The organism is Pseudomonas sp. W17 (assembly GCF_040268305.1).
GTDB lineage: Bacteria > Pseudomonadota > Gammaproteobacteria > Pseudomonadales > Pseudomonadaceae > Aquipseudomonas > Aquipseudomonas protegens.
On the sequence record NZ_CP158490.1, the window covers coordinates 2,546,554 to 2,602,099 of the forward strand.

A 55,546-nucleotide genomic window follows, 5' to 3' on the forward strand; every position below is an offset into this window, starting at 1 on the left:
GGATGGCCGAGCGCGGGGTGTCGCTGATCGCCGTGCTCGGTGGCGACGGCACCCACAAGGCGGTGGCCGCCGAGGTCGGCGACATTCCGCTGCTGACCCTGTCCACCGGCACCAACAACGCCTTTCCGGAGCTGCGCGAAGCCACCAGCGCGGGGCTGGCCGGTGGGCTCTACGCCAGCGGCCGGGTGCCCGCCGAGATCGCCCTGAGGCGCAACAAGCGCCTGCTGGTGCGCGAACCGACCCGAGGCCTGCGGGAGGTGGCCCTGGTGGATGTGGCGGTGTCGCCCCTGGCCTTTGTCGGCGCCCGGGCCATCAGCCGCGCCAGCGATCTGGCCGAGGTCTTCGTGACTTTCGCCGAACCGCAGTCCATCGGCATTTCCGCGCTCTGCGGGCTGTGGCTGCCGGTGACTCGCCAGGACCTCCACGGCGCCTGGATGCGCCTGGGCCCGCAATCCCCCGAGGCGCTGCTGGTGCCCCTGGCTCCCGGCCTGCTGCAGGGCTGCGGGGTGCTGGAGGCCGGCTACCTGCAACCCGATGTGCCCCAGCCCCTGTGCCTGAACGCCGGCACCCTGGCCCTGGATGGCGAGCGCGAGATCGAATTCAACCCCCACGACCGGCCCACGGTCACCCTGGATGCCGGCGGCCCGCTGAGCATCGACGTCAACGCGGTCCTGGCCCACGCGGCGCGCCAGCGCCTGCTGGCCATCGACCGCCATCACCGGCAACACCCCGTGAACCTTCAGTCCGAAGACACCCTGGAGAATAAAAATGTCGACACCCCTGACCACTGACCAGTTGCTCCACGCTTACCGGGTGATGCGCACCATCCGCGCATTCGAAGAACGCCTGCACGTGGAATTCGCCACCGGCGAGATCCCCGGTTTCGTCCACCTCTACGCGGGGGAAGAAGCCTCGGCCGCCGGGGTCATGGCCCACCTGCGCGACGATGACTGCATCGCCTCCAACCACCGTGGCCACGGCCATTGCATCGCCAAGGGCGTGGACGTCTACGGGATGATGGCGGAGATCTACGGCAAGAAGACCGGGGTCTGCCAGGGCAAGGGCGGCTCCATGCACATCGCCGATTTCGAGAAGGGCATGCTCGGCGCCAACGGCATCGTCGGTGCCGGTGCGCCGCTGGTGGTGGGCGCGGCCCTGGCCGCGCGGCTGCAAGGCACCGACGGTGTGTCGGTGGTGTTCTTCGGCGACGGCGGCTCCAACGAAGGCGCGGTGTTCGAGGCCATGAACATGGCCTCGGTGTGGAACCTGCCGTGCCTGTTCATCGCCGAGAACAACGGCTACGCCGAGGCCACGGCCTCCAACTGGTCGGTGGCCTGCGACCACATCGCCGACCGCGCCGCCGGCTTCGGCATGCCCGGGGTGACGGTGGACGGCTTTGATTTCTTCGCCGTGCACGAAGCTGCCGGCGCCGCCGTGGAGCGGGCCCGGGCCGGGGAGGGGCCGTCGCTGATCGAGGTCAAGCTGACCCGCTACTACGGCCACTTCGAGGGCGACGCCCAGACCTACCGCGCGCCGGATGAGGTCAAGCATTACCGCGAGCACAACGACTGCCTGATGCAGTTCCGCGAGCGCACCACCCGTTCGGGCCTGGTGCAGGCCAGCCAGCTGGACCAGATCGATGCCGACGTGGAAGCGCTGATCGAAGACGCGGTGCGCAAGGCCAAGTCCGACCCCAAACCGAGCCCCGCCGACCTGCTCAGCGACGTCTACGTCGCTTATCCATAACGCCCCACAGAACAACAAGAGACCACCATCATGGCGAGAAAAATCAGTTACCAGCAGGCCATCAACGAAGCCCTGGCCCAGGAAATGCGGCGCGACCCCAGCGTGTTCATCATGGGTGAAGACGTGGCGGGCGGCGCCGGCGCCCCCGGCGACAACGACGCCTGGGGCGGCGTGCTCGGGGTGACCAAGGGCCTCTACCATCAATTCCCCGGGCGGGTGCTGGACACACCGCTGTCGGAGATCGGCTACGTCGGCGCTGCGGTCGGCGCCGCCACCCGTGGCGTGCGCCCGGTGTGCGAGCTGATGTTCGTCGACTTCGCCGGCTGCTGCCTGGACCAGATCCTCAATCAGGCGGCGAAGTTTCGCTACATGTTCGGCGGCAAGGCCCAGACCCCGCTGGTGATCCGCACCATGGTCGGCGCCGGCCTGCGCGCCGCGGCCCAGCACTCGCAAATGCTCACCTCGCTGTGGACCCACATCCCCGGGCTGAAAGTGGTCTGCCCCTCGTCGCCCTACGACGCCAAGGGCCTGCTGATCCAGGCCATCCGCGACAACGACCCGGTGATCTTCTGCGAGCACAAGCTGCTCTACAGCCTGCAGGGCGAAGTGCCGGAGGAGTCCTACGCGATTCCCTTCGGCGAGGCCAACTTCCTGCGCGACGGCAAGGACGTGACCCTGGTGTCCTACGGGCGCACGGTGAATACCGCCCTGGACGCGGCCCGCAGCTTGGCCGGGCGCGGCATCGACTGCGAGGTGATCGACCTGCGCACCACCAGCCCGCTGGATGAAGACAGCATCCTCGAAAGCGTGGAGAAGACCGGGCGCCTGGTGGTGATCGACGAAGCCAACCCACGCTGCTCCATGGCCACCGACATCTCGGCCCTGGTGGCGCAGAAAGCCTTCGCCTCCCTCAAGGCGCCGATCGAAATGGTCACCGCGCCCCACACCCCAGTGCCGTTCTCCGACGCCCTGGAAGACCTGTACATCCCCGACGCGGCGAAGATCGAAAAAGCCGTGCTCACCGTGATCGAGTGGAGCCGCTGATGAGCCAGATCCATACCCTGACCATGCCCAAGTGGGGCCTGTCGATGACCGAGGGCCGGGTCGATGCCTGGCTCAAGGAAGAAGGCCAGAGCATCAGCAAGGGCGATGAAGTGCTGGACGTGGAGACCGACAAGATCTCCAGCAGCGTCGAGGCGCCGTTCTCCGGCATCCTGCGTCGGCAGATCGCCCGCCAGGACGAGACCCTGGCGGTGGGCGCGCTGCTGGGCATCGTGGTCGATGGCGAAGCCAGTGACGCCGAGATCGACGCGGTGATCGAGCAGTTCCAGGCCAGCTTCGTGCCCGGCGACAGCGCCGATGAAGACAGCGGCCCGGCGCCGCAGAAGGTCGAACTGGGCGACCGCCTGATCCGCTATTTCGAGCGCGGTGAAGGTGGCACGCCGCTGCTGCTGGTGCACGGCTTTGGCGGCGACCTCAACAACTGGCTGTTCAACCACGAAGCCCTGGCCGCCGGGCGCCGGGTGATCGCCCTCGACCTGCCGGGCCACGGCGAATCGACCAAGGCCCTGCAACGGGGCGACCTGGATGAATTGAGCGAAGTGCTGCTGGCGCTGCTGGATCACCTGGAGATTCCCGTGGCCCATCTGGTGGGCCACTCCATGGGCGGCGCGGTGTCCCTCAACACCGCGCGGCTGGCGCCGGACCGCGTGCGTTCCCTGACCCTGATCGGCAGCGCCGGGCTGGGCCGCGAGATCAACGGCGACTACCTGCAAGGTTTTGTCGAGGCCAGCAACCGCAATGCGCTCAAGCCGCAGCTGGTGCAGTTGTTCTCCAACGCCGAGCTGGTGAACCGGCAGATGCTCGACGACATGCTCAAGTACAAGCGCCTGGAAGGGGTGCAAGCGGCCCTCGGGCAGTTGGCCGGCAAGCTGTTTGCCGACGGCCGCCAGCAGGCCGACCTGCGCCCGGTGGTGCAGGACGGCCCGAAGCCGGTGCTGGTGATCTGGGGCAGCGACGACCGGATCATTCCGGTGAGCCACAGCGCCGATCTCAAGGCGCAGATCGAGGTGCTGCCGGGGCAGGGGCACATGCTGCAGATGGAAGCGGCGGAGCAGGTCAACCGCCTGATCCTCGACTTTATCCAGCAGCACTGAGGTGTTCTGCGGCGGCCAGGGGGCCGTCGCAGCTCTACAAGAATAAGGAGAAGCCAAGATGAGTGTTTCCCTCAAGCCTGTTCCCAGCATGCGTGCCGCGGTCTGGCACGGCCGCCACGATATCCGCGTCGAAGACGTACCGCTGCCCGACGCGCCGCCTGCCGGCTGGGTGCAGATCCGTGTCGACTGGTGCGGGATCTGCGGCTCCGACCTGCACGAATACGTGGCCGGGCCGGTGTTCATTCCGGTGGACGCACCGCACCCGCTGACCGGAATCAAGGGCCAGTGCATCCTCGGCCACGAGTTCTGCGGCGAAATCGTCGCCCTGGGCGAAGGGGTCCAGGGTTTCAGCGTTGGCCAGCCGGTGGCCGCCGACGCCTGCCAGCACTGCGGCACCTGCTACTACTGCACCCACGGGCTGTACAACATCTGCGAAAACCTGGCCTTTACCGGGCTGATGAACAACGGCGCCTTCGCCGAATTGGTCAACGTGCCGGCCAACCTGCTGTACGCCTTGCCGGCCAACTTTCCCGCCGAGGCCGGAGCACTGATCGAGCCGCTGGCGGTGGGCATGCACGCGGTGAAAAAGGCCGGCAGTTTGTTGGGGCAGAACGTGGTGGTGGTCGGCGCCGGCACCATCGGCCTGTGCACCATCATGTGCGCCAAGGCCGCCGGCGCGGCCCAGGTGATCGCCCTGGAAATGTCCGGCGCGCGCAAGGCCAAGGCCCTGGAAGTGGGCGCGACCCACGTGCTCGACCCCAAGGAGTGCGACGCCCTGGCCGAGGTCAAGCGCCTGACCGGCGGGCTGGGGGCTGATGTCAGCTTTGAATGCATCGGCAACAAGCACACCGCCAAGCTGGCCATCGACCTGATCCGCAAGGCCGGCAAGTGCGTGATGGTGGGGATATTCGAAGAGCCCAGCGAGTTCAACTTCTTCGAGCTGGTGGCCACCGAGAAAACGGTGCTGGGGGCCCTGGCCTACAACGGTGAGTTCGCCGATGTGATCGCCTTCATCGCCGATGGCCGGCTGGATATTTCGCCCCTGGTGACCGGGCGCATCCAGCTGGAAGAGATTGTCGGCCAGGGCTTCGAGGAACTGGTCAACAACAAGGAACACAACGTCAAGATCATCGTGTCCCCCGGTCAGTTGCGACGCTCGTAAACGAGCGATTTGGCGATGGCCGGCCGCGGCCATCGCACTTTTTTACAGTTTTGCGTTCTATCACCAGGCCTGGCCGCGCCGATCCCCGCCGCAGCCCGTGAATTCCGACCCGGTGCCGATGGCCTACGCTCCCTCTTCTTGCATGATGCAAACCCGCTTTCAGCGCCTGTTCCTGGTGGCGCTGCTGATGCTTGGCGCCACGGCCTGTACCCAACAGCAAGGGCGCGATTTTGCCAAACAGTTTCGTGAAGGCAAGCCTGACGAATTCTTCCAGACCAGCGTCGATCGCATGGCCACCATCGGCATGCGCGACAACCTGCAGAGCCTGTACCTGCTGATGGGCAAGCTCTACCTGCGCAACCCCAGCCAGTGGCGCAAGTCGGGTTTCCCCGATGGCACCACGGCCCAGCGCGAGATCCGCAATGCCATCGAAAAGCGCCAGCCGCTGCCGGCCCTGGGGGATCGTCGTGACCTGGCGGCCCTGAGCTATTCCCTGAGCCCGGAGTTCCAGGGCGATCGGGTGGGGGCGTTCATCTATGCCATTGGCAGCATGCTGGTGACCGCCCATGGCGGGCGCACCGAGTTCTACATGACCGATACCATCGACCCGCAGTTCATCAGCAACGCCGCGCGCAATATCGAGAAGGCCACCTGGCTGCTGAGCCAGCGCCAGGATGCCAATGGGGTGCTGTTGCTGTTCTCCAACGAGATTTCCGAGGAGGGCAGCAACCTGAGTTTTGCCGTGGAGTTCGGCAAGATCGTCGCGCGCCTGGATTTGCTCACGCAGATTCTCGATGAGCGCTACCGGCGGGTGGGGTTCAATTACGCGCAGAGCCTGCTGCTGATGAATTTCTTGCCGGTCCAGTAGGAGCTGGCTTGCCAGCGAAGGCGCCCACCCAGACGCTGCAAGACCCAAGGGCCTCTTCGCCGGCAAGCCGGCTCCTACAAGGATCTGCACGGACCATCTGCCTGCTGTAGGAGCTGGCTTGCCAGCGAAGGCGCCCGCCCAGACGCTGCAAGACTCAAGGACCTCTTCGCCGGCAAGCCGGCTCCTACAAGGATCTGCACGGACCATCTGCCTGCTGTAGGAGCTGGCTTGCCAGCGAAGGCGCCCGCCCAGACGCTGCAAGGCCCAAGGGCCTGTTCGCCGGCAAGCCGGCTCCTACAGGGAACTGCACGGACCATCTGCCTGCTGTAGGAGCTGGCTTGCCAGCGAAGGCGCCCGCCCAGACGCTGCAAGACTCAAGGGCCTGTTCGCCGGCAAGCCGGCTCCTACAGGGAACTGCACGGACCATCTGCCTGCTGTAGGAGCTGGCTTGCCAGCGAAGGCGCCCTTCCAGACGCTGCAAGGCCCAAGGGCCTCTTCGCCGGCAAGCCGGCTCCTACGGCGAACTGCACGGTCTATCTGCCTGCTGTAGGAGCTGGCTTGCCAGCGAAGGCGCCCGTCCAGACGCTGCAAGGCCCAAGGGCCTGTTCGCCGGCAGCCGGCTCCTACACGACGTTTGGCTTGGCCCTCTCTCAGGTCATTCCGAGTTTTTTGCGCGCCATCAGCAGGGCTATGACGCTCAACGCTGCCGCCAGCATCAGGTAGAAACTCGGTGCCAGCTGTGAGCCGGTCAGGGCAATCAATCCGGTAGCGATCACTGGGGCAAAACCGCCGAAGATCGTGACCCCCAGGTTGTAGCTCAGGGACATGCCGGTGACCCGGGTGCGCACGGGGAAGATGTCCGCCATCAGCGACGGCAGCGGGGCGAAGTACACCGCCTTGATCAGGGCCATCAGCGCCACCACTAGCAGCAGCGAGCTGGCACTGGGGCGGCTGTTGAGCCAGAAGAACGCCGGCAGGATCGCCACGGCATAGACCACCGCCGCTGCCAGCATGATTTTCAGGCGACCGATATGGCCGGACAGGTAGCCGACGATGGGCGTGATGATGGTCAGGATCAGGCCGCCGGTAAGGGTCGCCAAAAAGCCCGAGGACTGGGCGATGTTCAGGCTGGTGGCGGCGTAGGACGGCATGTACTGGATCATGTAGTTCGAGGCGGTCGACACCACCAGGGTGCCCATGGCGATCAGCAGCAGGGTCTTCTGGGTCACCAGCACTTCGCGCAAAGGGCGTTCCCCCGGTTCGCTGGCCTTGAAGTCCGGCGACTCGTCCACCGTACGGCGGATGTACAGGCCCACCGGGCCCAGCAACAGGCCGAAGAAGAACGGCACGCGCCAGCCCCAGTCGAGCATTTGCTGGGCATCAAGGTGCTTGGTCAGGAAGTAGCCGAAGGTCGAGGCGATGACCACGCCAAAGCCCTGGCTGGCGAATTGCAGGCTGGCGACAAAGTGCCGGGTGCGCGGCGGCGCGTGTTCCAGCATGAAGGCGGTGGAGGTGCCGAACTCGCCACCGGCAGAGAAGCCTTGCAGCAGCCGGGCCAGGAGGATGCCGATCGGCGCGGCGAGGCCCAGGGTGGCGTAGCTGGGCATGATGGCGATCAGCAGGGTGCCCGTCAGCATGATCAGGATCGACAGGGTCAGGGCTTTCTTGCGGCCCCGGCGGTCGGCGTAGGAGCCCAGTGCCGCCGCGCCCAGGGGGCGGATCAGGAACGAGATGCCGAAGGTGGCGAAGGCCAGCAGCAGGGAGAAGGTCGGGTCCGCGGTGGGAAAGAACACCTGGCTGATGGTCAGGGCGAAGTAGGCGTAGATCGACAGGTCGAACCACTCCAGGGTGTTGCCGATCAGGGCGGCGCCTATGGGTTTCCACAGGGCCTTGGGTTCGACCCGGGTCGCGGTCGAGGTGGTGGCTAACGCTGTCATACAGGACGCTCCTGCTTATTGTTGGATTTTGAGCGACAGGTGCCCGACCAGGGCCGGGCGGGGTAAGCGATGGCCTCAGGTCCGGGGCAGGTCCCCCAGGTCCCAGAACAGGGCCGTCATGATCTCCAGGCCTTCACGAATCACCGGTAGCAGCAGGTGTTCGTCCGGGGCGTGCTGTGAGCAGCCGGGGTAGGAGTGGGGAATCCACAGGGTCGGCAGCCCCAGCACTTCGGCGAAGATGTCGTTGGGCAGGGTGCCCGCCAGGTTCGGCAACAGCGCCAGGCGGGGCGCACTGCTACCTGCAATCGAGGTCTTTGCGAACCTGACCCAGGGGTTGTCCGGGTCCAGGCGGGTGGCCGGGGAGCAGCGCTCCATGACGATCTCCACCTGGCTGAAACCTTCGCGGTCCAGGTGCGCCCGCAGCAGGCTTTCCAGCTGCTGCCAGGGCGTGCCGAGGACAAAGCGCAATTGGCAGAAGGCCACGGCCCGGGGCGGAATCGCGTTCACCGGCTTTTGCGGGTTGCCGGTGCTGAAGGCGAGGATTTCCAGGGTGTTCCAGGCGAACAGGCGCTCGCCCAGGGTCAGCCCCGGTTCGCCCCAGTGTTCGTCCAGAGGGCGGCCCAGGGACTCGCGTTGGATCTCCAGGTCGGCGATGGCGGCGCGCACGTTGTCGGGAATGTTCGCCGGCAGCAGTTCGCGGCAGCGGATGCGGCCGTTCTGGTCCACCAGGCTGGCCAGGGCGTTGGCCAGTACTACGCCGGGGTTGCTCATCACCCCGCCCCAGTTGCCCGAGTGCAGGCCCTTGTCCCGGGTGTTGACCTCCAGGCGGAACCGCGCCGAGCCGCGGGAGCCGAGGAACAGCGTCGGCCGGGCCTGATTCAGCCGTGGGCCGTCGGAGGCGATGAACACATCGGCCCGCAACAGTTCGCGCTGCTCCTGGCACAGCTGGCGCAGCCCCGGGGAACCGGCTTCCTCACCCATCTCGAACAGCAGCTTGAGGTTGAAGCCCAGGCGCCCGTCGCGGGCCTTTAGCACTTGCTCCAGGGCGGTCAGGTTGATGCTGTGCTGGCCCTTGTTGTCGGCGGTGCCACGGCCGTACCAGCGTTCTCCCTCCAGGGTCAGCTGCCAGGGATTCAGGCCCGCGCGCCACTGCTCGGCGTAACCCGGCACCACATCGCCGTGGCCGTAGCTGAGCACTGTGTGCAGGGCTGGGTCTTCCAGGCGCGTGGCAATCAGGAACGGCCCACCGACCTCTGGGTTGGCCAGCATGTGGCAGTCGAAACCCAGGCGCTGCAGCAGCGGCTGGATTTCCTCCAGCAGGTAGCGCGGCAGTTCATCGGCATGGGCCGGGTCCTGGCTGTCACTGCGAAACGCCACCCGGCGTCGCAGGTCCTGTTCAAAGTGGCCATCGTCCAGATACTGGCGAACGCCGGCGAGGGCGGCTTGCTTGGTCATTGCAACTCCGGTCGGGCAAGGGGAACGGGCCCATGGTGGAGTCGGGCAAGGCATCTGTATATTGCTGTTTTTTGAAGGCATGATTCTAAAAATTGGATGCCTAGCAAGGGGATGCAGATGGACTATCGGTATTTTCTGGCGGTGATCGATGCGGGCTCCCTGGCCGCGGCGGGGGAGCGTTTGCACATCGCCCCCAGCGCAGTGAGCCGGCAGATCGCCCTACTGGAAGAGAGCGTTGGCGTGGCGCTGTTCGAGCGGCGCCCGCGGGGCATGCAACTCACCGCCGCTGGCGAAGCCCTGGCCGAACACGCCCGGCGCACCTGGCTGGAACAGGAGAACATCCTCGCCGAACTGCGGGGCGAGGGTTACCCGGGGGCCAAGGTGATCCGCCTGGTATCCACCGAGGGCCTGTCGCGGTATTTCCTGCCCCGGGTGCTGCTGGAGCATTACCGCCTGCGGCCCGGAGCCGAGTACCGCCTGGACGTGATCTCGCCCCACGAGTGCGTGCAGCGCATTCGCCGGGGTGAGGCGGACGTGGGGCTGACCTTCAGCACCGAGCCGGTGGAGGGGGTCAACGTGTGCTACTCGATCCGCTCGCCGATTCGCGCCCTGATGCGCGCCGGGCATCCGCTGGCCAGCGCCGGGGTGCTGTCGTTGGAACAGGTGCAGGCGTTTCCCGTGGCCTTGACCCCCAAGGGCACGACTCAGCGGCAACTGCTGGACCTGGTGTGCCAGATGGACGGCCTGAGCTTTGAGCAGGTGATGACCTGCAACTTCTCCGGGGCCCTGCATGAGTTTGTGCGTCAGTCCGATACGGTGGCCTTTGCCAGCGCCATCAGCGGCGAAGGGCAGGGGATGGATGGGCTGGTGTCGGTGCCGCTGTCCAACCCGCGCTTGGGCGATCGGGACATTCAGGTGCTGACCATGCCCAAGCGGGTGTTGCCGGAAAGCCTGGCGTTCTTTATCGACACCTTGATTGCGCGGTTGCAGAAAGAGGGATGAGGGATGCGGCTGACGGTGGAGCAGGCTGTTTGCGCCGCTCGTGGTTAACGGCGGCTGCCGATCAACCTCTTCTACACGACTATCGGCCAAGCCTTGCCTGTGGCTTGGATGCAAAAAACTACCTGTGAATGGAGGCATTCAATCGTTGAAAACGCTGAAAAAATTTACCCTGCATGGCACCGCTGTGGGCAGCGACAGGAGCATTCAACTGGACGAGATTTCGATTCTCGCCGAGCCGGACACACTCAGGGCGCTGGGTGAGTTCCTGATCAAGGCTTCAGCCGACATGGTGGCCAATGGCCTGGAGCATGTGCACCTGCAAGACGTGATCGAGCACTTCTCACACGAGGAGCATGTGGATGTGATTGTCCTCAACCGGGCTGTGATCAAGCCTGTCTGAGGCAGCGCCGTGCCTGGCCCGGCTACATGTTGCGAATCCTCTCGTCGGCCCGCAGTTCGAACTCAAAGCCAATGCCCACGTCATTCAGGGTTTCGGTCACGCGGGCCATGAAGTACTCGGCCTGCGCGGGCAATTCATACAAGCCAATGACCCGGATGATCGGGTACTTGCCATAGGCGCCGGGGATCTCGGTGTAGATCTCGCCACTTTCGATGAAGGCGATGTAGCTGTTGATTTTCTCTTGCAGCACGAGCAAGTGCTCGCCTTGTTCCGCCTTGTCGCCCCATTCGAGGTGGTCGGTCATCACCAGTAGCAGGTCGTTGGGAGCCTCCTTGGAGATCCCCCAGAAATCGATGACTTTGGGATTGGTGACGGACATGGCTGATCCTTCAGGCGGCGGGGGTGGGGATTGTATTACGTGCCCCGGGGTTAGTGGCGGTGCTGTAGCGCGTGCGGCATGGGTGGACATGCAGCACACGATGCAGGAATTGTTCTAGTGGCCGGGCCGGGCCCTGATGGCGAGAACCGCCCCGGCGATTTTCCAACAACCGTTGCGTAATGGATAGTTGGCCATAGGATGTGCGCGTTCCCGCTGATGATCAGGGCCCATCGTCGTGATCCTTTACTCAGTTTCAAGGTTGATGCATGAATCCGGATGACTTCAAGAAATTCAATATCGGCTCCATTGTTCGGGCCACTCAAAGCTCTGCTGCGCTCAAACACCAGCTCGGATTCCTGATCAAGGTTCTGGAGGAACTGGATATCCAGTTCTGCGACTGCGAGCAGGATCCTCTGCGCCTGGCGAAAGTCTATGTTGCCGGGGAAATTCCTGCTGAGCGCTGCAAGGCGCAGGCTGCACTCTGGTGGGCAAAAATCGATGAGCAAGGGGCAATACGAGGGTTCAAGGATCGGGAGGTATTGAAGGCACGACTGGCCATTTGTCTGCTGGCGAATGATGAGGACGATATTTGTGTGTTGGGAGATAACCTCTCGTGGTTTCTTGAGGTGTTGGGTTTCTTGAATGTGGAACCGATGAAGCCCATTGCAATGATGAGAGAGTATTTCGAGTTCAAATAGAAGTTCATTGGCGCCGGCTCGCTCTCGGTGCCCGGGCCGGGAGCCTCTTCGGTCACTTTCAGCTCGAAATCGAAGCCGATGCCGCGCTCGTTGAGGAGCTCGCCAATACGTTTGAAAAACCAATCGACCTGCTCGGGCAGTTCGTGCAAACCCAGTACCCGGATCATCAGGTGCTTGCCGCAGGCATCGGGAATTTCGCTGTAGATCTCTTCACTTTCGATAAAGGTAATGTAGGTGTTGATCTTCTCCTGCAGCAGGAGCAGGTGTTCGCTGTGTGCCGCTTCGTCACCCCATTCGAGAGGGTCGACCATGATCAACAGCAGGCTGTCGGGCGCGGATTTGGGGATGGCCCAGATATCGATGACTGTTGGGGCGGCATTGTATGCCGTAGCGGCTGGATTCTTCAGTGGGCAGTCGGTTTTTGCCCCGTTCAGGCGCAACTTGGCCGAGCGGCTTTCAAGAGCGGTCGGATCGATGGCAGTGACAAAACGCCATCATCTGCTATGGCTTGTTAGGCCCCCCCGTGGATAGATGCCGAGCTCCAGGTGCCATTGCCCAGAGAAATCGAGACGGCGCGGGCCGCGTTATTCGACTTAACTGATGCTCACCCGCCAAGGTGGACATGGGCGCAGGGGGACGGAGTGGGGCCTGCGATCCCGACAGGCCTGGATTGACCCGAGTGAGTATCGACGTTGCCGTGCCGGGTGGGTCGCTAACCCAGTCGTTGGCTTGTTTGCAGCTCTCTGACACTCAGTCGATAGCGTGGAATGACAGCAGGGAAGTACCGACCATTCTATTAGAGAGATAAAAAATGAACGTCAGGACAATGAATCTTGCTCCAAGGTCTGCCGCCTTTTTCTCGCTCATTGTCCTGGTGGTGTTCGCCCTGGGCATTGTCGCCGTGCTGCAAATGGGCAAGCTGCGAGACGCGGAGCAGGATGTCGAGACCAACTGGATGACCAGCATCCGCGAGATCGGCAAGATGAAAACCAGCGTCTTGCGCCTGCGTCTGGAAAGCATCCGCATCACCGTGACCACCGACGAACAGCAGCGACAGACCCGTATCGCCTCGTTGAGCGGTTATCGATCCACCCTGCAGAACACCATCAGCCAGTACGAACCCCTGATCACCGGGCCGGCGGAGCGTGAGCTGTACCAGGCTGTAGCGACCGATGTGCAGGCCTACTTCAAGCTGGTGGACGAGCTGGAGCCGCTGTTGCGCAGTGGCGACAACGCCGCGGCCATCACCCTGATCAACACCCGCATCAGCCCCATGACCAACGCCATGCAGGAGAAGATGGACAAACTCTCGGACTTCAACGACGAGGGCGCCAGGCAGGCGGGGATCACTGCTGCCTCCGTCTACAGCGGCGGCCTGACGCTGGTGCTGGTGTTGATGGGGGTGACGGTGGTGCTCACCGTGGTGTTGGCGGCGGTGCTGACCCGCAGCATCACCGCGCCCATCAGTGACGCCCTGGCCGTGGCCGAACGCATTGCCGGCAGCGACCTGTCCCGGGAGATCGGTGTCAGTGGCCGCGATGAAGCCGGCCGCCTGCTGGCCGCCCTGGCGCAGATGCAGACCAACCTGCGGGAAACCATCGCTCACATCGCCGACTCCTCCACCCAACTGGCTTCGGCCTCGGAAGAAATGACCGCGGTGACCGAAGACGCCAGCCGCGGGCTGGTGCGCCAGAACGACGAAGTCAGCCAGGCGGCCACCGCGGTGACCGAAATGAGCGCCGCGGTGGACGAGGTGGCCCGCAACGCCGAAGCCGCCGCCCAGTCGTCCCGCGAGTCCATGGAGTTCACCCGCTCCGGCATCGAGAACGTGGCCCAGACCCTCAAGGCCATCGAAGGCCTGGCCGGCAACGTGACCAGCACCGGCGAACAGGTCAAGGCCCTGTCCAGCCGCGCCCAGGACATCAGCAAAGTGGTGGAAGTGATTCGCGCGATTGCCGAGCAGACCAACCTGCTGGCGCTCAACGCCGCCATCGAAGCCGCCCGCGCCGGCGAGCAGGGCCGCGGCTTTGCGGTGGTGGCCGATGAAGTGCGGGCCCTGGCCCACCGCACCCAGCAGTCGACCCAGGAAATCGAACAGATGATCAGCGCGATCCAGGCCGACTCGACCCACGCGGTGAGCGCCATGAACGTCAGCGCCGAGATGGCCAGCAGCTCGATCTCCGTGGCGCAGAACGCCGACCTGTCCCTCAAGCAGATCGCCCAGGCGATTACCCAGATCAACGAACGCAACCTGCTGATCGCCACCGCCTCGGAAGAGCAGGCCCAGGTGGCGCGCGAGGCGGACCAGAACCTGACCAGCATTCGCGAGCTATCGATCCAGAGTTCGGCGGGGGCCAGCCAGACGGCCAGCGCCTGCGGGGAGATGGCCAACCTGGCGATCGAGTTGAACCGGCTGGTGGCACGGTTCAAGGTTTGAGCGCGGTTTTTTGCCCTACGGTGGTCTGGTTCCTCCGTAGGAGCTGGCTTGCCAGCGAAGCCCGCCAACGATGATGCGCACTCAGCGAATCAATGCGGCGTCGGCGAGTGTTTTGCAAGCCAGCGTGCTCCTGCCCAAACCCATTCTTGAAATCCGGGTTCACAGGTTTTTGTCGGCGCAGGCGCTGGCTGCAAATAGGCTGTTGCGTCCCTCAGATTGAACGCTGGTTGACCCGGGCCATCAATTGCTCGGCGCTTTCCTTGCGCTCGGAATAACGGTCCACCAGAAACGCCTGCCGGTCGCGCAGCAGCACGGTGAACTTCACCAGCTCTTCCATCACATCCACCACCCGGTCGTAGAACGGCGAAGGCTTCATCCGCCCGGCGTCGTCGAACTCCATGTAGGCCTTGGGCACCGAGGATTGGTTGGGGATGGTGAACATGCGCATCCAGCGCCCGAGCACCCGCAGTTGATTGACCACGTTGAACGACTGGGAGCCGCCGCAGACCTGCATCACTGCCAGGGTTTTGCCCTGGGTCGGACGCACCGCGCCAAGCTCCAGCGGAACCCAGTCGATCTGCGCCTTGAACACCGCCGACATCGCCCCGTGGCGTTCTGGCGAACACCAGACCTGGCCTTCCGACCACAGCACCAGCTCCCGCAGTTCCTGGACCTTGGGATGGTCCGCCGGGGCATCGTCGGGCAAGGGCAAGCCGGAGGGGTTGAAGATTCGCGTCTGGGCACCGAAATGCTCCAGCAGGCGCGCGGCTTCTTCGACCAGCAGCCGGCTGAAGGAGCGTTCGCGGGTGGAACCGTAGAGCAACAGGATGCGCGGCTTGTGCTCGTCTGGCGTCGAAGTGGGCGCGCCATCGAACAGGCGCAAATCCAGGTTTGGCAGGTGCTCGGACATGGGGCCTCCTTAAAGCGTGCCGATGCGATCAAGCTCGGTCTTGAGCTGATCGCGGCTGAGGTGGTCGAAGGGCAGTGCGAAGAAGGCTGCGCAGCGCTGTTCGATCTGCGCCAGGGTGGCGCGGAACGCGGCGTCGATCGCTGCCTCTTCACCGCGCACATCGGACGGGTCCGCCAGCCCCCAATGGGCCTTCAGCGCCGGGCCGAAATACACCGGGCAGCTTTCACCGGCCGCCTTGTCGCAGACGGTGATGACAATATCCGGCGGGTTGTCGGCGAAGGCGTCATTGCCCTTGCTGTACAGGCCGTCGGTGGCGATGCCGGCCTGCTGCAAGGTCGACAGGCTGCGGGGCAGCACCTGGCCCTTGGGGAAGCTGCCGGCGCTGAGCGCCGCGAACCCCTTGGGCGCCAGATGGTTGAACAGGGCTTCGCAAAGAATGCTGCGGCAACTGTTGGCCGTGCACATGAACAGGACTCGCATGGGGGGCTCCTGCCGCTTTGGGCGGCTGTCAGAGGCTCAGGCGCAGGGCCAGGGCCGAAAGGGTGACCAGCAGAACCGGGAGGGTCAGCAGCACGCCGACCTTGAAGTAATACCCCCAGGTGATGCGCAGGCCCTTGCGCTCCAGCACGTGCAGCCAGAGCAGCGTGGCGAGGCTGCCGATGGGGGTGATTTTCGGGCCCAGGTCGCAGCCGATGACGTTGGCGTAGATCATCGCCTCGCGCACCAGCCCCTGCGCCTCGCTGGCCTGTATCGACAGCGCGCCGATCAGCACGCTGGGCATGTTGTTCATCACCGAGGACAGCAGCGCCGACAGCAGGCCGGTGCCCAGGGTGGCGCTCCACAGTCCCTGTTCGGCCAGGCGGTTCAGCACCTGGGCCAGCAGGTCTGTCAGGCCGGCATTCTTCAGGCCGTACACCACCAGGTACATGCCCAGCGAGAACACCACGATCTGCCACGGCGCCTCGCGCAGCACCCGGCGCGTGGAGATCCGGTGGCCCTTGGCGGCGACGGCAAACAGCAGCGCGGCACAGGTCGCCGCCACCGCACTGATGGGAATACCCAGGGGCTCCAGGGCGAATAGCCCGACCAGCAGCATCAGCAGGGTCCAGCCCCCGACCCTGAAGGTGGCCCGGTCACGGATCGCCGTGCAAGGTTGCGGCAGCGCATCCAGGGCGTAGCGTGGCGGCAGGTCCTTGCGGAAATAGAGGAACAGCACCAGCAAGGTCATGGCGACACTGGCCAGGCTCACCGGCAGCATCACCGCCGCGTACTCGGCGAACCCCAGCCGGAAGTAGTCGGCGGACACGATATTCACCAGGTTGGACACCACCAGCGGCAGGCTCGCGGTGTCGGCAATGAAGCCCGCGGCCATGACGAAGGCCAGGGTCGCCCCGGGGCTGAAACGCAGCGCCAGCAGCATCGACATGACGATGGGCGTGAGGATCAGCGCTGCGCCGTCATTGGCGAACAGCGCCGACACCGCCGCCCCCAGCAGCACGCAGAAGGCGAACAGCCGATGGCCGCTGCCCCTGGCCCAGCGCGCCACATGCAGGGCGGCCCATTCGAAGAACCCGGCCTCGTCCAGCAGCAGGCTGATGATGATCACCGCGATGAAAGTCGCGGTGGCGTTCCAGACAATGGCCCACACCGTGGGAATGTCCTGCAGCGATACCGCGCCCAGCGCCAGCGCGATCATTGCGCCGAACGTGGCGCTCCAACCGACGCCGAGGCCCTTGGGCTGCCAGATGACGAGAATCAGGGTGAAGAGAAAAACAGTCACAGCGACAAACATGCAGGTTCACTCGATAGGGGTCAGCAGCAGGCGGCTTCGCGAACCGGGCGGCCATCCATGTTCTGCAGGCGCGCGGCATTGTCCTTGAGCCAAGCGGCGTTGGCCTTGGCCGTCACCTGCAGAATCTCCTGGACCCAGCCCGGCAACTCGGGGTTGAGGCGGTAATACACCCATTGGCCCTGACGGCGATCGAGCAGCAAGCCACTGCTGCGCAGTTGCGCCAGGTGGCGGCTGATTTTTGGCTGGCTGTCGTCGAGTGCACACATCAGCTCGCAGACACACAGCTCACCCTGATCGGCGATCAGCAGGGTGGCGCGCACACGGGTTTCGTCGGCCAGGCTTTTGAAGACTTCGGGAGGCGTGATCATGCTCGCTCCTTATATGTGGAAAATCGAATATACGGATATCCATATGTATAGAGCAAGCCAAAAATTGTCGAGCCGCGGCTCTGGCTCGGCAGGAGGGGCTTTTCATGGACGTGCACTGCCGGCCAATGCACTATTGCGACGGATTTTTCAGCCAGCCATTATCCGCTCGTCGAAGACAGCGCCCTCGACGAGCCCCATGCCAAGGAAGTCATCAGATCCATGACCGTCAGCGAACTGCTTGCCGCCATTCGTAAACCCTATGTCGAGACCCTGGCGCGTATCGCCGCAGAGGGGGCCGCGCATGTTGAGCCGGCCTACCGGAACAGCGACGGCTCGCTGGCGGTTGAAGGAGCCATGGCCACACCTTGCCGGGTGGACGTGATTGCAGCCGAGAGTGGGGAACCGGTGCAGGTCGACTCCGAAGCCGAGCTGGGCTTTGAGCCAGTGCGTTTTGCGATTGAGCAGATGGCAGTGGGGATCTCGCCCTTTGGCTGGGACTGGTTGCCCCTGGAAGTGCAAGGCTTGAGCCTTGAGCAGGCCTCTGAAGTGATTCGCACGTGGTTCTTTGCGTGGTTCGATGGCGAAGATGAAAACCCGCCGACCGAAGAAGGTCTGCAAGGGGTAGTGCACTTTGTGTCGGAGCCGGAGGCTACGGAGGAGGGGTACCGGTTCAAGATTGACTTGGGATCGGTTCCAGCAGAAGCGCTGGAAGAACTGCTGTTTGCATTGGCCGATGCCGGCGCCACCGGAGCTTTTCTCGCATAGAGCAGGAGAGGCCCCGAGCCGACCTGATATCGCTTCCCCTGTAGGAGCTGGCTTGCCAGCGAAGCTCGCCAACGATGACGCGCAGGCACCTTCTTACCGCGTGCACCTGGGGGCGGGTGGCGGCCAACCCGGCATCCTGCCGGGTTGGCCACGGCTCAATGCCTGCCTTCGACCCTCCTGTGCGCAGGGGCAGGAAGATCAACAGCCAACCCCGCCAACGTTAGCCTCGCTCTCAGAGCTTCATGCCCACCGCCAGCCGGTTGAAGGCATTCATCAAGGACACGGCCAAGGTCAGGTCGGAAATTTCGACCTCGCTAAAGTGCGCTTTCAGTGGTTCGTAGAGCTCGTCCGGCGCGCCCTTGTCGTGGACGTAGGTGAGGGTTTCGGTCCAGGCCAGGGCTGCACGCTCGCGTTCGCTGAACAGTTCGCTGACGCGCCAGCCGGCCAGGCAATCCAGCTTGTCTTGCGCCACTCCACACTCGCGCAGGGTCTGTGAGTGCTTGCCCAGGCAGAACGAGCAACCGTTGATCTGCGACACGCGCAAAAACACCAGTTCCACGAGAGGCAAGCCCAGGGGGCTTGCGACCAGGGCGGTGTTGGTGGCGAGCAGGCCTTGATAGGCGGCCGGCGACAAAGTGGCAAAGGGCAGTCTGAGTTGGCTCATGGTGAAACTCCGATAGGGAAAAAGTAATCAGGCACAAACGAGAGGGTTGAACAGGGGCTGCAAGGACAGTGCGCTGCGGGCCTCGTCGAGGGTTGCACGCACCGCCTCGTCACCGAACACCAACCCTTGCAGATAAGTGAACTGCAGGTCGAACAGGCCAAGGGTGTTCAGCACCTGGCGCAGGTAAGGCGTGAGAAAGTCCGGTTGGCGTGCCCGTTCGCCCTGGTGAAAGCCGCCGGAACTGACCAGGACATGCACCGGGCGGTCCTTGAGCAGGCCGACCTTGCCCTCCGGGCCGGAACTGAAGGTGCGGTGAATGCGCAGCACGTAGTCGATCCACAGCTTGAGCGCGGCCGGCAGGGTGAAGTTGTGCATGGGCGTGGCAATGAGCAGGGCATCGCTGCGCTCCAACTCGCCAATCAGCCCTTCGGACACCTCGAACAGTGGCGCATCGAAGGGTGTGGCGGTGGTCAGGGCGTGGGCGTAGTCCATGCCCAGGGGCGGCAACGGATTGGCCCCCAGATCGCGCTCGACCAGTTCCAGGTGCGGATAGCGTTGGCGCAGGGAGCTCACCAGCTCCAGTGCCAGCCGGTGCCCCTGGGAAACCTGGCCACGGGGGCTGGCGTTGATCAACAGAACAGTGTTCATACCGGCTCCCCACCCTGAAGTCGCTCGGTGAAGTGCATGCCGCGGGCCAGCAACCCCTGGCGGAAATAGAAGCGCTGGGCCAGGGGCATATGCAGGCCGGTATCCAGCACCAGGTGAGCGCATTGACGCTGCACGGCCTCATCCCGCACGGCGCTCAGCAGCCGCGCACCCAAGCCGCTGCGCTGCAGCTCCGGGCTCACCACCAAGTCATCGACGTAGATGAAGCGCCCGTAGAGCAGGTTTTCCAGCTCGCGGTAGCCTGCCAGGCCGACGATGCGCTCGGCGTCCCACGCGGCGAGCAAGCGATAGCCCTGCTCGGTTTGCCGGGCTACTTGGGTGACATAGGCCGCCGGGCTGGTGAGGTGGGGGCGCAAGACACGCATCAAGTCGAAACTGGCCACCAGGGCCGCTTCGCTTTCGAGGTGTTGAAGGGTGTAGGGCATGTCCGTCATCCGCTGAAAAGAGATGACCCACTGTAGAAGGCAGATGGCTTAAGCTACAGGGCCAAAAAATGCATAAATGACTAGGCCATGATCCTTCCTTTCGAATTGGACCGCAGCCAGACGGCGCCGATCTATCGCCAGCTTTATCAGCGGTTTCGCGAGTCCATCGCCGATGGTCGTCTGCGTCCGGGGGACCGAGTGCCGGCGGTACGCGCCTTGGCGGCGGAGCTCAACCTGGCGCGAGGCACCGTGGAAGCGGCTTACCAGCTGCTGATAGGCGAGGGCTACCTGATTGCTCGCGGGGCCGCCGGGACCATTGTCACCCCGCAACTGGCACCGATTTGCGCGCCCGCGCAGCGTGCCCCAGTGGCTGCAACGACCCACCAAGCTACCCATGCCGGCACCTCGCCCTTGGCACTGCAAATGGGCCTGCCAGCGCTGGATGCCTTTCCGCGCAAACTCTGGACTCGCCTGGCGGGCCGGCAACTGCGCCAGGCGGGTGTCGAAGGCCTGGTCTACCCGGACGCGCGCGGCTACGCCCCGTTGCGGGCGGCCATTGCCTCCTACCTGGGGATTTCCCGGGGCATCTCCTGCCATCCAGAGCAGATCTTCGTCTGCGCCGGCTACCGCGCCTGCCTCGACCTGATCAGCCACACGCTGATGCGCCCAGGCGCTACCTGCTGGCTGGAGGAGCCCGGCTACTTCATGGCCAGGAACGCACTGCTGGAAGCCGGCGCGCAGCTGGTGCCGGTGCCCGTGGACGATCAAGGCCTGGACGTCGCACAAGGTATCGCTCGCGCGCCAGAGGCCGGCTTTGCCGTGGTCACCCCGACCCACCAGAGCCCGCTGGGGGTGTCGTTGTCCCTGCCGCGGCGCCTGGCCCTGCTGGACTGGGCCAACCGTCAAGGCAGTTGGATCATCGAGGACGATTACGACAGCGAATACCGCTACCAGGGCAAGCCCTTGCCGGCCCTCAAGAGCCTCGACCAGCAGGGCCGAGTGCTCTACACCGGCACCTTCAGCAAAGTCCTATTTCCGGGGCTGCGCCTGGCCTACCTGGTGGTGCCCGCCGAACAGACCCCAGCGTTCGCCCGCCAGGCCGATCGTTTGCACAACCACTGCCCGCACCTGCTGCAAGCGACCGTCGCGACCTTTCTCAACGAGGGGCACTTTGCCCGGCACCTGAACAAAATGCGTGGCCTGTATGCGCGTCGGCGGCAATGGCTGGTGGAGGCGTTGCACCAGCAGGTGGGTGGCCGCTTGCAGATAGACCCGCAGGCCGGTGGCATGCATGTGGTGGCTGGGCTGGGGGAGGGGGACGATGTGCAGATTGCCCGGCGGGCTCGGGCGGTGGGGATTGCGGTGGAGCCGTTGTCGCAGTGGTATCTGGGGGGCGGGGAGAGGCAGGGATTGGTGATGGGGTTTACCAATGTGGTCAGTGCGGAGCAGGCGGTGAGCGTGGCGGTGCGGTTGGGGCGGGTGATTGGGTGAGGTGGGGGTTGTGGCCGCTGAGGCTGGAGTCTCTCCTATGGCAGCGCTCACCATTTGGCAGGCCACACCCCTGTGGCAAGGGAGCTTGCTCCCGCTGGGTTGCGCAGCAACCACAACCGGCCTCACACCGCTCGGCCTGCTCTCTGCAGCCGCTTTCAGCGTCCGAGCTTTTCCAGCGCGGCATCGGCCAGGAAGGACGAACGGCTCTTGATGTTGTGCTCGCGGACAAAGCGGTCGATTTGCTGGATGACATAACCCGGCAGGGTCACGTTGACCTTTTCGGTCTTGCCCAGGTAAGGCGTGATGTCGATCTCCAGCATGCCCCAGCCCATGCCCGCTCTCCGAGCATGACGTGGGCAATCTCGATGGCCGCGCTGTAGGCGGTTTCGAAGGTGTCGCCGGCGGTGACTGCGCCGGGAATATCAGGAATCTGGATGCCGGTGGCGGTGTGTTCGTCGCCCCATTCGATGCAGATGGGATATTGCACGGGGATCTCCTCAATAGGTGCGAAGGTGGCGGGAGCTAGATCAGTTCAGCCAGTTTTCTGATGGCCCTGACCGTACCCCGTGGCAGATCCTTCTTCGGGTGAGGCGCCGGAACGGTGTTGGGCCTGTAAGGATGCTTGAACAGATGATGGCTTTCGGTGACTCGCTCCAGCACCCATCCTGTGGCTTCAAGCTCCTTGATCAACTGTCTGCTTTGCACCTCCATCTCCTTATCGGGGCGAGAGGTGCTTTATAACTCCAGGCGCATAATGGCGCAGGTTGAATTGTCTGTCTGGAGTTATGTGTCGGGACATGTCGTTCCGGGTGGTTTTTGGCCTTGGACGGTTGGGCTGGCCGTTCAGGGAGGCTTGGGTGTCGAGGTAGAAAATGGCGCCGTCATAGCAACGTTGCCAGCAGGCCGTGAAACGCTTGCACACCTCAAAGCGCTGATCCAGATCGGCCATGCGTGCCTGATGTGTGCTCAGCGTTTCCTTCAGCAGTGCTTGCTGGGCTCGGTAGCAGCAAGTCCCTTATCAACCTACGCATCGCTGGTCAGGTGCGACGCGTAATTGGCAGCCCATCGGCGCCGTCACACTCAATCCAGAACGAAAGTAACAGGCCCTGAAAACAGTGACAGAACAATACGACTGACGTAATAACGAATTTGCAAAGCGCTGGTGGCGAGTGTAGAAGGTGGAAAAATTTCAGAAAGTTCTGAAGTATATTTAAAAAATAAATAGTAGATGGAGATGATGATGGCTGAAGGGAATCAGGCTATTGGGGAAGTGTGGGCGTTAGTTGTTGGTGGTAGTGGCAGGCGCGGAACTAATGACTGTTTTTTTTGCCCCCGTTTACTTGCCGATCAGCACGGCATGAGTGCTCTCTGTTACGCCCGTGTGTACAGGGTGGCGTATGCGTGAGTTCATGACATTCGATGCGGCGGAACCTGCTTTAGTTGCCCGTAGGCGCATCGCCCGTGCTTTGTGTTCCTCCATCAGCAATAACCCTGATGGTCGGGAGCCGCTTTATAAACTCCTGTTCGGGTCAGTGGGTGAGGGGTTTGAACAGTGGGGCAATTTCTTTTGTGAGTTTGGTTCGAACATAAACATTGGTGACGGTGTTTTTATTAACGCCAATGGGGTGTTCCTCGATGCGTTTGAAATAAACATCGGGAACCGTGTGTTTATCGGGCCTCATGTCGGTATTTATACCTCTAACCATGCCAAGGATCTTGAGCAGCGGCGTCGTTATATAGAATCGGGTGCACCTGTAGTCATTGAAGATGATGTATGGATTGGCGGCGGCGCAACAATCTTGCCGGGCGTCACAGTGGGTAAGGGGTCAATTATCGGTGCAGGTGCTGTCGTGGCAAAGTCGGTTCCGCCACACAGCAAAGTGCTGGGCGCTGGTTCTCAGGTTTATCCGATCTAATCAATAAAGGGCATAAAGGGATGTTTGTCTATCAGTCACGCGTGAAAGACCAAATTGTTGGCTCTGTTAAAGATGTCAGTGTTCATGCAGAGGGTGGCATCTACACGGATGCGATTTCGGGCATGTTTAACGTACCGTTCGGGTATTCGTGCGACCCCATCAAGCAGCATATTTCCAAAACGTTGACGGATCTGCCTTTCCACCCCAAGGATCATTTCTATTCGTCCGAGCTGTTTGAAACTTCAGAGCTGCTGCTCAAACGCGCCAAGATGGAAGATGGCGGCTTGCTGTATGTCAACAGCGGCTCGGAAGCCATTGAGTCGTCGATTGCCATGGCCTTGGAATATCACCAGCGCAAAGGCAATACGTTCAAGAAGAAAGTGATCTGCCGCAAGCACTCCTATCACGGCGCCACCTTGGGGGCCCACAGTATTACCGGCAGGAACGATTTCAAGGACCTGCGTTGCAGCGGTTACGACACGATTCGGATCAACCCGCCATTCCCTGTCGTTCACGAAGGTCAGGCGTTGGAAATGCACAGCGTGGCGGATGTGGAGAATATTATTCTTCATTATGGTGCGGAGCAGATCGCTTGCATTATTTTCGAGCCGGTCAACCATTTGAAAGGGATGCGGCAAACTCCCCGCGAGTACTTGGTCGGTATTCGTGAACTGTGTGACCGTTACGATATTGTGATGATTACCGATGAAATCGTGACCGGCGCCTCTCGAACCGGAGAGTTCTTGAATACCCATCAGTTTGGGGTTTCTGCCGATATCGTCGCGCTCGGGAAAGGCATCAGCGGTGGTTATTACCCGGCATCCGCTATGGCGACATCCCATAAAATCGCCTCGGTGTTTGACAAGCCAGAACCGTGGATCCCGTTTTCCTATTCGCATACCTATGCAAGCAACCCGGTTTCGATTGCGGCCATCAATGCGTCGATGCGCGTGCTGGAACAGATAGAGGCCGCAGGGCAGCTACAAAAACTCATTACAAAGACTCAGGCGCTGTGTCAGGAAATCGCCGGGAATGAGCGGATCGCCCGAATTGAATCCCACGGCTTGCTGATCGGCATAACCCTGGACTCAAGCCTTGGGGAGCAGGCAGGCAAGAAATTGGGTGGGCTGTGCTTTGAAAGGAAGTTGATTATCCGAGGTGAGGAAGATTGGGCTTGCCTGGCGCCCGCCTACATCATGTCAGAAGAAACGCTAAGTGACGTGTTCGAGGTGTTGAATGAATCAATTAGTCAGTTATGACCTCGAGCCAGTTGCCAGCCTGTTGACGCCGTTATATGGCATTCGTCAAAGCCTGCATAAACGGAAGGCGTACCTGACGGCCGATGAGTATGTGCGTGCCAATGAGGAAATTGAAGTCGGTATTGCCGAGTCGTCGAAGTGCCAGACGATCAACGAACTGTCGGTAGCCATCGCCAGACAATTTACGCCGTTCTATTCAGACGTAAGGGTCTGCCTGGAGCGGATTCATGAAATTGCCGGTTACGGAACCCTGGCATCTTGCCTGTCGTCACTGAACATTGCCGAAGCACTGTTTGCATTGGAACTCTGCAATGCGGCAGGGGTGGCCAATCAGGATCTGGTGATTGGCAGGGGGCATATTGCGCCATTGTTTTATGCTTATCGTCATGTGCTCAACGGTATGCCTTTGGCTTTTTTGGCTGCGGTTCACGACAAGATTCCAGCTGTTGTCAATAAACACTACGGTTTTGCCTACAGCATGCGGCATAGCCTGGGCGAGGGCGTGGGCATTGCGTTGGGGCGGGCGAATACCAATCGTGATGCACGTGTTATCTGTGTGGCGGGTGACGGTGAGTTGAACGAAGGGGTGTCTTTCGAGGCGATTCGCCTGATTGGCGAACTTGAGGTCAAGAACCTGACGTTGATAGTGGACAACAATGGCAGAGGGATTGACCCACTTCCCGGGAAGTTGAGGCCGGAGTATTTGGCCGCCTACTTCTCTGATGTTTATGAAGTGGATGGACACGACACCCAGGCGATCAGTGAACACATTCGCCAGGCAGAGAAGGACCATCGCTCGGCCGCGATCATCTGTCATACCGAAAAAGGCGTTCACTCCTTCAAACGTGCCAGCCATCAGAGTTTGATGACGTCAACGGACGATCAGCAGAAGAATGATCTGAGGAAAGCTTCCAGTTGCAGTCGAACGGCCGACATTATCGAAGAAGTTCGCTCAGGGGCACCTGTCCATGTATTCACTGCGGATCTGGCCGCTCGGTTTGGCCTTAAGTCATTGTCCGGTTATTGCAACACCGGCCTGGCCGAGTCAGCGTTGCTGACTTGCGCGATGGGGTGCCCGGATGATGAACTGAAGTTTGTCCTGACCGATGACAAATATTACCTCAATGCGATAGATGTACTGCACTCTGCTTTGATTGCCTGTCGTAATTTGCATGTCATTGGCGCTCGGAAGAACGGTGTGTGGGGCGGCGCTACGTACGCCTCAACCGTATTCAGCTTGCTGACGGAAGAAACCGTATACGAACTGACAGACCCTCTCGATCTGTTGGCCTGTATTCATCGGCAGAAAGCACAGGGTGGAAACGGCCTGTACTTAATGTACGACCAGCCCATGGAAAGAGTGTGTGCCCTGAGAGAGAGGTACCGGAAGCTGTCTGAAGATATCTATATTTTTCAGCCCGAGTTTGCCGCCGGTTCATTGATAGTGTCATCGGAGTCGATGGCGTACGAAGCCTTTCAGGTCGCCACGACAAAAAGATGCACGCATATCCGGTTCCTGTCCGTTCGGCCGGATCTTGAGCTGGTTAAAGAGATGCTGAGCCAATGTGCCGAAATTATTGTCGTAGAACATAACAGTGGTCGCTTCAACCTGGCTGAATACATTGAGTCCAGGTTGCTGGTTCGAGTTCGCAAGGTTTCCGGTGATGCCTATGAGTGGCCAACAACCGAGACTTTCCAGGCAAATGTTGCACCTCGAGCACTGGGTGCATTGTTGGCTGATCCGCCGTACGCATTAGTTAATTAGACTTCACACGTTTAAATGCAGTTTCAACTACTTATTGGTTTTCTGAGCCCTGTATAGGGTTCGGCGGGCTTTCTATGGATTGAGGAGCAGTGGTTTATGACGCAGGGAAATAAAGCGCAAGGCAAGTTGTCCGGTAAAACCATGATCGTCGTGGGCGGTGCCAGAGGCATCGGCTCCGCGATTGTTGAAGTACTGGCCAAAGAAGGTGTTCATGTCTACATCTTTGATACCGACCGGACACCCAATGCAATCAACCACTATCAAACTCAGGATGTCAGTGGTTATCAGGCGGCTCGCACGCTGGCGGCGGATCTTGCGGAGCAAGGGCTTTCGGTAAAGGCCATTGCGGTCGACGCAACGTCTGAAGCCCAGGTCATAGAAGCCGTAGCGGGCGTTGTCCATGAGTCAGAGCACTTTTACGGCCTGGTCAACGCCATTGGCAGCAGCCACCTGATCAACACGGTTGAATCATCGCTGAGCGAGTTTGACGCGATCGTGCAAACCAACCTTACAGCACCTTACTTGACGTCGCGTGAAGCTGCCCGCGCACTGATCCAGAGAGGCAAGGGCGGCGCGATCCTGAACATCAGCTCCATTGCCGCAAAAGTCGCCTTTCCTGGAATATCTTCCTACTGCGCCGCGAAAGCCGGGTTGCAGGGCTTCTCTGGCGCCTTGGCGCTGGAGTTGGCCACTCACAATATCCGGGTCAACTGCGTTTGCCCCGGCATCGTCAAAACCAATATGTGGAAGTACCTGGAGAACCGCCTCATCGAGCCCAACGAGTCTCTGGATGACTTGTGGGCTCGCATGGAGGGCCTGATCCCGTTGGGTCGTACACAGATCCCGGAAAACATTGCCCGGTTCTGTCTGGCGGTGCTGGAGAACGAAGACATCACGGCTCAATCCCTGTCGGTCGATGGCGGAATGAACCTGTATGGATGACACCGTTGGCACTACGCCTCTTTTGCGCGAAGACCCGAACACCGTACTGAGGATCAGTGATCGTGTGTTCGCTGCCGAGCATTGCGCACAGGTGCGTTATGTAGCGCCGGTTCTGAAAATGCGAAGCGAACCCGGTAGCGATTCGTTCAATATTCCAGGGCTTCATACGGTGGACAGCTTGGGCACTTTGCTCACGTCGGTGACGGGAGAGTTTGCCCTTGGCGCTGACATCAAGTTATTCAGCCTGGCCAAGTTTGATGCTGCAGGGCTCTTTCTTGAAGTCGGGCTGCACAAGCTGAAGTTCGGTATTGAAGAGTACGGCAGCAACAAGAAGATCGTATCGGTGCATTCATCGCCCTACAGCGATGAAGTCAATGGCATCGAGGTAAACGATGAGCCGGTGCGGCTGTTCATTTCGCGAAGTGGGGATGTGTTCTCGTGTTATCTGAGTGGCTCTGAGGGTGCCGTGGTGTTTCATCGGGCGTTCTATGTGAGCAACTGCCCGGATGAAGTGCGCGTCGGGTTTAGTGTGCAGTCGCCCTTTTCCGAGGGAGCGGTCGGGGAGTTTTCCCGGATTGAAATATCCTCACAGTCCATGGGACTCATCAGAGAGTGAGCAGGTATGACGAGCAAAGACACCTGGTTGATAGTTTCTGATTTTGACGAGACGTTCATGCCGGTCTTGTCGTCTCGAGAGGCGGATGCCGGGATAGACAAACTGGAAAGCTGTTTGAATCAACTGAAACGCAAGCACCACCTGTTATTTGGCTGGGCCACGGGAAACAGTCAAGCGGTGGTCCTGGACAAGATGAAGAGATACCCCGAGTTTCCCTGGGACTTTGCACTGACCAGTCTGGGAACCGAGTTGTACTGGAATCACCCGGACCGTGTTCTGGAGGATGAGGGTTGGCCGTTACAAGGCGCAGGCACCTTTGCAGAGCGGGTCATAAGGCTGAGCACCCTGTTCGAGCAAGAGGGTATTGAGTTGACGTTGCAGTCGGAGGCTTTCCAGCAAAAACGCATTCGGGGTTATTACTTGAATGCCGATGGCAATGAAGCGATCGCCATCGAGCAGATCCATAGACTCTGTTTGCAGGTTGGTCTTGAGGCCTCGATTACCTACGCCAGTGCCGCCGCCGGCGACCCTGAGAATGTCTACGATGTAGCCATCATGCACCCGGGGTGCGGAAAGAAGCAGGGGGTCGATTTCATCGTCAAGAAACATGAGATTTCCCCCGCCAGGGTCATCTCGTTCGGGGACAGTTGTAATGATATCGAGATGTTGAAGGCCTGTTCACATGGTTACCTGGTGGGCAACGCTTCGCATGAGGCCAGGCTGGCGTTTGATCGTGTTGTTGAGGGTTTTTATTGTCATGGCATCGTTGATGGTCTTCAACGGCATTTTTGAAATGGGATATGCATCTACATGGACAGTACAGGGCACACGGAGCATCACAGTGATAAACAGATATTTGATATCTACTTCGGGTTTATCAATACCTACACCTTGTTTTTTGCGGATGAAGTAAAACTGTTTGATCTGCTTGAAGGCAAAGCGCTGAGGCTGGGTGAAATCGGCTCGGCATTGGAACTGGCACCTCGGGCCGCACAGGCGCTTGTGGCTATGTGCACCAGTCAGGGGCTGCTTGAGAAGAGTGGGGAGTGCTATGGCCTGACGTCTTTGGCGCAAGCGTTTCTGACTCGAAAGTCGGAGACCTCGTTCAGTGGGGTTCTGCAATCCGCACGCCACAAAGAAGATGCGTTCTCTTATGCATTCTTCAAAGAGTCGATGCTCAGTGGAGAGTCCGGGTTGTTCGGTGAGACGGATCTGTTTGAGAACAATGCGCAGGACCAGTTACACAGCGAAATTTTCACCAAGGCGATGCACAGTAAAAGCAAAGGACCGGCTCGGGCCTGGTCGGGTCGGATTGATCTGTCCGGGTATAGCTGTCTTCTGGATGTGGGCGGTGGTTCGGGTGTTCACTCTATTTGTGTGCTGGAGAAATGGCCTGAACTGAATGCCGTGATCTTTGATCTTCCCTATGTCTGCGATATTGCCGATACCTACGTCGAGCAGTACCGGATGGCGGGGCGCATCACAACCCATAAAGGAGACATCTGGGCGTCTGAGTATCCAGCCGCCGATGTGCATCTTTACAGTGATATCTTTCATGATTGGCCGCTGGACAAGTGTCTGTTTCTGGCCAAAAAGAGTTTTGATGCACTGCCCAGCGGCGGCCGTATCATTCTTCATGAGATGTTTTTTAATAAAGACAAGACCGGCCCACATAATGTCGCGGCTTATAACGCGAACATGTTGCTATGGACCCAGGGTCAGCAATTGTCAGAGACCGAGATAAGGGAGCTGCTGACGATCGCCGGTTTTCGCGATATTACAGTTTCCCGCACGCAATACGGTGACTGGAGCCTGGCAACCGGAATCAAGCATTAAGGTTGCTGACAACCAATGCCCTATGAGGGCGTTTTGATTGCACAGTGTGAACTCAAGGTCCGGCGCATTCGCCCCGGACTTCACTTGTGTCTTCTTGCGGGAGATTAAAGTGATCCCAGTACGTTACCGTATTCTTTGTATTTACTCCGGCATGCTGGCGTTGACCCAGTATGAATGGATGCGCTTTGCGCCTATCACGGATCAGGTGTCCACCCAGTACGGTATTACTTATGGGGAAGTCGGTTCACTGTCTTTGGCGGTGACGGCACTTGCATTACCGCTGGCACTTCCCAGCGGTGGCCTGATTGACCGGATATCGGTGCAAACAGCCTTGCGTATCACCGCCATTGCCATGTTGTTGGCGGCATTGATCCGGGTGTTACAACCCCATTATGAATACCTGCTTGCCGGCCAACTGTTATTCGGGTTTGTTCAACCCTTGACCATGTCGCTGCTCGTCAAGTTGATGATCACCTGGTTTTCTGAAGACGAACATGTGCGGGTCACGACGCTGTTCAGTATGGTGATTTTCCTGGGTATAGGCTCCGCGTTCATGATTGTCCCGTTGACGGAGGAGGGGAACGTCAGCAGTTCGTTGTTGATTGACGTCGCGATCCTGGGGCTGATTGCGCTCTTGACCTTCATTTATGTCCCGCGAGATGGCCCTCTTGTGCAAACAACGTCCGCCCCGACCAAGTCCGGCGGCCGTTTACTGGCGGAGGGTATCGATTTATTGCGCACGGCTCCGTTCACGGCTGTTTTGCTGATGATTTTTTTAACCAACGGCTATTTCTCCGCCATTACGACATGGCTGGAGCCGATCCTGTTGCGTCAGGGGATCGATGCCCAGGTTTCAGGATTTATCGTTGTTCTGATGTTGGCCGGTGGTATCGCGGGTATGACGTTCATGCCTTTACTGGTGCGCAGCGGTGCAAGCGTGGGGGGCATTCTGTCCGGGGTTTCATTGTTGGCAGGGGGCGGCACGGTACTGCTTTTTACCTCGGGTTCCCCTTGGATATTGAGCCTGGCAGGGATCGTGATCGGTGCCGCGCTGTTATCTCCGCTGCCTCTTCTGCTGCAACTGATAGCCGACACTGCCGGACTCTCCAGGTCTGGGACGGCGACCTCAATTTTCTGGTTAGTCGGCAATATTGGCGCCACGATAATGATCGCGACGTTGGGGGTTATTGCCGACCACGGTGACTGGGGAATGGCAGCGGTATTGCTGTGTCTGGTTCTGGTCGTCCAGATAACGATTTCTCTCATGGGCTTTCGAATGGTCGGCGCTCGCACCACCTGACTTCATACGGTTCTGTGTAGATATCCGTTGCTGCGGTCATGGCCGCTTAGGGTTTTTCGCTCTTACAGCGACTTACTTTGGAAAAGCCGGAATGCTGGCCCAGCCCAAAGTAAGCAAAGGGCTCCTGCCCCCGCATCCGGCGCCTCGCCTAGGCTCGGCGTTCCCTCACTTCGGCCTTCTGGAGAGGGCAGGAAGATCAAGATCAAAAGCCAAAGCAAAACCGAGCGCGTTTTACGCGCTTTCGTAGGAGCCGGCTTGCCGGCGAATTGGCCCGTAAGCCATACCTCAGCCCTTGCTGACGCCTGCGCTCGGCTTCCTGAATAGCCAGGAAAATCAAAAGCCAAAGCAAAGCCATGCGCGTTTTACGCGCTTGCTGAGTTCAATGGCGTGCAGGCCTCTTGCTCTGTTCGCCACTGAATCACCTCCAGCACCGCGCAACCCTCCCGGGTGAGCAGATGCACCCCTCGGGTGACCCGCGTCAGATCGCAGTCGGCAATGTCTTTCAGGTTAAGCGTGGACAGCGTGTCCATCAGATCCCGCACCACGGTGAAACGATGGGCCGCACTGCTGGCCAGATCGCTCAGGGAGGCTTGGGTGTCGAGGTAGAAAACGGCTTGGTTGGCGTCGTGGGTGTCGACGGGGGAGAAGCGGGAAATCGATTGATCGTCCATGGTCGTTACTCGTTGTAGAGCTTCCACCGTTTGCGGCCAAGCAAATTGAGGGTGGCAGCTGTGCGAGGGTTGGCCGACCGGTTACAACGACACCGGCACACCCGAAGGTGTCCCGCACACAGCCGCCATAACACAGAATCGCAGGCACAAAAAAAGCGTCTGCAATGGTGTTTTGGACGCTGATGCGTCGTTGTAATTCGACCGGCCAAGGTCGTTCGCGGATTTTGCCGCGAGGGGCGAACTATAGGGGCCACGCTTGAACGGTGCAACTGTGTATTGGAGGCGATGTTTGAGTGGTTGTGTCATGGCGATTATCAATCGTCCCGCATCTAATTGTCCGCTTTGGGTTGAAAACTCAAAGCGGCCAATTATAAGCGGAAATTTTAGATGAGGCTAAATTTTGGTGTTTTCAAAAAAGTCTTAATTTTGTTTGGGGGCGAAAGTTACTCACTCAATGCGCTCACAGTGGTTTAGATGGTCTTGGATAATATTTATTGCTGGCCAAGAATATCATTTATCTCTTTAAGGCAAACTTTAGGCATCTTTAGGTTGGAGATATTTACTTTTGAAAGTATAAGGAGGTAGTCTTCAATTTCTTCGGTTTCGCCCCAGTTGACAGAGTTTTTCAAACGCAATGCTGTGAACCTTGAAAAGCCTAGCGACATAAGGCTTAGTTCGATAGGGGAACATGAGCCAAATTCGAGAAATGTATGGTATGGAGCTTGTTTTGCATCGTTTTCATTAAAGCCTTTCTCAATCAGGCAGTATTTTATTATGTCTTCAAAGGCGCTAAAATATTTTACAAGTTTAAATCTTACTTCTGTTTCAATTAGCTTTAGTAGTCCTCTTATTATTGCTGATGTGTTTGCTGACTCATCATCTTTTTTTACGTAGTTGACGCGCTCCCTTATGAGGGTGGATATGGCTGTTCCTGTTGCCCATTGGTGAGATATATAAACTATGGAGTTTCTAAACTTCTGGTTCTCAGCCCATCCGAAGATTTCGGATATAATAGTTATGGCGTTGCTCATTCTTTCATATCCTCCTTTTAGAAAGGGGTTTATTAAAGAAAATTCGTCCGTGTAAACTGCGCTGAAAAGTTTATCATATAGACTTTGTAGATGGTCAGGTCTTAAGCTGCTATGTGAGTCTAGTATTTCTTGGGGCAGAGTTATAGATACATTGCGTACGTGTTCTAGATTTTTTGCTAGGGTTTCAGTGTTGTCTTTTGTTTCGTATTTTGAAACTACTTCTTCCTCTCCGAGCATCTTGAACTCTTGGTAAAGTCGACTAAAACCGGCTTCGGCGAGGTTTTTATATTCTTCTGCGATATTTCCTGAAATTAGCTCTTCAATAATCGTTCCGCCATCATCCATTAACTTGGACATTGAAGATTTAATTTCCTGTAGTTTTTCACCAGTGTAAGATTCTTCGGTCCATTCACTCGGTCGTATACACCAAATATTTCCATGGAATTCTTGTAGGAGCCTACCTGCCCTGCCAGATAAATTGAGAAAGTCTGATCTTGACATTGGGTTATTTCCACTGTGTGGATTCTCAATTACTATGTGTTTTGCTGGTAGGTTGACTCCTTGAAGCAGTGTGCTAGTGCAGCATAGGAAACGTATTTCCATAGATTTAAATAGTTCTTCGACACCTGATCTAACAATTGAAGGCATATCGCCATAGTGTACGGCAACGCCATGCTCTAAAGTTTTTGCCAAAGGGTATTCTTCATGTACCTCGGTGCGTATGAAGTTAATAAAATCCTTTACTTCATCCGAAGCAATATAGTCTCTATTTATTTCGAGCAGCTCTTTCGCAACGGTCTCGGCATCGCCGGGACCATTAGCAAAGATAATAGTGGATTCGGTGTTTGAGGTTATTTCATTTGCTAATCTTGCTCTTTGCTCGGATTTGGAACCTCTAAATCTGAAGCTTATAGGTGTTATCCCTAAATCAATGGTTCTATTTGCAGCCAGTAATGATGTGCTGATTTTGCTTGGCTGGTTTTTTACTTCGGATATTAATAGTAGGTTTTGAGATACGGGGGATATGGTTTCTGTAAAGAAAAATCCTTCGTCTTGCCTTCCGAATAAGCTCAAGAAGTAGCCGGGATTACTTACAAGAGGGCTCGCAAATAGAACTGATGCGCTAGGGTGTAGACTTAATGCAAGGTCGACGGCGCTCTGCAGTACTATTCCTCTATTGCCTTTTTGGATTTCGTGGGCTTCGTCAATGAATATTGAAGTTATTTTTTTTGTATTATTTTCAGGCTTAAGAAGACTAAGTAGCCGCTCAGGGGTTAGAACATAAATAATATTTTTTATTTGAGCGTTGTCTTTCGTAGGGAATGGAGCGGTTCTTACGATTGCACCGGTAATTTCTCTGGTTTTTATTGTCTTTCTTATTCGGGCTGAGACCTCGGAAATTAATGCTCTGGTGGGAACTATATATACTATGTTCTGCTCTTTTCCGGATTCGAGGCGCCTAATTAAGTCTAGGTTGAGTATGAAGGACTTTCCTGCTGAGGTTGGGGCTGAAATACTCAGAGACTTCTGTTTTTCAAGGTTTGTATAGAATCTATGTTGGAAGTCGGTTAGAGTTATGCCTTCCTCAGTCGTGTTCTCAATCTCTCTTGCTAGTCTCTCTAGTGAAAGAGTTATCGCTGGTGAAAAGCTATCAAGTACTTTGTAACGTTTTCTCAGAAGCTCTCGTCCAGGGAAATTTCCAATTCTCGAGAGGATAATATCCGCGGCTTTAGCTATGTCTTCTTTGTTATCTGAATCGCACTCTATCAATCTGCTAATGATTTCATATGCAAGTGATAGTTCATCGGGTATGTCGGATATGGATAAAATTGATGCGATACCAATAAGTCTTTTGGACTCAATGGAGGATATTTTCTTTGGCTCTGTATGGGCGGGGAGCAAGTGCAAAGTGCTATAGATGAAAAGTTTGTTGATGTCATTCTGAAAGTCTTCTGTATTAATATCCATATCAATCTAAGGCTTCGTTGAATTCGTTTCTGAAATTTTGCACTGAAGGGAAAGGAATAAAAAAAACCTCTAGGCAAAGATGCTTTCTTGAGAAATTTTCTAGCTTCCTATCTAGTTGTGTTGCAATTATTGGGGTCTCGAGAATTAGTCTTTCTTTAAACTCCTGAGCGAGTTCTCTACTGCTTTTGTTGTTCTTGTTGTCATAAGCGTCCCAGTTGTACCCAATTAGACAGGCATGATTTATTCGAGCCCCAGGTCCAGGTTCACCCAGTTTTATATGTTCGGTGACAGCTTTTTGAACCTCTGGCTCAGCATATTTGAAATGCTTGGTTATCATTGTAAATTCGTGCTTATAGATTTCATCTAAATGAAAGCTTTCGATGCTTTTCAATGCAGATATAATCGCGTCATCTATCTTTTGGTATAACTTTGATTCGCCAAAATAAAAGTCTACGATTTCATCCTCTTCATTCCATCTTGCATGGATGCCGTCGGACCCATTTGCCTCAAGCTTTCTGTTGGTTTTTAGCTCCATTTTAGAGACTATTTGTGGGGCCTGTATTATTGACTCCATTAGAAAGAATAACAGTGCTTCTCCGGCTTCACCTGTTTTGTCTGGACTATCATCTGTGATGTCCGGGTGACGAAACAGTTTGCGTGCTTCCTTTATTAATTGTGCAGACTCTTTTGCAGTGATGGCTGAAGGCCTGTTTTTAGCGGCAATGCAATAGTGAATGATGTATTGATATAAAAGCTCCGCGAGAGCTTTGGACATTGGTCGACCGTTGCCATCAAATTTTAAATGATGAAATCTAAGTTTTGCATTTAAGCCTTTAATGGTCTGTGTATGCTCAACGGAGTCTAGGCAGTGCTTGTAGTCTTCAATGTCAACGGCGATAAATTTATTTATATCTTTTAGATTGACCATTCCTTGTCTCTCATTTGGTGCTTCTGTCGTCGAGCTATTTTTTGTAATGACGGATTAGTTTACTAGGTATCTTAGCGGACATATCGAATCATCGTTTATGAATGATGTCATGGTGGCATCATTCTTTGCTTCAAGTAAATCCCCATTTTTTCAGTGACGGAGCAATCCTTTTGCTTTCGGTATTGCGGTGGCGAGCTTACTTTTGGCGTTCGCGGATGCCCGGGCTAATGGATGGGATAAAGGTTGGTGTCGATTGTGCTTTGAATCGGATAGATAGGCATTCTTGAGATTGCTGCGCTCGCTTTGTCGTCGTTCGCAGCCTTCGGCAGCGTCTACAGGTGAGGGGGCTTTGTTTTTAGGGTGGTCGGGAGGCCACTGTCTTGCTTTGGCCTTTGATCTGCCTGCCCCTTTAGACACGATGGCCGAACGCAGGCATTGAGCCGTGGGTAACCCGGCAGGACGCCGGGTTAGCCGCCCCAGGCCATGGATGGCCTGTGGCGGCGGCCCACGGATCAATGCCGGAGTGAGGGCATGCCGAGCCTAGGCGAGGCACCGAGTGGAGGGGCAGGAGCCCTTTGGTTACTTTGGGGCTTTTCCAAAGTGAGTCGCTGTAAGAGCGAAACCATAAGTGGCCGTGACCGCAGCAACGGATATGTACACCTATAAAGATCGCAACCTCAGGTTTTACGACCGCTGCGCGGCCGAGCGGGAGCAAGTTCCCTCGCCACAGTAAGCTCGCTGAGGTCCTGGCTTACTGTGGAACTCCAACCAGACTCATTGCAGGGCGCCGCCACATCCGCAACAACGAATCTGCCCTCCAATCTCAATGCACAATCTGCGCAAGAAACGCCTTAGCCCTCTCACTCTTCGGCGCTCCAAAAAACGCCTCCGGCGGTGCATCCTCCACAATCCGCCCCCCATCCAAAAACAACACCCGCTCCGCCACCTGCCGCGCAAACCCCATCTCATGGGTCACGCACAACATGGTCATCCCACTCCCGGCGAGTTTCACCATCACATCCAACACCTCACTCACCATCTCCGGGTCCAGCGCCGAGGTCGGTTCATCAAACAACATAATCTTCGGCTCCATGCACAACGCCCGGGCAATCGCCACGCGCTGTTGCTGCCCACCTGAAAGCTGGCTCGGGTATTTATCCGCCTGATTCTCAATCCCCACCTTGGCCAGAAACCCTCGCGCCAACTCTTCAGCCTTTTTCCGCGATAACCCGCGCACGGTCATCGGTGCCAGGGTGCAGTTGTCCAGCACGCTCATGTGCGGGAACAGGTTGAAGTGCTGGAACACCATGCCCACCTGGCTGCGCACCTGGGCGGCTTCGCGGGTGTTTTGCGAGAGGTCGGTGCGGTCCACCAGGATGCGGCCTTTTTCGGCGATTTCCAGGCGGTTGATGCAACGGATCAGGGTCGATTTGCCCGAGCCGGAAGGCCCGCAAAGGACGATGCGTTCGCCCTGGCGCACTTTGAGGTCGATGTCGTGCAGTACATGGAAAGCACCGTAGAACTTGTTCACCCCGGCAATATCGATCACCACTTCACGCGGGTCGGCAGTGGGCTGGGCGGGCGCTTGGAGGGCGGCGGGAAGCGGGGCGGTCTGGGTCTGCATGGCGGTTCTCCGTCGGTCAGTTGAAGCGCTCGGCGCGGTAGGGGGTGGGGTCGGTGAAGGGCGTTTCGCCGGTGACCATTTGCGCAAGCAGGTGGCCGCTCACCGGGCCCAGAGTCAGGCCGTGGTGGGCGTGGCCGAAGTTGAACCACAGGCCGGGGTGGCGCGGGGCGGGGCCGATCACCGGGCACATGTCCGGCAGGCACGGGCGGCGGCCCAGCCAGGGTTCGGCGTCGAGGCGTTCGCCCAGGGGGTAGAAGTTTCGGGCCAGGGCTTCGCAGCGGCGCAGTTGGATTTCGTTGATCGGGTCTTCACAGTCGGCGAATTCGATGCCGGTGGTCAGGCGGATGCCGCCCACCATCGGTGCCAGGACGTAGCCACCCACCGGGTCGAGGATCGGGTGCTGCAGGCGGGTGCCGGGCACGGCGGCGTAGTGCATGTGGTAGCCGCGCTTGATCGCCAGGGGAATGCGGTAGCCCAGGGGCTCGAAGATGCCGCTGGCTTGCGGGCCCAGGGCCACCACCACTTCCTGGGCGGTGATCGGGCCGAGTTCGCTCTGCACCTGCCAGCCGCCTTCGATCTGGGTCAGGGTCAGGGCATCACCTATGACGAATTGGCCGCCGCGCTGCTTGAACAGTTCGGCGTAGCCGCGGGTCAGGCCGCCGGGGTCGCTCACGGTCTTGGGGTCGAGCCAGTGCAGGCCGCCCACTATGTCGGGGTGCAGGCCGGGTTCCAGGGCCAGCAGTTCGGCGCGGTCCAGTACCCGGTAGTTGAGTTCGTAGTCGCGCAGGTCGGCGGCGGCGCGCTGGGCGAAGTCGAAGGCCTGCTGGTCGTTGAAGGCTTCGAGCCAGCCGCCGTCGGCGATCAGTTCCAGCATGTTGGCCGGGCGGGCCAGGGCCAGGTGTTCGGTGACGCAGCGTTCGATCAGCGGCAGCATGGCGCGGGTGGCGGCGGCCAGGCCCTTGGGCGAGGAGTGGCGCCAGTATTGCAGCAGCCAGGGGCCGGCCTTGGGCAGGTGGCGCAGGCTGTAGCGCACGTCCGATTGCTGGTTGAGGCCGTAGCGCACCAGCTTGGTCACTTCCCGGGGGAAGGCGTAGGGAATCACGCTGGCGCGTTCGATCAGCCCGGCGTTGCCGTGGCTGGTGCCGTTGCCCGGGGGCTGGCGGTCCAGTAGCACTACTTGGCGGCCGCGGGCCTGCAGGTGCAGGGCGCTGCTGACGCCGACGATTCCGGCGCCCAGAACGAGGGTTTGGCAATGCATGTTTCAGTCCTTATGACAGGGGCCGCGCGGCGGCCCGCTAAAGGGTTCAGTTCAGGTGCCGGCCCAGGCGGCCTTCCAGGTATTTGAGGCTGCGCCGTACCACTTCGACGATGATCAGGTAGAGCACCGCGGCCCACAGGTAGATCTGGAAATCGAAGCTGCGGGAGAAGGCCAGTTTGGTCACCCCCATCAGGTCGTAGATGGTCACCAGGGAGGCGATGGCGCTGGCCTTGATCATCAAAATCAGCTCGTTGCCCAGAGGCCCGATGGCGATCAGCAGCGACTGCGGCAGTATCACTTTGCGAAACGCGGTCCAGCGCGACAGGCTCAGGGCCTTGCAGGCTTCGCGCTGGCCCTGGGCTACCGCCAGCAGGCTGCCGCGCAGGATCTCCGCCTGGTAGGCGGCGGTGTTCAGGGTGAAGGCCAGCAGGGTGCAGAACCAGGCATCGCGGAAGAACCACCACAGGCCCACGTCCTGCCAGAAGCCTTTGAACGAGCCCAGGCCGTAATACAGCATGAACAGCTGGGCCAGCAGCGGCGAGCCGCGGAAGAAGTACACGTAGGCCCCGGTGAAGCGCCGCAGGAAACGATTGCTGGACAGCCGCCCGAGGGCGATCAGCAGGCCGAGCACGGCGCCCAGGCTGAAGGAAATCGCCACCAGCTTGGCGGTCACCAGCAGGCCGTCGATAAAGCGCGGGCCGTAGCGTTCCAGCAGTTCCTGGTTGAGGAACAGGTTCAGCAGGTCATCCAGGTTCATGGCTGCAGGCTCCGGTGCGCACGGTTGAAGCGCCGTTCGAGAAAGCTGAACAGGTGCCCCGACAGCGCCGAGAAGAACAGGTAGCCAAAGCAGGCCACGCTGTAGAACAGCATGGGTTCCTTGGTCACGCTGACCGCGAGGTTGGTCTGGCGCATCAGGTCCACCAGGGAAATGGTCGACACCAGGGAGGTGTCCTTGAGCAGCGACAGCCAGTTGTTGGAAAGCCCCGGCAGGGCGATGCGGGTCAGTTGTGGCAGCAGCACCCGGCTGAAGGTGGTGCGCCGCGACAGGCTCAGGGCGCTGGCGGCTTCGTACTGGCCCTTGGGCAGGGTCTTGAACGCGGCCAGCCAGATCTCGCTGGAGAAGGCGGCGAACACCAGGCTGAAGGCGATCATCGCGGCGACGAAGGTGTTGATCGCCACTTCACCCGGGTAGCCCAGGGCACCGAGGATTTTTTGCGCGGCAATCTGGCAGCCGTAGTAGATGATCAACAGCGTCAACAGCTCTGGCAGGCCGCGAAACACCGTGGAAAAGGTCGTGGCCCAGGCCCGCGCCCAGCGGTTTTTCGAGCGTGCGGCCAGGGCTACCAGCAAGCCCAGGGGCAGGCCGATGGGCACGCAGGCCAGGGCCAGGGCGATGGTCACCAGGGCCCCGGCAAGCAGGGCCGAGCCCCAGCCGCCGCTGGCAAAGGACAGGAGTGACAGCTGTTCGAACATGCGCGAACCCTCTGGAAAAATGAACCGTGCAGGGCGCCGCCGCGCTCAAGGGAACGCGGGGCTTAGGCAGCGGCAAAGGCGGGCGGTCAGTAGATGTCGAAGGCGAAGTAGCGGCTGGAGATCTGCTTGTAGGTGCCGTCGGCGACGATCGCGTCCAGGGCCTTGTTCAGGCGCTCGCGCAGGGCGTTGTCTTCCTTGCGCACGGCGATCGAGGCGTCGGCGGTGGTGCCGTTGACGTCACCGATGATCTTGCAGCAGTCCTTGCCGGCGCTTTCGGCCCAGGCCAGCAGCGGGAACTTGTCGGCAATCACCCCGTCCACGCGCCCGGCCGCCAGGTCGCTGTTGGCTTCGTCGAGGGTCGGGTAGAACTTCACGTCGGCGCCGGCCGGGCCGTAGTGGTCCTCGGCGTAGATGGCCTGGGTCGAGGAGGCCTGGGCGCCCACGGTGCGGCCCTTGAAGTTGGTCTGGGCATCGCTGATGTCCGAGTCCTTGGCCACCGCCACCGACAGCGGGGTGCGGTAGTAGTGGTTGCTGAAGGCGATCTTTTTCTTGCGCTCGTCGGTGGCGATCATCGAGGCCACCACGGCGTCGTATTTCTTCGCCAGCAGCGCCGGGATGATGCCTTCCCAGTCCTGGGCGACGATCTGGCATTCGACCTGCATCTGCTTGCACAGGGCGTTGGCGATGTCCACGTCGAAGCCGTGCAGTTGGTTGTTGGAGTCCACGTAGTTGAAGGGCGGGTAGGCGCCTTCGGTGGCGATCTTCAGGGTTTCAGCCTGGGCTGTGGAAGCGCCGATGACCAGGGCGCAGGCGCCGGCGAAGCGAAGGACGTTGTTCATGGAGCACCTCGGTTATTTATTGTTTTGCGCGGGTGGACGATGTGTAGCCAACAAATTCGTTATGCAGGGCGGCGGTGGCTTCCAGGCGTTTTTCCACCTCGGGGCCCAGGTGCTTGCACACCTCGTTGATCAAGAGGTGAACCAGCGACAGCATGGCCGCGGTGGATTCCCAAAACAGGTTGAACTCGGTGGGCACGCGGAACACCTCGTCGGCGTTCTGCTCGGCCCAGTCGCAGAAGGTGTCGGTCACCAGGGTCACTGGAATCCCCGCCTCGCGGGCCTTGTGGCACAGGGTCAGGGCGTGGCGCGAATAGCGCCGGGCCTCGAACACCACCAGGGCGCAGTCTTCGGCGGGGCTCAGCAGCACGTCGGCGAAATGCCCGGCGGAGCCGTCCACCAGGTGCACGCCGTCGCGCAGGTATTGCAGCAGGTGGACCATGGAGGCGGCGATGCCGCGCTCGGTCTGGAACCCCGCCACGTACACCCGGCGCCGGCTGGCCAGGCGCTGGACCACGGTCTGCCAGGCCGGGGTCAGGCTGTATTCGTAGACCTTGACCAGCGCCGCCACTTCCAGCTCGAAGCTGCGGGGCAGGCCCTGGGCCGCCGGGTTGGGCTGCTGGCGAAATTCCTGCAGGCGGTCGCCCACCAGCCACGGGCCTTCGCCGAGGTCGTTCTTCAGGTCGTTTTTCAAATCCTTGAAATGGCTGTAGCCGATGGCGCGGCAGAACCGGCCGACGCTGGACTCGCTGACGCCGAGTTTTTCAGCGATGTCGGCGGCGGTCTGGAAGGGCAGCTCATAGAGGTTGGCCAGCATGTAGCTGGCAATCGCCCGGCCCGACGCGGTGGCGCTGGACAGGCTGCTTTCAAGGCGTTGTTTGATGGATTGGCTCATGGGTTTTCATTGTTATTGGCCGTTGACAATGGAAAATGAATGTTTTCTGTCATTAAGTCAATATTTGACAGTTAACTGGCGTGACGCGATAGTCAGGCACCTTCCAATAACAATTCCAATGGAGCTGCAATGACCGACGCGACCCACGCGACTCTGGCGCAGGCTGATGTCGAGTACCTCGACCTGCCTGCCTTGACCGACTTGCTGCAACGGATTTTTCTTCGCCACGGCACCTCTGCCGAGGTGGCCCGGGTGCTGGCCGACAACTGCGCCCGGGCCCAGCGCGATGGTTCCCACAGCCACGGGGTGTTTCGCATTCCCGGCTACCTGTCGTCCCTGGCCAGCGGCTGGGTGAATGGGCAGGCGCTGCCGCAAGTGGAAGATGTGGCCCCCGGCGTGGTGGCGGTGGATGCTGCAGGCGGTTTTGCCCAGCCGGCCCTGGCGGCGGCCCGCGAGCTGCTGCTGAGCAAGGCCCGCAGCGCCGGGATCGCGGTGTTGGCGATTCGCAATTCCCATCACTTCGCGGCGCTGTGGCCGGATGTCGAGCCCTTCGCCGAAGAAGGCCTGGTGGCCCTGAGCCTGGTCAACAGCATGACCTGCGTGGTGCCCCACGGCGCCCAGCGTCCGCTGTTCGGCACCAACCCGATTGCCTTCGCCGCCCCCCGCGAGGGTGCCGAACCCATCGTCTTCGACCTGGCCACCAGCGCCATCGCCCACGGCGATGTGCAGATCGCCAAGCGCCAGGGCCAGCAGCTGCCGCCGGGCATGGGGGTGGATCGCGATGGCCAGCCCACTTGCGACCCGGCAGCGATTCTCGACGGCGGCGCCTTGCTGCCCTTTGGCGGGCACAAGGGCTCGGCGCTGTCGATGATGGTGGAGCTGCTGGCGGCGGCGCTCACTGGTGGCAACTTCTCCTTCGAATTCGACTGGTCACAACACCCGGGGGCGCAGACGCCCTGGACCGGGCAACTGCTGATCGTCATCGACCCCAGCCACCTGGGCGGCGGGCGTTTTGCCCAGCGCAGCGGCGAGCTGGTGCGGCAGATGCAGGCCGTGGGCCTGGAGCGCATGCCCGGCGACCGGCGCTACCGCACCCGGGCCAAATCGCTGGAGCACGGCATTCCCCTGGCCGTTGCCGAACTGGCGCGACTGCGCGCTTTGGCGGCCGAGGCTTAATGCCTTATCCCTTGGCACCGGGGTCGATAAACCCTTGGTGCTACTCCCGGTAGCGGGCCGGTCGTGGATCGGATTTGCCGCTCCCTGCCAGCCCCTCCAAAGCACCGTGAACTTGCCCCCAAGGCAGCCTATGGGCGGCCTTGGCGCGTTTCGATAATCGCCTCCGACATTTCGTCCCCCGTTTGCGGAGCGCGCCATGCATAACAATAAGAACTGCCAGTACCCTCTGATTCCGGCCCTGCTTGTCGGCCTGTCGACCCTTGGCCTGGGCTCTGTCGCCGAAGCCGAGATCATGCTGTACGACAAGGACCAGACCACCTTTTCCACCGACGGCTACATCAACGCCTTCTACGTCAACAGCAAGGTCGACCGCGCCGGCGACCAGTACGACCGCCGTCAGGCGCGGGTGAAGATGGGCTTTCTGCCCAACTACCTGGGTTTCAACATGGGCAAGCAGGTGGACGACCTCAAGCTCGGCGCCCGGGCCTCGTTCTGGGTGACCATCAACGACAGCGAGACCAACGGCACCGACACCGCCATCGACGTGCGCCAGTTCTACGGCACCGTGGCCAACCCGGAGTGGGGCGAGGTGCTGATCGGCAAGGACTTCGGCCTGTTCGCCCGTTCCAACATCCTGCTCGATGAAATGCTCGCCGGGTACGGCCAGGTCAGCGACAGCCTGGGGCTGGTGGACGGCGGCGGGGTGTCGTTCGGCAACATCGGCAGCGGTTACCCCTATCCCTTTCCTTCGTCGCAGATCACTTACCGCAGCCCGGTGATGGACGGCCTGCGGGTGGCGGTGGGCATCCTCGACCCGGTGGACACCAACGACAGCAGCGCCCTGGGCAAGGCCTACCAGAAGAACCCGCGCACCGAGAGCGAGGTCACCTACCAGTTCGACCTGGGCGGGGCCAAGTTCTACAGCTGGCTCAACGGCAGCTACCAGACCTCCGACAACACCGACCCCAACGTGCAATCGGTGACTTCCAAGGGCCTGGGCTACGGCCTGCAGGCCAAGATGGGCGGGTTGTCCCTGACCGGTTCCGGGTTCCAGGCCAAGGGCATCAACCCGTTCTTCACCAACAACGCCGGCGAAGCCACGCTGCGCAACGTGGACAGCAAGGGCTACCTGCTGCAGGGCTCGTACAAGCTGGGCAAGAACCGCCTGGCGCTGTCCTACGGCAAGACGAAGGACGACGGCAACGGCGTGGTCGGCAGCGGCGCCGACTACCAGACCCGGGGCGTGGCGCTGTTCCACGACATCAACGACAACCTCAAGCTGGTGGCCGAGTACAACCAGTTCGAGATCGACGGCCACCACACCAGTGCCCAGAACGAAAACACCGACACCTTCGCCGTGGGTGCCGTACTGACCTGGTAACCCCCGCGCCGGCCCTGGCGTGCGCATCGCGCCCGGGCCGGCGCTCCGCATTCCCATTTCTCCCATATTTGCGCCTTCCCTTGTAGGAGCCGGCTTGCCGGCGAAGAGGCCCTCAAGCCTTGTACCAGCCCGGATGACGCCTTTCGCTCGCAAGCCAGCACCTACGCCCATGGAACCGGCTACCCGCTACCCAAGTAGCATTCGTGCCCCGGGGCCGGCTTCGTACACTCATTGCTCAGACAACCGGCGCCGGAGGCGACGATGCAGCAAGCCCAGAGCGAGGGCGTGGTCAGCGCCATGTCCCAGGCCGTCGATCCGCAGCAGGTGGCCCAGGACCTGGCCAGCCAGTTGCTGCATCCGCACCTGGGCTTCGTGCTGTTCTTCTGTTCCGCCGAATACCCCCTGCAAACCCTGGGCCCGGCCTTGCAGCAGAGCTTTGGCGGCATCCCCCTGGTGGGCTGCACCAGCGCCGGGGAAATCACCCCGCAGGGCTACGGGCGCAATTGCGTGACCGCCATCGGCTTCGATCACCGGCACTTTTCCATCGCCGCCGAACTGATCGACCAGATGGAGCACTTCAGCCTGATCGACGCCCAGCAGATGGTCGAACGCCTGGTGGGCCGCTGCCGCAGCAACACCCTGGCGCCGATCAAGGGCAACAGCTTCGCCCTGACCCTGCTGGACGGCCTGTCGAGCCGCGAAGAGATGGTGCTGGCCGCCCTCAGCGCGGCCCTGGGAGACATTCCGCATTTCGGCGGTTCGGCCGGCGACGACAACTACTTGACCCATACCCACGTCTACTTCGGTGGCGAATTTCACAGCGGCGCGGCGGTGGTGGTGCTGGTCAACACCTGGCTGGATTTCGAGGTGTTCACCACCCACCACATCCTGCCCCGGGAAGAAAAATTGGTGGTCACCGGCGCCGACAGCGCCTTGCGCCGGGTCTATGAATTGAACGCCGAGCCCGCCGCCGAAGAGTATGCGCGGTTGATCGGTGTGCCGCTTGCGCAGCTCGACCACCGGGTGTTTGCCGCCAACCCGCTGGCGGTGCGGATCAACCAGCACTACTACGTGCGCGCCGTGCAGCAGGTGCACCCGGACCTGAGCCTGAGTTTCTACTGCGCGGTGGAGAACGGCATCGTCCTCACCGCCATGACCCCCGGCCCTTTGCTGCCCAACCTGCAACAGCTGTTCGACGGCTTGCAGCAGCGCCTCGGCGGGTTGCTGCTGACCATTGGCTGCGACTGTTTTTTGCGCCGCCTGGAGCTGGAGGGGCAGGGCAGCCTGGAGCAGATCGGGGCCTTTTTGCGGGAACAGCGGGTGATGGGTTTCAACACCTACGGAGAACAGTTCAATGGCATGCACATCAACCAGACCTTCACTGGGGTCGCCATTGCCCGCAGTCGAACTCCGGCCCGCCGCTGAGCTGCAAGCGCAGCTCGACTGCCTGCAGCGCGAGAACCGCAAGCTGCGGCGGATCAACAGCGCGCTGATCGAACGGGTCGAATCCGGCATCACCCGCGGCAATGACCCCTATGCGGCGTTCCAGCATTCGGTGGTGCTGGCCGAGCAGGTGCGCGAACGCACCGACGCGCTGAACCAGGCCATGGCCGAGCTCAAGGCCGGCAACCATTTGCTCAGCGAGGCGCGGCTGCGGGCCGAGACGGCGCACCAGCACCTGATCGACGCCATCGAGAGCATTTCCGACGCCTTCGTGCTGTTCGACCAGGAGCAGCGCATCGTCCTGTTCAACAGCCGCTTCCGCGCCTTCTGGAGCCACAGCCGGGTGCGGATCATGGCCGGCATGCGCCTCTCGGAGGTGCGCAGGTTGCTGACCAGCACCGGGTTGTTCAGCGAAGAACCGCGCAGTGGCGGTGACGAGCAGTTGCTGTATCGCCTGCATAACGGCCGCTGGCTACAGGTCAGCGAGCGGCCGACCCGGGAAGGCGGGCGGGTGATCCTGTTCACCGACATCACCGAGGTCAAGCACAGCGAAACCCTGCGCCGGGAACAGGCGGTGGCGCAGAAGTCCCACCTGCTGCAACGGGCGGTGGACAACCTGTCCCAGGGCGTGGCCATGGTCAGCGCCGAGGGCACCCTGGAACTGTGGAACCGGCGCTTCCTGGAACTCAGCGGGTTGGCCCCGGTGGCCGCGCATCGCTTGTTTGCCGAGGTCATCGGCGACAGCGAACTGCGCCTGCTGAGCCCCGACAGCCGCGACGCCAACGGCCGGCCGATCCACGAATGCGAACAGCGCCTGAGCGATGGCCGGGTGCTGGAGATCCGCACCCATCCGTTGCCCACCGGCGGTTTCGTCAACACCTTCACCGACATCACCGAGCGCTACCAGCACGCCGAGGCCCTGAGCGAAAGCGAACGCTGGATCCGCCTGATCACCGACCATGTGCCGGCGCTGATCGCCTACCTCAATGCCGACCTGGTGTACGAGTTCACCAACAAGGTCTATGAGGAGTGGTACTGCTGGCCCCGGGGCGTGATGCTCGGCCAGAGCCTGCGCGAGGTGCACAGCGAGCAGCACTACCAGCGCCTGGAAAGCTATGTGGAGCGGGCCCTGGCCGGGGAGAGCGTGACCTTCGAATTCGCCGAGACCAACATCAACAATCAGGAGCGCTACATGCTGCGTTCCTACGTGCCCAACCGCCTGGCCAATGGCGAGGTGGTGGGGATCTTCGTGCTGATCCGCGACATCACCGAGCGCCGGCGCACCGCCGAGGCGCTGCATCAGGCCTACCAGAACCTGGAGCTGCGGGTGCGCGAACGCACCGCCGAGCTGACCACCCTCAACCAGCAACTGCTGCGCGAGATCGAAGAGCGCAGCCGGGTCGAATCACGCTTGCGCGAGGCCAAGGCCGAGGCCGAACGGGCCAACCTGTCGAAGACCAAGTTCCTCGCCGCGGTCAGCCATGACCTGCTGCAACCCCTGAACGCCGCGCGGCTGTTCACCAGCGCCTTGCTGGAGCGTCGCGATCCCCAGGCCAGCAGCGCCCTGGTGCGCAATGTCAGCAACTCCCTGGAAGACGTGGAAAACCTGCTGGGTACCCTGGTGGACATTTCCAAGCTCGATGCCGGGGTGATCAAGGCCGATATCGCGCCCTTTGCCTTGAGCGAACTGCTGGAAAACCTCGCCGCCGAGTACGCCCAGGTGGCCCGCAGCGAAGGCCTGGAACTGCACTTCGTGGCCTGCTCGGCGCTGGTGCGCAGCGACATCCAGCTGCTGGCGCGGATTCTGCGCAACCTGTTGAGCAACGCCATCCGCTACACCCGCCAGGGCCGGGTGGTGCTGGGCTGTCGGCGCCAGGGGCGCTGGCTGTCGATCGAAGTCTGGGACAGCGGCATGGGTATCGCCGCCGAACGCCTGGAGGAAATCTTCCAGGAGTTCAAGCGTGGCGAAGAACAGCGCCCGGACCAGGATCGCGGCCTGGGCCTGGGGCTGGCCATCGTCGAGAAGATTGCCGGGATTCTCGGGCACCGCATTGGCGTGCGCTCCTGGCCGGGGCGTGGTTCGGTGTTCAGCGTGCAGGTGCCGATCAGCGCCAGCGCGCCCTTGCCAGCGCCGCGCCCGGAGCTGGGCGATGCCCTGCTGGAGCGTTTGCAGGGGGCGCGGATCTGGGTGCTGGATAACGACGCGGCGATCTGCGCCGGCATGCGCACCTTGCTTGAAGGCTGGGGCTGCGAGGTGATCACCGCCTTGTCCGAAGAAGACCTGGCGCGCCAGGTGGACGACTACCGCGCCGAGGCCGACCTGCTGATTGCCGACTACCACCTGGACCAGCAACAGAACGGCATCGATGCGGTAGCGCGAATCAACGCCCGTCGCGCCCTGGCGATCCCGGCGATGATGATCACCGCCAACTACAGCAACGAGCTCAAACAGCAACTGCGCGAACTGGGCCACACCCTGATGCACAAACCGGTGCGCCCGATGAAACTCAAGACCGCCATCAGCCACCTGCTGAGCCCGGCCACCCCTACGCCCCATCACTGACTGCCAACCGTAGGCGCTGGCTTGCCAGCGAAGGGGCCCGCAAGACCGCCTTCGCTGGCAAGCCGGCTCCTACAGGGTCGGTGCACGATCAGCGCAATTCAACGGCGCAGGTAGGCGCCGAAATCGATGTCACCGGCACTGAGGATCGCTTGCACCCGGTTGTGCACGTTGAGCTTGCGCAAAATCGCCGAGACGTGGGCCTTCACCGTGGTTTCGGCAATGTCCAGGGTGTAGGCGATCTGCTTGTTGGATTCGCCCTTGGTCATGCGTTCCAGCACCAGGAGCTGTTTGCGGGTCAGGGCCTGCAGCAGTTCCGGGGGGAAGCTCGGGGTCTCGCTGCTGCGCCGCCCCGGCTGGCTTTTCTGGGTGCGGATGATGTCCGGCGGCAGGTACACGTTGCCGTTGAGGATCTGTTCGATGGCCTCCGTCATCTGCGAGCGCGCCGAGGACTTGGTGATGAAGCCGACGGCGCCGTAGGTGATGGCCTGGAGCACGATCTGCTTGTCCTGCTCGGCGGAAACGATCACCACCGGAATGGTCGGCGCTTCGTTGCGCAGGGTGATCAGGCCGTTGAGGCCGTGCATGCCGGGCATGTTCAGGTCCAGCAGGATCAGGTCGAGGTCGTCGTGTTCCTGGGTCAGGGCCAGGGCGCTGTCCAGGTCGGCGGTTTCCATCACCTCGCTGCCGGGAAATCCGTCGCTGATGACGTTGTGGATGGCTTCGCGAAACAGTGGGTGATCGTCGGCTATCAGAATTTTATACATGGCCTTTCACCTCGTTATTGTGGTTATGGGGGCGGCAACGCCGTGCTACGACGCTCAGGGAAAGGGTAGCGGCCGGGCCGCCTCCACGGGCAGGCCGGCGGCCTCCCAGGCATCCAGGCCGTCGCGGTACCAGTAGATGTTCTTATAGCCCAGGGCTGCCGCGCGTTTTACCGCGTTCCAGCTCAGCCAGCAATCGGCACGGCAATAGAACACCAGGGCGCGCTGCGGGTCGGCGTGGCTCAGCCGTTGCAGGTTGCCGGCGAAATAGGCCTGCCACTCGGGGCTCAGTTCGCCGTCGCCGGTGTTGGCCAGCCAGTGGCTGCCGGGGAGGTTGGCGTGGGGCTCGCTGTCGATGAAGCGGCCCTGCAGCCATTGCCGGCGGTAGACGTCGATCAGCAGGGGCGCCGGTTGCGCCTTGAGCAGCTCTTGCAGGCCCGGGGTGTCGATGATCCGGCCCTGGTCGATCTGCAGCGGGGTCGGGCTGCGGTATAGGCTGGTGCGATAGCCATCGGCGGAAAACAGCGGGGCAGTGGCATGGGCGGCGCCCAGCGCCAGGCTCAGGGTTAGCGCGGCCAGGGTCTCTAAGGCACGGGGCATAAGGCTTTTATCCTTTTTGTTATAGGCCCATTACATGCCAGGGCAGGGCCTTTTGTGAATGCGACCATCGACAGCAAAAGCAGTACCAAAGTCGTAGATTGCCCATCGGCAGCGCTGTGTAGGAGCCGGCTTGCCGGCGAAAGGGGCCTGGGGTCTGGCGTTGGGATTGCGGGCCTCTTCGCTGGCAAGCCAGCTCCTACGGGGGGGAGGTGGGTGTGAGGGGTGTGGCTCAGGTGCTTTTGCGCAGGGCGGCGTGCTGCGGGTTGAAGGTCAGCACCGCCAGCAGGGAGAACACCAGGGTCAGCCCCAGGCACACCGCCAGGGCCAGGAGGTTGAAGCGTTCATACAACGCAAAGCGCACCAGCTCCACGGCGTGGGTGAAGGGGTTGAGGACGCACAGCCAGTACAGCCAGGGGCTGGCTTCGAGCATCTTCCACAGCGGGTACAGCGCCGAGGACAGGAAGAGCAGCGGGAAGATCACGAAGTTCATCACCCCGGCAAAGTTCTCCAGCTGGCGGATGGCGTTGGACAGCAGCAGCCCCAGGGCGCTGAGCATCAGGGCCACCAGCAGCAGGGCCGGCAGAGCGGCCAGCAGGCCCATGGCTGGCGGCTGCACGCCATACAGCCAGGCCACGGCGAGGAAGGCGTAGACCTGCAGCAGCGAGATCAGCGAGGTGGCCAGCAGCTTGCTGGCCAGCAGGAAGGCCCGGGGCAGGGGGCTGGTGAGCAGCACGCGCATGCTGCCCATTTCCCGGTCGTAGACCATCGACAGCGAGCCCTGCATGCCGTTGAACAGCAGGATCATGCAGGCCAGCCCCGGGACGATGTAGACCTCGTAGGGAATGTAGGTGCTGTAGGGCTCGATGATGGCGATGCCCAGGGCGGCGCGAAAGCCGGCGGCGAACACCAGCAGCCACAGCAGGGGCCGCACCAGGGCGCTGAGAAAGCGCGTGCGCTGCAGCACGAAGCGCAGCCATTCGCGCAGCACGATGCCGCGCAGGCACTGCCAGTAGGCGTTCATGCGAGCGGTTCTCCGATCGGCGCCGGGCGTGGCTGGGGGGGCTGGGTCAGGCGGGCGAAGGCCGTGCCCAGGTCGCCGCCCTGTTGCTGGCTGATGGCGCTGGCCACGCCACTGGCCACCAGGCGCCCCTGATGCAGGATCAGCAACTGGTCGTCGGCCTGCACCTCATCCAGCAGGTGGGTGGTCCAGAGCACGCTCAGGCGTTGTTCCTGGCACAGCTGGCGAATGTGCCGGTTGAGCGCCAGGCGGCTGGCGGGGTCGAGGCCGGCGCTGGCTTCATCGAGCAGCAGCAGGCGCGGTTCATGCAGCAGGGCGCGGGCGATCTCCACCCGTCGGCGGTGGCCGCCATTGAGGGCGCGCACGCTATCCCGGCGCCGTTCGCTCAAGCCCTGGCGCGCCAGTTCGGCGTCGATCCGCGCCTGCCCCTGGCGCCGCGACAAACCGTGCAGCGCGGCGTGGTAGTGCAGGTTCTGCTCCACGCTCAGGTCCAGGTCCAGGGTGCTTTGCTGGAACACCACGCCGAGCTGGCGCAGGGCGGCGCGGGCGGCGTTGCGCAGCGAGCAGCCGCCGACGCGGATGTCGCCCTGCTGCAGGTCGTAGAGCCTTGTGAGCAGGGCGATCAGGGTCGACTTGCCGGCGCCGTTGGGGCCCAAGAGCGCGGCAAAGCGCCCGGGAGCCAGGCTCAGGCTGACCTGATCGAGGGCCTGGCGCGGGCCATAGGCGAAGCTCAGTTGGCTGACCTCCAAAGCGTTCATGGGGTCACCACCACGCCCCAGGGATAGCGCCCGACCTTCACCGACTTGAGCACCTTGAGGCTGTTGACGTCGATCACCGAAACATCGCCGCTGACCCCGTTGGTGGCCAGCAACTGGCTCTGGTCCGGGGTGAATGCCAGCTGCCAGACCCGCCGCCCCACCAGCAGGTAGTCGAGGATCTCGTAGGTCTTGGCGTCGATCACCGCCACGTGGTTGGCCGGGCCCAGGGCGACGAAGGCGTACTTGCCGTCGGCGCTGAGCTTGATGCCCACCGGCTGCACCTTGTCCGGGTGCACGCCCTTGATCTTGAAGTTCAGGGTCTTGAGCACCTGGCGCGTGGCCACGTCGAGGATGGTCACGGTGCCGCCGATTTCCGCCGAGGCCCAAAGCCTTGAGCCGTCCTGGTTGAACTCGACGAAGCGCGGGCGCTGGTCCACCAGGGTGCTGTCGGCCAGGGTCTGGGTGCTGGTGTCGATCCAGTGCAGCATGTTGGTGGTTTCACTGGTGTTCACCGCCCACTTGCCGTCGGGGCTCACCGCCATGCCTTCGGGCTCGACCCCGACGTTGATCTGGCCGAGGACCTTGGCGGTCTCGGTGTCGATCACCGTGACCAGCGCATCGTCCTCGTTGGACACGTACAGCCAGCGGTTGTTGGGGTGCAGGGCGAACTGCTCGGGGTCCTTGCCGGACGGCAGTTCCTTGATGATCTTGCGGGTGGCCACGTCCATCACCTGGACCCGGTCCGAGTCGCTGGCGCAGATGTACAGCAGCTTATTGTCATGGGACAGCAGCAGCCCGCGCGGGCGCTGGCCCACCGGCAGGGTCTCGGTGACTTCCAGGGTCTGCAGGTCGATCAGGCTCAGGCTGTTGTCCTTTTCGTTGGAGACCCAGGCCGTGGCGGCCATGGCGTGCCCGGTGGCGAGCAGCAGGGCCGCGCAGAGGGCGGAGCGGCAGAGAAGGGGGCGGCGCATGGCGGATTCCTTGTTGTTGTGGTGATCGGATCAAGGGTAGCGGCAGGTCACTTCGGGGCGGTCGTAGCCCAGGCTGTCCATTTCGTTGAAGGGGTGCAGGAAGCCGTCCTGGGGCGAGGTGCTGACCAGGGCCCGGGGCTGCACCAGGGGAATCGGCTGGCGCAGTTCGCCGTTCCACGGCCGGTAGCTGAGCTTGCGGCCCTTGAAACCGTCCAGGGGCAACTGCTCGCTGAGCAGCAGCGCTTGCAGGGCCCGAGGGTCGGTCTGGCGCAGTTTGCTCACCGCGCTGGCGACGCTGCGCACGGCCATCCAGGCGGCGAAGTCGCGGTCGTTCATCCAGCGCCCGGCCTGGGCTTCGAAGCGCTTTTGCAGCTGCGCGGCGCCGAAGGTTTCCACGCTCTTGTGCCAGCCGGTGGGGGTCAGGCCCTGGGTGCCGGCCACCGGGCGCGGGTACCAGGTCTGGTAGGGCAGGTATTCGCCGAAGTCGCCGCGCTCGTCGGCCACCAGCACCACGTCGTATTCGGCGGTCTGGGTGAACAGCGGCATGTCGGCCTGGGCGCTGCGGCGCTGGTCGTTGTCGAAGCTCCAGGCTTTCTCGGCGACCAGCTTCACGCCGAAGCGCTGGGTGGCCCGGCGCAAGGCGTCGGCGTAGGCCCGGTCGTCCTCGGTCTGGCCAACGATCAGCAAGGCCCGCTGCCATTTGCGCAGCACCATGAACTGCACCAGGGCGTCGGCCAGCATCGCCCGGCCGGGCAGGCTGTGCAGCACGTTGCCCAGGCACTGGCTGCTGCGCAGGGCATCGTCGGGGCTGCCGGCGTTGAACAAGAGGCTGTCGGGCAGGGCGGCGGACAACTCGCGCAGGCTGGCCGCCGGGGCATTTACCACAAACAGCCGCAGGCCCTGGTCATGCTGGGCCTTGGCGGCTTGCAGCAGTGCCCCGGGGCTGTCGACGCTGGCGCTGTCGAGCTGGAACTGCTGCTTGAGAAAGCGCCCGGTGCTGTTGCTGTCGACAATCGCCAGCTGCGCGCCCTGCAGCCCGGCGTCGGCAGGCTCGGGAATGATGTTGGACAGCAGCGGGCCGGGGTCGGGGCGATAGCCCAGGTAGCCGATGCGCACCTGTAACGGTTCCTCGCCGGCCTGGCTCGCGGCCAGGGGCAACAGGACCGAGGCCAGGGCCAGCAGGCAGGTCGGGATAAGCGGGGCAGGCTGGTGCATAAGGCACTCCACGGCAGGTGGCGCCAGCATAGGAACAGCGTCGGGGCGGGGAAATATGCAGAAAGTAGCGCTGGGGCAGTACCAAGGTAGTAGCCCGGCGCGGGTGCGGCGGTCTTAGCATGGTCCCAGCGGCCCCGACCCTGGCCTGAACCCGCCCCGAGCCCTGAGCCCGAACCTTGAGAGAGATGCTCATGCGCATCATCAAAGTGCTGCTCCTGCCCTTGCTGCTGATCCTCAGCCTGATCGGCGTCGACCGTCTGCACGGCCCGCGCCCGGTGCTGCCCCAAGCGCTGCCGTTGGTGCCGGGGCGCTAGGCATGTCGGCACTGTGGCGGATCAACCTGTGGGTCACGGCATTCTTTGCCGTGGTGACCCTGGCCTGCGCCGCCTTGCTGCTGCACCAGGCGGTGGCCGATGTCGAGCGTGAGTTGCAGTCCGCCGAGGCGGTGGTGGAATACCTCAGCGACAGCGCCGCGCGCAACCCGGCGGGCCTGCAACCGCACCTGACCCAGAGCCTGCGCCATGTACGGGTGCACTGGCTGGCGGCGGACGAGGCGGCCCGCATGCCGGAAGAGGCCGGGCTGGACGCCTGGCTCGGCCGCCAGCTGTTCAGCGAGCGCCGCCACAGCGCCCGCGAGCTGGACCTGGGCGACGGCCGCCGAGTGCTGATCGCCGTGGACGCGCGCGATGAGATCGACGAAGTCTGGGATTCCCTGCAACAGCTGTTGAGCCTGTGCGGCCTGGCCCTGTTCCTGAGCCTGCTGACCATCCGCTGGGCGGTGCGCCGTGGCATGGGCCTGCTGGATGACCTGCTGCGGGCCTTGCAGCAGGTGTCCGGCGGGCAACTGGCGGTGCGCCTGCGCGAAGCCGGCCTGCCGGAAGCGCGGCAACTGGCCGGGCACTTCAACCGCATGACCGCGACCCTGGAACAGACCCGCGCCGACAACGCGCAACTGACCCAGGCCTTGCTGGCGGTGCAGGAGCGCGAGCGCACCTACCTGGCGCAGACCCTGCACGACGACCTCGGGCAATACCTGGCGGGCATCCGCGCCCAGGTCTGCCTGCTGCGCATGGTCAGCAACCAGCCCACGGTGGTGGAGCACACGGCCCAGGCCCTGGAGCTCAACTGCGAGCGCTTGCAGCAAGGCTTTCGCGCCCTGGTGCAGGACCTGTACCCGGTGGTGCTGCAGCACCTGCCGCTGGCCGAAGCCTTCGGTTTGCTGGTGAGCCAATGGCAGGACAGCCAGGGCATCGACTGCCAATTGCGGGTCGGCGCCGACCTGCCAGCGTTGCCCAGCGCCAGCAAGACCCACCTCTACCGCCTGCTGCAAGAAGCGCTGACCAATGTCGCCCGGCACGCCGACGCCAGCCAGGTACGGGTGCGCCTGCAACGCAGCGCCCGGGGCCTGCGCCTGCTGGTGCGCGACAACGGTTGCGGCGCGCGCCAGCCCCAGCGCCCCGGCGTCGGCCTGCACTCGATGGCCGAACGCGCCCGCAGCCTGGGGGGCGAACTGCACATCCTCAGCCGTCCCGGCGCCGGTTGGGCGCTGGCCTTGAACATGCCCCTGAACATGCCCATGGAGGCCTGATGAACATCTTGTTGGTGGATGACCACGCCGTGGTTCGCCAGGGTTATGCCAGCCTACTGCGGGCAGTGCTGCCGGCGATGCAGGTGCGCGAAGCGGCCAGCGGCGAAGAAGCCCTGGCCCGAGTGGCCGAAGACGTGCCGCAGCTGGTGATCATGGATTTCGGCCTGCCGGGCATCAGCGGCCTGGAGACCACCCGCCGCCTGCGCCAGCGCCTGCCGCAACTGCGGGTGCTGTTCTTCAGCATGCACGACGAACTGCCCCTGGTGCGCCAGGCCCTGGAGGCCGGCGCCTCGGGCTACCTGACCAAGAACTCCGCGCCCCAGGTGCTGATCGAAGCGGTGCACCGAGTGCTGGCCGGGCACGCCTACATCGAACAGCCCCTGGCCACGCAACTGGCCTGCACCCCGGCACAGAACGCCAGTGACCCACGCTT

General features: G+C 61.3%; 53 protein-coding genes and 1 pseudogene (2 of these 54 running past the window's edge). 26 read left to right on the forward strand and 28 right to left on the reverse strand.

Annotated elements, in window-relative coordinates:
- The 6 genes from ABCR88_RS11840 to ABCR88_RS11865 all read left to right on the forward strand — a co-directional run.
- Positions 1–791 carry the 3' portion of an NAD(+)/NADH kinase gene (locus ABCR88_RS11840; RefSeq protein ID WP_350404591.1) on the forward strand. 310 nt of this gene lie to the left of the window's left edge, so only the last 791 of its 1,101 coding nucleotides appear in the window; its start codon lies beyond the left edge, outside the window; its stop codon occupies positions 789–791.
- Positions 769–1,746, forward strand: coding sequence for a thiamine pyrophosphate-dependent dehydrogenase E1 component subunit alpha (locus tag ABCR88_RS11845; RefSeq protein WP_011060470.1), 978 nt, complete (start codon positions 769–771; stop codon positions 1,744–1,746). The genes ABCR88_RS11840 and ABCR88_RS11845 overlap by 23 nt, the downstream gene beginning before the upstream one ends.
- Before the next feature lie 30 nt (positions 1,747–1,776).
- Entirely contained in the window at positions 1,777–2,790 is a 1,014-nt protein-coding gene (locus ABCR88_RS11850) for an alpha-ketoacid dehydrogenase subunit beta (RefSeq protein ID WP_011060471.1), read from the forward strand.
- On the forward strand, positions 2,790–3,902 hold the full coding sequence (locus tag ABCR88_RS11855; RefSeq protein WP_350404592.1) for an acetoin dehydrogenase dihydrolipoyllysine-residue acetyltransferase subunit: 1,113 nt from the start codon (positions 2,790–2,792) through the stop codon (positions 3,900–3,902). Before ABCR88_RS11850 ends, ABCR88_RS11855 begins: the two co-directional genes overlap by 1 nt.
- Positions 3,903–3,990: 88 nt before the next feature.
- Positions 3,991–5,064 (forward strand): 2,3-butanediol dehydrogenase, encoded by a 1,074-nt coding sequence (locus ABCR88_RS11860; protein ID WP_228102375.1) that lies wholly within the window; start codon positions 3,991–3,993, stop codon positions 5,062–5,064.
- A gap of 142 nt (positions 5,065–5,206) precedes the next feature.
- The gene (locus ABCR88_RS11865) at positions 5,207–5,932 is read left to right on the forward strand and encodes a hypothetical protein (RefSeq protein WP_026020167.1); all 726 of its coding nucleotides are present in this window, start codon (positions 5,207–5,209) and stop codon (positions 5,930–5,932) included.
- A gap of 650 nt (positions 5,933–6,582) precedes the next feature.
- Here the strand turns inward: ABCR88_RS11865 and ABCR88_RS11870 are convergent.
- A complete protein-coding gene (locus tag ABCR88_RS11870; RefSeq protein ID WP_350404593.1) occupies positions 6,583–7,869 on the reverse strand; it encodes an MFS transporter in 1,287 nt (428 codons plus the stop codon).
- A 75-nt stretch (positions 7,870–7,944) separates the two neighbouring features.
- A complete protein-coding gene (locus tag ABCR88_RS11875; protein ID WP_350404594.1) occupies positions 7,945–9,324 on the reverse strand; it encodes a M20 family metallopeptidase in 1,380 nt (459 codons plus the stop codon).
- 117 nt (positions 9,325–9,441) lie between these two features.
- On the opposite strand from ABCR88_RS11875, the gene ABCR88_RS11880 reads away from it, so the two are divergent.
- Complete coding sequence (locus ABCR88_RS11880) at positions 9,442–10,326, forward strand: LysR family transcriptional regulator (protein ID WP_232644287.1); 885 nt, start codon at positions 9,442–9,444, stop codon at positions 10,324–10,326.
- Between the two features lie 145 nt (positions 10,327–10,471).
- Complete coding sequence (locus ABCR88_RS11885; RefSeq protein WP_350404595.1) at positions 10,472–10,726, forward strand: hypothetical protein; 255 nt, start codon at positions 10,472–10,474, stop codon at positions 10,724–10,726.
- Positions 10,727–10,748: 22 nt separating this feature from the next.
- Here the strand turns inward: ABCR88_RS11885 and ABCR88_RS11890 are convergent, their stop codons facing one another.
- Together ABCR88_RS11890 and ABCR88_RS11895 are read right to left on the reverse strand one after the other, a co-directional pair.
- The gene (locus ABCR88_RS11890) at positions 10,749–11,105 is read right to left on the reverse strand and encodes a DUF6572 domain-containing protein (RefSeq protein ID WP_015634966.1); all 357 of its coding nucleotides are present in this window, start codon (positions 11,103–11,105) and stop codon (positions 10,749–10,751) included.
- Positions 11,106–11,535: 430 nt separating this feature from the next.
- Positions 11,536–12,243 (reverse strand): DUF6572 domain-containing protein, encoded by a 708-nt coding sequence (locus ABCR88_RS11895; RefSeq protein ID WP_332840608.1) that lies wholly within the window; start codon positions 12,241–12,243, stop codon positions 11,536–11,538.
- A 371-nt stretch (positions 12,244–12,614) separates the two neighbouring features.
- Between ABCR88_RS11895 and ABCR88_RS11900 the strand changes: the two genes are divergently transcribed.
- Positions 12,615–14,240: a methyl-accepting chemotaxis protein gene (locus ABCR88_RS11900; RefSeq protein WP_350404596.1), complete on the forward strand. Its 1,626-nt coding sequence runs from the start codon at positions 12,615–12,617 to the stop codon at positions 14,238–14,240.
- 211 nt (positions 14,241–14,451) lie between these two features.
- Here the strand turns inward: ABCR88_RS11900 and arsH are convergent, their stop codons facing one another.
- The 4 genes from arsH to ABCR88_RS11920 are packed head-to-tail and all read right to left on the reverse strand — an operon-like array spanning position 14,452 to position 17,310.
- Positions 14,452–15,150, reverse strand: a complete 699-nt coding sequence (gene arsH / locus ABCR88_RS11905) for an arsenical resistance protein ArsH (RefSeq protein WP_041117166.1) — start codon at positions 15,148–15,150, stop codon at positions 14,452–14,454.
- 9 nt (positions 15,151–15,159) lie between these two features.
- On the reverse strand, positions 15,160–15,630 hold the full coding sequence (locus ABCR88_RS11910; protein WP_350023873.1) for an arsenate reductase ArsC: 471 nt from the start codon (positions 15,628–15,630) through the stop codon (positions 15,160–15,162).
- Positions 15,631–15,658: 28 nt separating this feature from the next.
- Entirely contained in the window at positions 15,659–16,942 is a 1,284-nt protein-coding gene (locus ABCR88_RS11915; protein WP_350404597.1) for an arsenic transporter, read from the reverse strand.
- A 20-nt stretch (positions 16,943–16,962) separates the two neighbouring features.
- Positions 16,963–17,310 carry a metalloregulator ArsR/SmtB family transcription factor gene (locus tag ABCR88_RS11920; protein WP_232644291.1) on the reverse strand — a complete coding sequence of 116 codons (348 nt, stop codon included), beginning with the start codon at positions 17,308–17,310 and terminating at the stop codon, positions 16,963–16,965.
- Between the two features lie 219 nt (positions 17,311–17,529).
- Here ABCR88_RS11920 and ABCR88_RS11925 point away from each other — a divergent pair, with 219 nt between their 5' ends.
- Positions 17,530–18,075 carry a hypothetical protein gene (locus ABCR88_RS11925; protein ID WP_232644292.1) on the forward strand — a complete coding sequence of 182 codons (546 nt, stop codon included), beginning with the start codon at positions 17,530–17,532 and terminating at the stop codon, positions 18,073–18,075.
- A gap of 232 nt (positions 18,076–18,307) precedes the next feature.
- Here ABCR88_RS11925 and ABCR88_RS11930 read toward each other — a convergent pair whose 3' ends face one another.
- The 3 genes from ABCR88_RS11930 to ABCR88_RS11940 are packed head-to-tail and all read right to left on the reverse strand — an operon-like array spanning position 18,308 to position 19,830.
- Positions 18,308–18,739, reverse strand: a complete 432-nt coding sequence (locus ABCR88_RS11930; protein WP_123723265.1) for a carboxymuconolactone decarboxylase family protein — start codon at positions 18,737–18,739, stop codon at positions 18,308–18,310.
- A gap of 27 nt (positions 18,740–18,766) precedes the next feature.
- Positions 18,767–19,387 carry an NAD(P)H-dependent oxidoreductase gene (locus ABCR88_RS11935; protein WP_350404599.1) on the reverse strand — a complete coding sequence of 207 codons (621 nt, stop codon included), beginning with the start codon at positions 19,385–19,387 and terminating at the stop codon, positions 18,767–18,769.
- Positions 19,384–19,830, reverse strand: a complete 447-nt coding sequence (locus ABCR88_RS11940; RefSeq protein ID WP_350404600.1) for a GNAT family N-acetyltransferase — start codon at positions 19,828–19,830, stop codon at positions 19,384–19,386. The genes ABCR88_RS11935 and ABCR88_RS11940 overlap by 4 nt, the downstream gene beginning before the upstream one ends.
- Positions 19,831–19,917: 87 nt before the next feature.
- On the opposite strand from ABCR88_RS11940, the gene ABCR88_RS11945 reads away from it, so the two are divergent.
- Positions 19,918–21,321 carry a PLP-dependent aminotransferase family protein gene (locus ABCR88_RS11945; RefSeq protein ID WP_350023878.1) on the forward strand — a complete coding sequence of 468 codons (1,404 nt, stop codon included), beginning with the start codon at positions 19,918–19,920 and terminating at the stop codon, positions 21,319–21,321.
- A 236-nt stretch (positions 21,322–21,557) separates the two neighbouring features.
- Here the strand turns inward: ABCR88_RS11945 and ABCR88_RS11950 are convergent.
- Together ABCR88_RS11950 and ABCR88_RS11955 are read right to left on the reverse strand one after the other, a co-directional pair.
- A pseudogene (locus ABCR88_RS11950) lies at positions 21,558–21,808 on the reverse strand (type II toxin-antitoxin system HicB family antitoxin); the annotation flags it as partial.
- 35 nt (positions 21,809–21,843) lie between these two features.
- Positions 21,844–22,026: a type II toxin-antitoxin system HicA family toxin gene (locus tag ABCR88_RS11955; protein WP_041752740.1), complete on the reverse strand. Its 183-nt coding sequence runs from the start codon at positions 22,024–22,026 to the stop codon at positions 21,844–21,846.
- 692 nt (positions 22,027–22,718) lie between these two features.
- Between ABCR88_RS11955 and ABCR88_RS11960 the strand changes: the two genes are divergently transcribed.
- The 8 genes from ABCR88_RS11960 (at position 22,719) to ABCR88_RS11995 (ending at position 30,955) form a co-directional block, all read left to right on the forward strand.
- Positions 22,719–23,237: a sugar O-acetyltransferase gene (locus ABCR88_RS11960; RefSeq protein WP_053150430.1), complete on the forward strand. Its 519-nt coding sequence runs from the start codon at positions 22,719–22,721 to the stop codon at positions 23,235–23,237.
- Positions 23,238–23,257: 20 nt separating this feature from the next.
- A complete protein-coding gene (locus ABCR88_RS11965) occupies positions 23,258–24,496 on the forward strand; it encodes an aminotransferase class III-fold pyridoxal phosphate-dependent enzyme (RefSeq protein WP_350404601.1) in 1,239 nt (412 codons plus the stop codon).
- Complete coding sequence (locus tag ABCR88_RS11970) at positions 24,474–26,261, forward strand: 1-deoxy-D-xylulose-5-phosphate synthase N-terminal domain-containing protein (protein WP_350404602.1); 1,788 nt, start codon at positions 24,474–24,476, stop codon at positions 26,259–26,261. Before ABCR88_RS11965 ends, ABCR88_RS11970 begins: the two co-directional genes overlap by 23 nt.
- Positions 26,262–26,357: 96 nt before the next feature.
- Complete coding sequence (locus ABCR88_RS11975) at positions 26,358–27,203, forward strand: SDR family NAD(P)-dependent oxidoreductase (RefSeq protein WP_350404604.1); 846 nt, start codon at positions 26,358–26,360, stop codon at positions 27,201–27,203.
- On the forward strand, positions 27,196–27,819 hold the full coding sequence (locus ABCR88_RS11980; RefSeq protein WP_232644300.1) for a DUF1349 domain-containing protein: 624 nt from the start codon (positions 27,196–27,198) through the stop codon (positions 27,817–27,819). Before ABCR88_RS11975 ends, ABCR88_RS11980 begins: the two co-directional genes overlap by 8 nt.
- Positions 27,820–27,825: 6 nt before the next feature.
- Positions 27,826–28,611 carry an HAD-IIB family hydrolase gene (locus ABCR88_RS11985; RefSeq protein ID WP_350404606.1) on the forward strand — a complete coding sequence of 262 codons (786 nt, stop codon included), beginning with the start codon at positions 27,826–27,828 and terminating at the stop codon, positions 28,609–28,611.
- An 18-nt stretch (positions 28,612–28,629) separates the two neighbouring features.
- Positions 28,630–29,655 (forward strand): methyltransferase, encoded by a 1,026-nt coding sequence (locus ABCR88_RS11990; RefSeq protein ID WP_350404607.1) that lies wholly within the window; start codon positions 28,630–28,632, stop codon positions 29,653–29,655.
- Between the two features lie 109 nt (positions 29,656–29,764).
- Positions 29,765–30,955: an MFS transporter gene (locus tag ABCR88_RS11995; protein WP_350404608.1), complete on the forward strand. Its 1,191-nt coding sequence runs from the start codon at positions 29,765–29,767 to the stop codon at positions 30,953–30,955.
- Between the two features lie 362 nt (positions 30,956–31,317).
- Here ABCR88_RS11995 and ABCR88_RS12000 read toward each other — a convergent pair whose 3' ends face one another.
- From ABCR88_RS12000 to ABCR88_RS12040, 9 genes are all read right to left on the reverse strand, one after another.
- Positions 31,318–31,626 carry a hypothetical protein gene (locus ABCR88_RS12000; protein ID WP_350404609.1) on the reverse strand — a complete coding sequence of 103 codons (309 nt, stop codon included), beginning with the start codon at positions 31,624–31,626 and terminating at the stop codon, positions 31,318–31,320.
- A gap of 491 nt (positions 31,627–32,117) precedes the next feature.
- Positions 32,118–34,625: a DEAD/DEAH box helicase gene (locus ABCR88_RS12005; protein ID WP_350404611.1), complete on the reverse strand. Its 2,508-nt coding sequence runs from the start codon at positions 34,623–34,625 to the stop codon at positions 32,118–32,120.
- A gap of 1 nt (position 34,626) precedes the next feature.
- Complete coding sequence (locus ABCR88_RS12010) at positions 34,627–35,553, reverse strand: DUF1837 domain-containing protein (RefSeq protein WP_350404612.1); 927 nt, start codon at positions 35,551–35,553, stop codon at positions 34,627–34,629.
- 823 nt (positions 35,554–36,376) lie between these two features.
- Positions 36,377–37,177 (reverse strand): amino acid ABC transporter ATP-binding protein, encoded by an 801-nt coding sequence (locus tag ABCR88_RS12015; protein ID WP_350404613.1) that lies wholly within the window; start codon positions 37,175–37,177, stop codon positions 36,377–36,379.
- Between the two features lie 16 nt (positions 37,178–37,193).
- A complete protein-coding gene (locus ABCR88_RS12020) occupies positions 37,194–38,435 on the reverse strand; it encodes an FAD-binding oxidoreductase (protein ID WP_350404615.1) in 1,242 nt (413 codons plus the stop codon).
- Between the two features lie 46 nt (positions 38,436–38,481).
- Positions 38,482–39,192 carry an ABC transporter permease gene (locus ABCR88_RS12025; RefSeq protein ID WP_350404616.1) on the reverse strand — a complete coding sequence of 237 codons (711 nt, stop codon included), beginning with the start codon at positions 39,190–39,192 and terminating at the stop codon, positions 38,482–38,484.
- Complete coding sequence (locus tag ABCR88_RS12030; protein WP_350404617.1) at positions 39,189–39,908, reverse strand: ABC transporter permease subunit; 720 nt, start codon at positions 39,906–39,908, stop codon at positions 39,189–39,191. The genes ABCR88_RS12025 and ABCR88_RS12030 overlap by 4 nt, the downstream gene beginning before the upstream one ends.
- A gap of 86 nt (positions 39,909–39,994) precedes the next feature.
- Complete coding sequence (locus ABCR88_RS12035; RefSeq protein WP_350404618.1) at positions 39,995–40,747, reverse strand: transporter substrate-binding domain-containing protein; 753 nt, start codon at positions 40,745–40,747, stop codon at positions 39,995–39,997.
- 16 nt (positions 40,748–40,763) lie between these two features.
- A complete protein-coding gene (locus ABCR88_RS12040; RefSeq protein WP_025130066.1) occupies positions 40,764–41,639 on the reverse strand; it encodes a MurR/RpiR family transcriptional regulator in 876 nt (291 codons plus the stop codon).
- Between the two features lie 129 nt (positions 41,640–41,768).
- On the opposite strand from ABCR88_RS12040, the gene ABCR88_RS12045 reads away from it, so the two are divergent.
- The 4 genes from ABCR88_RS12045 (at position 41,769) to nahK (ending at position 48,202) form a co-directional block, all read left to right on the forward strand.
- Positions 41,769–42,815: an Ldh family oxidoreductase gene (locus ABCR88_RS12045; RefSeq protein ID WP_350404620.1), complete on the forward strand. Its 1,047-nt coding sequence runs from the start codon at positions 41,769–41,771 to the stop codon at positions 42,813–42,815.
- A 196-nt stretch (positions 42,816–43,011) separates the two neighbouring features.
- Positions 43,012–44,196, forward strand: a complete 1,185-nt coding sequence (locus ABCR88_RS12050; protein ID WP_212806171.1) for a porin — start codon at positions 43,012–43,014, stop codon at positions 44,194–44,196.
- A gap of 261 nt (positions 44,197–44,457) precedes the next feature.
- On the forward strand, positions 44,458–45,621 hold the full coding sequence (nosP, locus tag ABCR88_RS12055; protein WP_041117204.1) for a nitric oxide-sensing protein NosP: 1,164 nt from the start codon (positions 44,458–44,460) through the stop codon (positions 45,619–45,621).
- Positions 45,551–48,202, forward strand: coding sequence for a hybrid sensor histidine kinase/response regulator NahK/ErcS' (nahK, locus tag ABCR88_RS12060; RefSeq protein WP_350404621.1), 2,652 nt, complete (start codon positions 45,551–45,553; stop codon positions 48,200–48,202). The genes nosP and nahK overlap by 71 nt, the downstream gene beginning before the upstream one ends.
- Positions 48,203–48,300: 98 nt before the next feature.
- On the opposite strand, the gene ABCR88_RS12065 is transcribed toward nahK, so the two are convergent.
- The 6 genes from ABCR88_RS12065 to ABCR88_RS12090 form a co-directional block, all read right to left on the reverse strand.
- Complete coding sequence (locus tag ABCR88_RS12065) at positions 48,301–48,966, reverse strand: response regulator transcription factor (protein ID WP_011060504.1); 666 nt, start codon at positions 48,964–48,966, stop codon at positions 48,301–48,303.
- A 54-nt stretch (positions 48,967–49,020) separates the two neighbouring features.
- Entirely contained in the window at positions 49,021–49,563 is a 543-nt protein-coding gene (locus tag ABCR88_RS12070; protein ID WP_041117207.1) for a PQQ-dependent catabolism-associated CXXCW motif protein, read from the reverse strand.
- Positions 49,564–49,792: 229 nt separating this feature from the next.
- Positions 49,793–50,584: an ABC transporter permease gene (locus ABCR88_RS12075; protein ID WP_350023889.1), complete on the reverse strand. Its 792-nt coding sequence runs from the start codon at positions 50,582–50,584 to the stop codon at positions 49,793–49,795.
- Complete coding sequence (locus tag ABCR88_RS12080; protein WP_350404623.1) at positions 50,581–51,339, reverse strand: ABC transporter ATP-binding protein; 759 nt, start codon at positions 51,337–51,339, stop codon at positions 50,581–50,583. Before ABCR88_RS12080 ends, ABCR88_RS12075 begins: the two co-directional genes overlap by 4 nt.
- Positions 51,336–52,310: a YVTN family beta-propeller repeat protein gene (locus tag ABCR88_RS12085; protein WP_350404625.1), complete on the reverse strand. Its 975-nt coding sequence runs from the start codon at positions 52,308–52,310 to the stop codon at positions 51,336–51,338. The genes ABCR88_RS12080 and ABCR88_RS12085 overlap by 4 nt, the downstream gene beginning before the upstream one ends.
- Positions 52,311–52,340: 30 nt before the next feature.
- Complete coding sequence (locus tag ABCR88_RS12090; protein ID WP_350404626.1) at positions 52,341–53,525, reverse strand: ABC transporter substrate-binding protein; 1,185 nt, start codon at positions 53,523–53,525, stop codon at positions 52,341–52,343.
- Between the two features lie 191 nt (positions 53,526–53,716).
- Here ABCR88_RS12090 and ABCR88_RS12095 point away from each other — a divergent pair, with 191 nt between their 5' ends.
- The 3 genes in view from ABCR88_RS12095 to ABCR88_RS12105 are tightly spaced (at most 2 nt apart) and all read left to right on the forward strand, a layout consistent with a single transcriptional unit that may run on beyond the window.
- Positions 53,717–53,839: a hypothetical protein gene (locus ABCR88_RS12095; RefSeq protein WP_259699551.1), complete on the forward strand. Its 123-nt coding sequence runs from the start codon at positions 53,717–53,719 to the stop codon at positions 53,837–53,839.
- Between the two features lie 2 nt (positions 53,840–53,841).
- Positions 53,842–55,113, forward strand: coding sequence for a sensor histidine kinase (locus ABCR88_RS12100; RefSeq protein ID WP_065363539.1), 1,272 nt, complete (start codon positions 53,842–53,844; stop codon positions 55,111–55,113).
- A protein-coding gene (locus ABCR88_RS12105; protein WP_041117219.1) for a response regulator transcription factor crosses the window boundary here: on the forward strand, positions 55,113–55,546 show its 5' portion. The gene runs 205 nt beyond the window's last position; the window shows 434 of its 639 coding nt (coding positions 1–434); its start codon is at positions 55,113–55,115; its stop codon lies beyond the right edge, outside the window. The genes ABCR88_RS12100 and ABCR88_RS12105 overlap by 1 nt, the downstream gene beginning before the upstream one ends.

Coding starts and splice junctions, on each gene's coding strand:
- ABCR88_RS11845 (WP_011060470.1), top strand. CDS start 769: ATGTCGACACCCCTGACCACTGACCAGTTGCTCCACGCTTACCGGGTG.
- ABCR88_RS11850 (WP_011060471.1), top strand. CDS start 1,777: ATGGCGAGAAAAATCAGTTACCAGCAGGCCATCAACGAAGCCCTGGCC.
- ABCR88_RS11855 (WP_350404592.1), top strand. CDS start 2,790: ATGAGCCAGATCCATACCCTGACCATGCCCAAGTGGGGCCTGTCGATG.
- ABCR88_RS11860 (WP_228102375.1), top strand. CDS start 3,991: ATGCGTGCCGCGGTCTGGCACGGCCGCCACGATATCCGCGTCGAAGAC.
- ABCR88_RS11865 (WP_026020167.1), top strand. CDS start 5,207: ATGATGCAAACCCGCTTTCAGCGCCTGTTCCTGGTGGCGCTGCTGATG.
- ABCR88_RS11870 (WP_350404593.1), bottom strand. CDS start 7,869: ATGACAGCGTTAGCCACCACCTCGACCGCGACCCGGGTCGAACCCAAG.
- ABCR88_RS11875 (WP_350404594.1), bottom strand. CDS start 9,324: ATGACCAAGCAAGCCGCCCTCGCCGGCGTTCGCCAGTATCTGGACGAT.
- ABCR88_RS11880 (WP_232644287.1), top strand. CDS start 9,442: ATGGACTATCGGTATTTTCTGGCGGTGATCGATGCGGGCTCCCTGGCC.
- ABCR88_RS11890 (WP_015634966.1), bottom strand. CDS start 11,105: ATGTCCGTCACCAATCCCAAAGTCATCGATTTCTGGGGGATCTCCAAG.
- ABCR88_RS11900 (WP_350404596.1), top strand. CDS start 12,615: ATGAACGTCAGGACAATGAATCTTGCTCCAAGGTCTGCCGCCTTTTTC.
- arsH (WP_041117166.1), bottom strand. CDS start 15,150: ATGTCCGAGCACCTGCCAAACCTGGATTTGCGCCTGTTCGATGGCGCG.
- ABCR88_RS11910 (WP_350023873.1), bottom strand. CDS start 15,630: ATGCGAGTCCTGTTCATGTGCACGGCCAACAGTTGCCGCAGCATTCTT.
- ABCR88_RS11915 (WP_350404597.1), bottom strand. CDS start 16,942: ATGTTTGTCGCTGTGACTGTTTTTCTCTTCACCCTGATTCTCGTCATC.
- ABCR88_RS11920 (WP_232644291.1), bottom strand. CDS start 17,310: ATGATCACGCCTCCCGAAGTCTTCAAAAGCCTGGCCGACGAAACCCGT.
- ABCR88_RS11925 (WP_232644292.1), top strand. CDS start 17,530: ATGACCGTCAGCGAACTGCTTGCCGCCATTCGTAAACCCTATGTCGAG.
- ABCR88_RS11930 (WP_123723265.1), bottom strand. CDS start 18,739: ATGAGCCAACTCAGACTGCCCTTTGCCACTTTGTCGCCGGCCGCCTAT.
- ABCR88_RS11935 (WP_350404599.1), bottom strand. CDS start 19,387: ATGAACACTGTTCTGTTGATCAACGCCAGCCCCCGTGGCCAGGTTTCC.
- ABCR88_RS11940 (WP_350404600.1), bottom strand. CDS start 19,830: ATGCCCTACACCCTTCAACACCTCGAAAGCGAAGCGGCCCTGGTGGCC.
- ABCR88_RS11945 (WP_350023878.1), top strand. CDS start 19,918: ATGATCCTTCCTTTCGAATTGGACCGCAGCCAGACGGCGCCGATCTAT.
- ABCR88_RS11960 (WP_053150430.1), top strand. CDS start 22,719: ATGCGTGAGTTCATGACATTCGATGCGGCGGAACCTGCTTTAGTTGCC.
- ABCR88_RS11965 (WP_350404601.1), top strand. CDS start 23,258: ATGTTTGTCTATCAGTCACGCGTGAAAGACCAAATTGTTGGCTCTGTT.
- ABCR88_RS11970 (WP_350404602.1), top strand. CDS start 24,474: ATGAATCAATTAGTCAGTTATGACCTCGAGCCAGTTGCCAGCCTGTTG.
- ABCR88_RS11975 (WP_350404604.1), top strand. CDS start 26,358: ATGACGCAGGGAAATAAAGCGCAAGGCAAGTTGTCCGGTAAAACCATG.
- ABCR88_RS11980 (WP_232644300.1), top strand. CDS start 27,196: ATGGATGACACCGTTGGCACTACGCCTCTTTTGCGCGAAGACCCGAAC.
- ABCR88_RS11985 (WP_350404606.1), top strand. CDS start 27,826: ATGACGAGCAAAGACACCTGGTTGATAGTTTCTGATTTTGACGAGACG.
- ABCR88_RS11990 (WP_350404607.1), top strand. CDS start 28,630: ATGGACAGTACAGGGCACACGGAGCATCACAGTGATAAACAGATATTT.
- ABCR88_RS12000 (WP_350404609.1), bottom strand. CDS start 31,626: ATGGACGATCAATCGATTTCCCGCTTCTCCCCCGTCGACACCCACGAC.
- ABCR88_RS12005 (WP_350404611.1), bottom strand. CDS start 34,625: ATGGATATTAATACAGAAGACTTTCAGAATGACATCAACAAACTTTTC.
- ABCR88_RS12010 (WP_350404612.1), bottom strand. CDS start 35,553: ATGGTCAATCTAAAAGATATAAATAAATTTATCGCCGTTGACATTGAA.
- ABCR88_RS12015 (WP_350404613.1), bottom strand. CDS start 37,177: ATGCAGACCCAGACCGCCCCGCTTCCCGCCGCCCTCCAAGCGCCCGCC.
- ABCR88_RS12020 (WP_350404615.1), bottom strand. CDS start 38,435: ATGCATTGCCAAACCCTCGTTCTGGGCGCCGGAATCGTCGGCGTCAGC.
- ABCR88_RS12025 (WP_350404616.1), bottom strand. CDS start 39,192: ATGAACCTGGATGACCTGCTGAACCTGTTCCTCAACCAGGAACTGCTG.
- ABCR88_RS12030 (WP_350404617.1), bottom strand. CDS start 39,908: ATGTTCGAACAGCTGTCACTCCTGTCCTTTGCCAGCGGCGGCTGGGGC.
- ABCR88_RS12035 (WP_350404618.1), bottom strand. CDS start 40,747: ATGAACAACGTCCTTCGCTTCGCCGGCGCCTGCGCCCTGGTCATCGGC.
- ABCR88_RS12040 (WP_025130066.1), bottom strand. CDS start 41,639: ATGAGCCAATCCATCAAACAACGCCTTGAAAGCAGCCTGTCCAGCGCC.
- ABCR88_RS12045 (WP_350404620.1), top strand. CDS start 41,769: ATGACCGACGCGACCCACGCGACTCTGGCGCAGGCTGATGTCGAGTAC.
- ABCR88_RS12050 (WP_212806171.1), top strand. CDS start 43,012: ATGCATAACAATAAGAACTGCCAGTACCCTCTGATTCCGGCCCTGCTT.
- nosP (WP_041117204.1), top strand. CDS start 44,458: ATGCAGCAAGCCCAGAGCGAGGGCGTGGTCAGCGCCATGTCCCAGGCC.
- nahK (WP_350404621.1), top strand. CDS start 45,551: ATGGCATGCACATCAACCAGACCTTCACTGGGGTCGCCATTGCCCGCA.
- ABCR88_RS12065 (WP_011060504.1), bottom strand. CDS start 48,966: ATGTATAAAATTCTGATAGCCGACGATCACCCACTGTTTCGCGAAGCC.
- ABCR88_RS12070 (WP_041117207.1), bottom strand. CDS start 49,563: ATGCCCCGTGCCTTAGAGACCCTGGCCGCGCTAACCCTGAGCCTGGCG.
- ABCR88_RS12075 (WP_350023889.1), bottom strand. CDS start 50,584: ATGAACGCCTACTGGCAGTGCCTGCGCGGCATCGTGCTGCGCGAATGG.
- ABCR88_RS12080 (WP_350404623.1), bottom strand. CDS start 51,339: ATGAACGCTTTGGAGGTCAGCCAACTGAGCTTCGCCTATGGCCCGCGC.
- ABCR88_RS12085 (WP_350404625.1), bottom strand. CDS start 52,310: ATGCGCCGCCCCCTTCTCTGCCGCTCCGCCCTCTGCGCGGCCCTGCTG.
- ABCR88_RS12090 (WP_350404626.1), bottom strand. CDS start 53,525: ATGCACCAGCCTGCCCCGCTTATCCCGACCTGCCTGCTGGCCCTGGCC.
- ABCR88_RS12095 (WP_259699551.1), top strand. CDS start 53,717: ATGCGCATCATCAAAGTGCTGCTCCTGCCCTTGCTGCTGATCCTCAGC.
- ABCR88_RS12100 (WP_065363539.1), top strand. CDS start 53,842: ATGTCGGCACTGTGGCGGATCAACCTGTGGGTCACGGCATTCTTTGCC.